The 57,671-nt window shown below is 66.3% G+C and carries 50 protein-coding genes (2 of these 50 cut by a window edge); 17 read left to right on the forward strand and 33 right to left on the reverse strand.

From position 1 onward, the window contains the following. The 9 genes from DSD28_RS05330 to DSD28_RS05370 all read right to left on the reverse strand — a co-directional run. Nucleotides 1–674, reverse strand: partial view of a branched-chain amino acid ABC transporter permease gene (locus tag DSD28_RS05330; RefSeq protein ID WP_119255306.1) — the 5' portion only. Its footprint begins 340 nt before the window's first position; only the first 674 of its 1,014 coding nucleotides appear in the window; its start codon is at nt 672–674; its stop codon lies off the left edge, out of view. A 194-nt stretch (nt 675–868) separates the two neighbouring features. Further along, nucleotides 869–1,723: a helix-turn-helix domain-containing protein gene (locus DSD28_RS05335; RefSeq protein WP_119255307.1), complete on the reverse strand. Its 855-nt coding sequence runs from the start codon at nt 1,721–1,723 to the stop codon at nt 869–871. Between the two features lie 289 nt (nt 1,724–2,012). Next, a complete protein-coding gene (locus tag DSD28_RS05340; RefSeq protein WP_119255308.1) occupies nt 2,013–3,146 on the reverse strand; it encodes an iron-containing alcohol dehydrogenase in 1,134 nt (377 codons plus the stop codon). 73 nt (nt 3,147–3,219) lie between these two features. Beyond that, nucleotides 3,220–4,467 carry an ABC transporter substrate-binding protein gene (locus DSD28_RS05345; RefSeq protein WP_119255309.1) on the reverse strand — a complete coding sequence of 416 codons (1,248 nt, stop codon included), beginning with the start codon at nt 4,465–4,467 and terminating at the stop codon, nt 3,220–3,222. Nucleotides 4,468–4,665: 198 nt separating this feature from the next. Beyond that, nucleotides 4,666–5,604: a sugar ABC transporter substrate-binding protein gene (locus DSD28_RS05350; protein WP_119255474.1), complete on the reverse strand. Its 939-nt coding sequence runs from the start codon at nt 5,602–5,604 to the stop codon at nt 4,666–4,668. A 29-nt stretch (nt 5,605–5,633) separates the two neighbouring features. Next, nucleotides 5,634–6,599, reverse strand: a complete 966-nt coding sequence (locus DSD28_RS05355; protein WP_119255310.1) for an ABC transporter permease — start codon at nt 6,597–6,599, stop codon at nt 5,634–5,636. Then, complete coding sequence (locus tag DSD28_RS05360) at nt 6,599–7,597, reverse strand: ABC transporter permease (RefSeq protein WP_119255311.1); 999 nt, start codon at nt 7,595–7,597, stop codon at nt 6,599–6,601. The genes DSD28_RS05355 and DSD28_RS05360 overlap by 1 nt, the downstream gene beginning before the upstream one ends. Beyond that, nucleotides 7,594–9,111, reverse strand: a complete 1,518-nt coding sequence (locus DSD28_RS05365; protein ID WP_119255312.1) for a sugar ABC transporter ATP-binding protein — start codon at nt 9,109–9,111, stop codon at nt 7,594–7,596. The genes DSD28_RS05360 and DSD28_RS05365 overlap by 4 nt, the downstream gene beginning before the upstream one ends. 154 nt (nt 9,112–9,265) lie before the next feature. Beyond that, nucleotides 9,266–10,096 carry an amidohydrolase family protein gene (locus tag DSD28_RS05370; RefSeq protein ID WP_245424753.1) on the reverse strand — a complete coding sequence of 277 codons (831 nt, stop codon included), beginning with the start codon at nt 10,094–10,096 and terminating at the stop codon, nt 9,266–9,268. Nucleotides 10,097–10,322: 226 nt separating this feature from the next. Between DSD28_RS05370 and DSD28_RS05375 the strand changes: the two genes are divergently transcribed. The 3 genes from DSD28_RS05375 to DSD28_RS05385 all read left to right on the forward strand — a co-directional run bounded on the left by DSD28_RS05375 (nt 10,323) and on the right by DSD28_RS05385 (nt 13,045). After that, complete coding sequence (locus DSD28_RS05375; RefSeq protein WP_119255314.1) at nt 10,323–11,003, forward strand: GntR family transcriptional regulator; 681 nt, start codon at nt 10,323–10,325, stop codon at nt 11,001–11,003. Between the two features lie 29 nt (nt 11,004–11,032). After that, nucleotides 11,033–11,362: an L-rhamnose mutarotase gene (locus DSD28_RS05380; RefSeq protein WP_119255315.1), complete on the forward strand. Its 330-nt coding sequence runs from the start codon at nt 11,033–11,035 to the stop codon at nt 11,360–11,362. A gap of 171 nt (nt 11,363–11,533) precedes the next feature. Further along, nucleotides 11,534–13,045 carry a UxaA family hydrolase gene (locus DSD28_RS05385; RefSeq protein WP_119255316.1) on the forward strand — a complete coding sequence of 504 codons (1,512 nt, stop codon included), beginning with the start codon at nt 11,534–11,536 and terminating at the stop codon, nt 13,043–13,045. Between the two features lie 33 nt (nt 13,046–13,078). On the opposite strand, the gene DSD28_RS05390 is transcribed toward DSD28_RS05385, so the two are convergent. Next, nucleotides 13,079–14,113, reverse strand: a complete 1,035-nt coding sequence (locus DSD28_RS05390) for an aldo/keto reductase (RefSeq protein ID WP_162911271.1) — start codon at nt 14,111–14,113, stop codon at nt 13,079–13,081. 115 nt (nt 14,114–14,228) lie between these two features. On the opposite strand from DSD28_RS05390, the gene DSD28_RS05395 reads away from it, so the two are divergent. From DSD28_RS05395 to DSD28_RS05420, 6 genes are all read left to right on the forward strand, one after another. Further along, a complete protein-coding gene (locus DSD28_RS05395; RefSeq protein ID WP_119255317.1) occupies nt 14,229–14,975 on the forward strand; it encodes an SDR family NAD(P)-dependent oxidoreductase in 747 nt (248 codons plus the stop codon). 156 nt (nt 14,976–15,131) lie between these two features. Next, nucleotides 15,132–17,729 carry a bifunctional lysylphosphatidylglycerol flippase/synthetase MprF gene (mprF, locus tag DSD28_RS05400; protein ID WP_119255318.1) on the forward strand — a complete coding sequence of 866 codons (2,598 nt, stop codon included), beginning with the start codon at nt 15,132–15,134 and terminating at the stop codon, nt 17,727–17,729. Beyond that, nucleotides 17,726–19,093: an AcvB/VirJ family lysyl-phosphatidylglycerol hydrolase gene (locus DSD28_RS05405; RefSeq protein WP_119255319.1), complete on the forward strand. Its 1,368-nt coding sequence runs from the start codon at nt 17,726–17,728 to the stop codon at nt 19,091–19,093. The genes mprF and DSD28_RS05405 overlap by 4 nt, the downstream gene beginning before the upstream one ends. Before the next feature lie 322 nt (nt 19,094–19,415). Beyond that, the gene (locus DSD28_RS25775; protein ID WP_162911258.1) at nt 19,416–19,817 is read left to right on the forward strand and encodes a hypothetical protein; all 402 of its coding nucleotides are present in this window, start codon (nt 19,416–19,418) and stop codon (nt 19,815–19,817) included. A 215-nt stretch (nt 19,818–20,032) separates the two neighbouring features. Beyond that, nucleotides 20,033–21,553: a DegQ family serine endoprotease gene (locus tag DSD28_RS05415; protein ID WP_119255320.1), complete on the forward strand. Its 1,521-nt coding sequence runs from the start codon at nt 20,033–20,035 to the stop codon at nt 21,551–21,553. Nucleotides 21,554–21,773: 220 nt separating this feature from the next. Beyond that, nucleotides 21,774–22,220, forward strand: coding sequence for a VOC family protein (locus DSD28_RS05420; RefSeq protein ID WP_119255476.1), 447 nt, complete (start codon nt 21,774–21,776; stop codon nt 22,218–22,220). A gap of 19 nt (nt 22,221–22,239) precedes the next feature. On the opposite strand, the gene DSD28_RS05425 is transcribed toward DSD28_RS05420, so the two are convergent. After that, the gene (locus tag DSD28_RS05425) at nt 22,240–22,638 is read right to left on the reverse strand and encodes a hypothetical protein (protein ID WP_245424754.1); all 399 of its coding nucleotides are present in this window, start codon (nt 22,636–22,638) and stop codon (nt 22,240–22,242) included. Nucleotides 22,639–23,014: 376 nt separating this feature from the next. Between DSD28_RS05425 and DSD28_RS05430 the strand changes: the two genes are divergently transcribed. The 5 genes from DSD28_RS05430 to nadE are packed head-to-tail and all read left to right on the forward strand — an operon-like array spanning nt 23,015 to nt 28,850. Further along, nucleotides 23,015–24,124 carry a hypothetical protein gene (locus DSD28_RS05430; protein ID WP_119255321.1) on the forward strand — a complete coding sequence of 370 codons (1,110 nt, stop codon included), beginning with the start codon at nt 23,015–23,017 and terminating at the stop codon, nt 24,122–24,124. A gap of 5 nt (nt 24,125–24,129) precedes the next feature. Further along, complete coding sequence (asnB, locus tag DSD28_RS05435) at nt 24,130–26,079, forward strand: asparagine synthase (glutamine-hydrolyzing) (protein WP_119255322.1); 1,950 nt, start codon at nt 24,130–24,132, stop codon at nt 26,077–26,079. A gap of 2 nt (nt 26,080–26,081) precedes the next feature. Beyond that, entirely contained in the window at nt 26,082–26,336 is a 255-nt protein-coding gene (locus DSD28_RS05440; protein WP_119255323.1) for an acyl carrier protein, read from the forward strand. A 16-nt stretch (nt 26,337–26,352) separates the two neighbouring features. Then, entirely contained in the window at nt 26,353–27,873 is a 1,521-nt protein-coding gene (locus tag DSD28_RS05445; RefSeq protein WP_119255324.1) for a class I adenylate-forming enzyme family protein, read from the forward strand. Further along, the gene (gene nadE, locus DSD28_RS05450) at nt 27,870–28,850 is read left to right on the forward strand and encodes an NAD(+) synthase (RefSeq protein WP_119255325.1); all 981 of its coding nucleotides are present in this window, start codon (nt 27,870–27,872) and stop codon (nt 28,848–28,850) included. The genes DSD28_RS05445 and nadE overlap by 4 nt, the downstream gene beginning before the upstream one ends. Nucleotides 28,851–28,909: 59 nt before the next feature. Here nadE and DSD28_RS05455 read toward each other — a convergent pair whose 3' ends face one another. The 7 genes from DSD28_RS05455 to DSD28_RS05485 form a co-directional block, all read right to left on the reverse strand. After that, entirely contained in the window at nt 28,910–29,254 is a 345-nt protein-coding gene (locus DSD28_RS05455) for a RidA family protein (RefSeq protein ID WP_432430842.1), read from the reverse strand. A 127-nt stretch (nt 29,255–29,381) separates the two neighbouring features. Next, nucleotides 29,382–30,674: an alanine racemase gene (locus DSD28_RS05460; RefSeq protein ID WP_119255327.1), complete on the reverse strand. Its 1,293-nt coding sequence runs from the start codon at nt 30,672–30,674 to the stop codon at nt 29,382–29,384. Nucleotides 30,675–30,697: 23 nt separating this feature from the next. Next, nucleotides 30,698–31,162: a RidA family protein gene (locus tag DSD28_RS05465; RefSeq protein ID WP_119255328.1), complete on the reverse strand. Its 465-nt coding sequence runs from the start codon at nt 31,160–31,162 to the stop codon at nt 30,698–30,700. Between the two features lie 14 nt (nt 31,163–31,176). Continuing rightward, the gene (locus DSD28_RS05470; protein ID WP_281048095.1) at nt 31,177–31,941 is read right to left on the reverse strand and encodes an amino acid ABC transporter ATP-binding protein; all 765 of its coding nucleotides are present in this window, start codon (nt 31,939–31,941) and stop codon (nt 31,177–31,179) included. Nucleotides 31,942–31,954: 13 nt separating this feature from the next. Further along, on the reverse strand, nt 31,955–32,608 hold the full coding sequence (locus DSD28_RS05475) for an amino acid ABC transporter permease (RefSeq protein WP_162911259.1): 654 nt from the start codon (nt 32,606–32,608) through the stop codon (nt 31,955–31,957). A gap of 4 nt (nt 32,609–32,612) precedes the next feature. Further along, the gene (locus DSD28_RS05480) at nt 32,613–33,275 is read right to left on the reverse strand and encodes an amino acid ABC transporter permease (protein ID WP_119255331.1); all 663 of its coding nucleotides are present in this window, start codon (nt 33,273–33,275) and stop codon (nt 32,613–32,615) included. Between the two features lie 58 nt (nt 33,276–33,333). Then, nucleotides 33,334–34,155 (reverse strand): transporter substrate-binding domain-containing protein, encoded by an 822-nt coding sequence (locus DSD28_RS05485; RefSeq protein WP_119255332.1) that lies wholly within the window; start codon nt 34,153–34,155, stop codon nt 33,334–33,336. Nucleotides 34,156–34,343: 188 nt separating this feature from the next. On the opposite strand from DSD28_RS05485, the gene DSD28_RS05490 reads away from it, so the two are divergent. Continuing rightward, complete coding sequence (locus DSD28_RS05490; RefSeq protein ID WP_162911260.1) at nt 34,344–35,099, forward strand: IclR family transcriptional regulator; 756 nt, start codon at nt 34,344–34,346, stop codon at nt 35,097–35,099. A 56-nt stretch (nt 35,100–35,155) separates the two neighbouring features. Continuing rightward, a complete protein-coding gene (locus DSD28_RS05495; protein WP_119255334.1) occupies nt 35,156–36,100 on the forward strand; it encodes a threonine ammonia-lyase in 945 nt (314 codons plus the stop codon). A gap of 136 nt (nt 36,101–36,236) precedes the next feature. On the opposite strand, the gene DSD28_RS05500 is transcribed toward DSD28_RS05495, so the two are convergent. Genes DSD28_RS05500 through DSD28_RS05520 form a run of 5 tightly spaced genes read right to left on the reverse strand, consistent with a single transcriptional unit; the run spans nt 36,237 to nt 41,747 of the window. Further along, nucleotides 36,237–37,367 carry a substrate-binding domain-containing protein gene (locus tag DSD28_RS05500; RefSeq protein WP_119255335.1) on the reverse strand — a complete coding sequence of 377 codons (1,131 nt, stop codon included), beginning with the start codon at nt 37,365–37,367 and terminating at the stop codon, nt 36,237–36,239. A 51-nt stretch (nt 37,368–37,418) separates the two neighbouring features. Further along, entirely contained in the window at nt 37,419–38,402 is a 984-nt protein-coding gene (locus DSD28_RS05505; RefSeq protein ID WP_119255336.1) for an ABC transporter permease, read from the reverse strand. Continuing rightward, nucleotides 38,399–39,376, reverse strand: a complete 978-nt coding sequence (locus tag DSD28_RS05510) for an ABC transporter permease (RefSeq protein WP_119255337.1) — start codon at nt 39,374–39,376, stop codon at nt 38,399–38,401. The genes DSD28_RS05505 and DSD28_RS05510 overlap by 4 nt, the downstream gene beginning before the upstream one ends. Next, on the reverse strand, nt 39,373–40,890 hold the full coding sequence (locus tag DSD28_RS05515) for a sugar ABC transporter ATP-binding protein (RefSeq protein WP_119255338.1): 1,518 nt from the start codon (nt 40,888–40,890) through the stop codon (nt 39,373–39,375). Before DSD28_RS05515 ends, DSD28_RS05510 begins: the two co-directional genes overlap by 4 nt. Further along, nucleotides 40,887–41,747, reverse strand: coding sequence for a sugar phosphate isomerase/epimerase family protein (locus DSD28_RS05520; RefSeq protein WP_162911261.1), 861 nt, complete (start codon nt 41,745–41,747; stop codon nt 40,887–40,889). Before DSD28_RS05520 ends, DSD28_RS05515 begins: the two co-directional genes overlap by 4 nt. Nucleotides 41,748–41,886: 139 nt before the next feature. On the opposite strand from DSD28_RS05520, the gene DSD28_RS05525 reads away from it, so the two are divergent. Next, nucleotides 41,887–42,903, forward strand: coding sequence for a helix-turn-helix domain-containing protein (locus tag DSD28_RS05525; protein ID WP_162911262.1), 1,017 nt, complete (start codon nt 41,887–41,889; stop codon nt 42,901–42,903). Nucleotides 42,904–42,912: 9 nt separating this feature from the next. Here DSD28_RS05525 and DSD28_RS05530 read toward each other — a convergent pair whose 3' ends face one another. The 10 genes from DSD28_RS05530 to DSD28_RS05575 all read right to left on the reverse strand — a co-directional run. Beyond that, nucleotides 42,913–44,154: a glycoside hydrolase family 6 protein gene (locus DSD28_RS05530; protein ID WP_119255340.1), complete on the reverse strand. Its 1,242-nt coding sequence runs from the start codon at nt 44,152–44,154 to the stop codon at nt 42,913–42,915. Next, nucleotides 44,151–46,289 (reverse strand): cellulose synthase, encoded by a 2,139-nt coding sequence (locus DSD28_RS05535; protein WP_119255341.1) that lies wholly within the window; start codon nt 46,287–46,289, stop codon nt 44,151–44,153. Before DSD28_RS05535 ends, DSD28_RS05530 begins: the two co-directional genes overlap by 4 nt. 157 nt (nt 46,290–46,446) lie before the next feature. Further along, nucleotides 46,447–48,825, reverse strand: coding sequence for a cellulose biosynthesis cyclic di-GMP-binding regulatory protein BcsB (locus DSD28_RS05540; protein ID WP_119255342.1), 2,379 nt, complete (start codon nt 48,823–48,825; stop codon nt 46,447–46,449). Then, complete coding sequence (bcsA, locus tag DSD28_RS05545; RefSeq protein ID WP_119255343.1) at nt 48,825–50,990, reverse strand: UDP-forming cellulose synthase catalytic subunit; 2,166 nt, start codon at nt 50,988–50,990, stop codon at nt 48,825–48,827. The genes DSD28_RS05540 and bcsA overlap by 1 nt, the downstream gene beginning before the upstream one ends. Nucleotides 50,991–51,074: 84 nt before the next feature. Beyond that, nucleotides 51,075–51,896 (reverse strand): cellulose biosynthesis protein BcsN, encoded by an 822-nt coding sequence (gene bcsN / locus DSD28_RS05550; protein ID WP_162911263.1) that lies wholly within the window; start codon nt 51,894–51,896, stop codon nt 51,075–51,077. A gap of 269 nt (nt 51,897–52,165) precedes the next feature. Then, nucleotides 52,166–53,092, reverse strand: a complete 927-nt coding sequence (locus DSD28_RS05555) for a nucleoside hydrolase (protein ID WP_119255345.1) — start codon at nt 53,090–53,092, stop codon at nt 52,166–52,168. After that, a complete protein-coding gene (locus DSD28_RS05560) occupies nt 53,093–54,067 on the reverse strand; it encodes an ABC transporter permease (protein ID WP_119255346.1) in 975 nt (324 codons plus the stop codon). A 3-nt stretch (nt 54,068–54,070) separates the two neighbouring features. After that, nucleotides 54,071–55,120, reverse strand: coding sequence for an ABC transporter permease (locus DSD28_RS05565; RefSeq protein WP_245424764.1), 1,050 nt, complete (start codon nt 55,118–55,120; stop codon nt 54,071–54,073). A gap of 55 nt (nt 55,121–55,175) precedes the next feature. Continuing rightward, nucleotides 55,176–56,717, reverse strand: coding sequence for an ABC transporter ATP-binding protein (locus DSD28_RS05570; RefSeq protein ID WP_119255348.1), 1,542 nt, complete (start codon nt 56,715–56,717; stop codon nt 55,176–55,178). A gap of 57 nt (nt 56,718–56,774) precedes the next feature. Next, nucleotides 56,775–57,671, reverse strand: the 3' portion of a protein-coding gene (locus DSD28_RS05575) for a BMP family lipoprotein (RefSeq protein ID WP_119255349.1). It continues 93 nt past the right edge of the window; the window shows 897 of its 990 coding nt (coding positions 94–990); the start codon falls outside the window, past its right edge; it ends in the stop codon at nt 56,775–56,777.

Here is a 57,671-nt window from a genome sequence, read left to right on the forward strand (position 1 = left end):
TCGTCGACGCCGGCGCGCACCAGCATGCCGATGCGCGTGCGGTTGAGCGCCAGCCACATCAGCACGCCGATCACCACCGAAGCGAGGAAGATGACGAGGCGCACGATGGGATAGGTCATGTAGACCGGCTCGCCCGAGCTCTTGACGGCGGTGACCAGCGGCAGGCGCACCGGCCCGCCCAGCCATTCCGGCGCTAGGATCTGGAAGGTGTTGCCGCCCATGATCCACAGCATGAGGTCGGCAAGGACGATGGAGATGCCGATCGTCACCAGCGTCTGGCGCAGGTCCTCGCCCTCCATGCGGCGGAAGACGGCGTATTGCAGGACGATGCCGACGAGCGCGACGACGACGAAGGCGACGACGAAGGACAGGAGCCAGAAGCCAGTAGCAAGCGCGACGCCGTAGCCGATATAGCCGCCCAGCATGTAAAGCGAGCCATGGGCGAGATTGACGTTCTTCATCAGCCCGAAGATCAGCGTGAAGCCGCTGGCGACGAGGAAGTAGAGCCCGCCCAGCGTTATGCCGTTGAAGATGGCGTTGAGGAAGACCTTCTTTTTGCCGAGTACAGCCTCCAGCCCCGGCGGCCAGGCGGCGAAGATAGCCCAGACGAAGAAGGCGGCGACGAGGAAGACGACGAGCGACCAGACCGGATGGCGATTGTAATAGGCGATCATCTCCGCCCCCCGGCAGGGGGCGCGGCGAACGGCCATCGCTGAATGCAGCCAAACCGAGCAGTCAAGCGGCATCCTCCCATGCTTCATGACGTCGTTGATGTCACGAGACTAGCCGGAGCGTGCGCGAAACCACGTACCTTTGAGTATGCTCCCATCGCGGATGATCGGCTAAAACGCGCCGCGCCGCGCGATCTTCACTGACCGACGAAGGCGGCGCGCCGGTAGTCCGTCGGAGGGATGCCGACATTGGCGGTGAAGAAGCGGGTGAAACTCGCCTGCGAGGCGAAGCCGAGGTCGAGGCCGATGGTGGTGATCGGCTTCTGGGTGAGTGTCAGGCTGTCGATCGCCGTCTCCATCTTCAGCGTGTTGAGATAGACATTGGGCGTGATGCCGGCATTCTCGCGGAAGAGCTTGTAGAAATGCGGACGGGAAAGCCCGGCATCGCGGGCGATCGTATCGAGCACGACCTCGTCGCTCAGCCGTTCGCTCATCAGCCGCATGGAGTTGCGCACCCGGAAATCGCGGATGCCGGACCATTGCTGCTGGACGGGCACGACGGTCTCGCCTTCCAGCGGCGAGACGTCCGGCGACCATTGCCAGGTCTGGTCGTAGCAAAGGCGCGTCAGCTCATAGAGGTAGCCGTCGAAGAGATCGGAATGGATATCCTCGAGCAGCAGGGCCGAGACCAGCTTCACCAGCCGGTGGATCTGCGGCGTGATGGCGATGCGGTCGCGCCCGAAGCGCAGCGCACCTTGCGCCGTGCGGCCGACCTCGAGAAACCAGAGCGGCTTGATATAGAGCACGAGGAACAGCGTGCCGTGTTCCGGATCGCCCGGATTGAAGCTGTGCGGCTGCCAGGGATTGACCGTTCCGCCGGTGCCCGCATCGATGCGACATTCGAGGCCGGACGCCGTCACGACGGACGGCGTGCCCTGGACATGAAACGTGAGATGGCCTTCCCGATGCGCATGCGTCGCCATGGGGCGATTGATATTATACAGCGCCGCACGGCCGAACGGGCCGTGATAGACGGCTAGAGCAGTACTCATCTCCTCCCCCCGCAGTTGTTTTCTGCGAGAGCCGGGGCTTCCAAGAGCTGTGTGGCCGGCAGTTTTCCGCCTGGCCGAATGCGATGAGCAGACAGTCGGCCATCGCGTCTGCGGCGATGTTCCGGATGAACGCCCGATGCAGTCTCCTCCCGGAACAAGTCGTCGGACGCGACCGGCTCGGAAGCGATTAAACCTGCGAGAATGCCGGTTTTGCAAGCCGCACAAGCCGGAAAATGAGACTAAAAGGTATGGAATCGGGCCTTTCGGCGGCTCTTCGGGACCGGCCGCGCTAGAGAGCGTCCGTCAGCATCGCCAGATAGTCCCGCGAGGTCGCCCGCCGGGGGTTCGTTCCGTTGGTGTGATCCCGCTCCGCAAGCGCTGCGGCAAGCTCCAGAGCGCTGCGGTCGAGGCCCATCTCGCCGAGCCGCGAGGGCAGGCCGAGGCCGACGCTGATCCTTGAAAAGGCCGCCGCGAGATCACGTCCGGCCGGAATGCCGATCGCCTCGCGGAGCGCCGGATAGCGATGCCCGGCCGCCGGCGCATTGAAGGCGAGCACGTGGGGCAGCAGCACGGCGTTGAGCGTGCCGTGGTGCAGGTTCGGCTGTTTCAGCCCGCCGAGGGCATGGCTCATCGCGTGGACGCCGCCGAGCCCCTTCTGGAAGGCGAGCGCGCCGTTGAGCGCCGCGGCCATCATCTCCCTGCGGGAGTCAAGGTCCCGCCCCTCCTCGACTGCCCGCTCGATATTGGCCGCCGCGCGCCGCAGCCCGTCGAGCGCGATGCCGTCGGCCGGCGGATTATAGGCAGTGGCGATATAGGTCTCCACGCAATGGGTGATGGCATCCATGCCCGTCGCCGCCGTCAGGTCCGGCGGAAGCGTCAGCGTCAGCGTTGGATCGCAGATCGCCACCTTCGGGATGAGGTAGGGACTGATGAGGCCGAGCTTTCGGCCGTCGTCGAAGACGATGAGGGCGCCGCGGCCGACTTCCGATCCGGTCCCGGCGGTGGTCGGAATGGCTATGACCGGCGGCAGGATGTTCTGGATGCGCGAGACGCCGCCCTCCACCGCCGCATAGCTGATGAGCGGCCCGTCATGGCTGACGGCCAGGGCAACCGCCTTGGCAAGGTCGATGGAGGAGCCGCCGCCGAAGCCGATCAGGCTGTCGCAATCATGGTTTCGATAGGCCGCGGCCGCAGCCCGGCATGCGGCCTCCGTCGGGTTCGCCGGCGTTTCGGCGAAGATCGCCGGTGCGGTTTCCGTGTCGAAGGCGTCGAGCAGCCGGTCGAGATGGCCGCTGGCGGCAAGGCCGCGATCGGTGACGATCAGGGGGCGGCGGATCGCAAGGGAGCGGGCTTCGACGGCAAGCGCTTCCTCAAGAATGTCGTCGGCGAAATGTACCCGGTTGAGGTAAGTGATCAGCGACAAGCCAGCCTCCCCTTCCGCTTCGAGGCGCCGATTGCGGAAAGGCCGGGCGCGAACCCGGCCTTCCGTAAAGCGATCAGTAGGACGTCTTGCACTCCGGCGCGTCGCGCGAAGGCAGGCCGATCTTCTTGAAGGATTCTTCCGAAAGCCCGAGCGTCTGGTTCACGTCCGGCACGGTCATGACCAGCTTGTTCATCAGGTTGCCGTCCGGCCCTTCCGTGACCTCGCTGATGAAGTTCGTACCGATCGCCTGGCGGTTGGCGTCGAGCTTGAAGTGGCCGTTCGGCGCATCCAGCTCCATCTTGGCGAGCGCATCGCGGAAGGCCGCCTGGTCGCCGGAAATGTCGCCCTTGACCTGATCGAGCGCCTTCAGCGTCGCGATGGTGGAATTGTAGTAGCCCGTCGCGAACAGCGAGGGCGACGGGAAGCGCTTGTCGGCCGGGAAGGCATCCTGATAGGCCTTCACGAACTTCGTCCAGTTCGGATCGGTGGAATCGTCCGCCTGCGGACCGCCGGAAGGCGTACCGATCAGCGCCTTCTTCGCATCGCCCTTGGCATTGAGCACGGTGCCGTCCACCATGATCGTGCCGCCGATGAGGTGGGCGCTGCCGCCGGCCTGCTGGTACTGGTTCAGGAAGTTGACGGCGTCGGCGCCGCCGAGGCCGACATAGATGGCATCGACGTCATCGGGCAGCGCCGCGATGATCGAGGAGAAATCCTTGGTGCCGAGCGGCACCCACTGGCGCTCCGAAATCTGGCCGCCAGCCTGGCAGAAGCCGAGGGCAAAGCCCATGAAGTTGGTGTAGCCGAAGGAATAGTCTTCCGCGACCGAGGCGACATTCTTCCAGCCCTTGGTCTCGAAGACATATTTGCCGAGACCCGCGCCCCACTGGGCGCCGTCCATGTTGAAGCGGTAGAAATTCGCGGCCGGATCGACCATCGTGGCTTCCTGCGCGCCAGAAAGGCCGTTGACGACCGTGACGTTCGGGTTCTGCTTGGCAAAGTCGCGCAGCGCGATGCCTTCGGATCCGGAAAGCGGGCCGACGATGACGGTCACGCCGTCCTGGTCCACCAGCTTGCGGGCCGCGCGCACGGCGCTTTCCGGCGTCGTGTCGGTCGAGGCGACGACGGTCTTCACCGTCTTGCCGCCGACGGTCGGCATTTCCTTGAGCGCCACCTCGACGCCGCGCATGGCATCCTCGCCGAGGACGGTATAGGTTCCTTCCAGAGTCGCGAGAACCCCGATCTTCAAGTCCTCGGCGACGGCCGAGCCTGCAAAGAGCAAGGCGCCGAGCGCCACGCTCGTCAGCAAGTACGTTTTCATTGGCCACTCCTCCCTGTCCCGTCCTCCTCGACGGGGTTGATAGCCCTGGCAGACTAGGGGAGACGGCGGAAAGCCTGATTTCCTTGAGTGCGTCCGTATATCTTTCAGTCTGATATTCGGCCCGCGGCCCGGCTTGCGGACATGGAAAAGCCGCAAGGCGCGCGCGGCGCCCTGCGGCTCGTGAAAGCTCTTCAGCCGTCAGAAGGCCGGCTGGACGGTCTCGACATTGGCCTTGGTGACGACCGTCAGCGGGATCGGCAGGCGGGCCTTGACCTCCTTGCCGTCGAGGATCTCCGCCATGGTCTCGATGGCGAGCTTGCCGTCTTCGACCGGCGACTGGACGATGGTCGAGTACATCTCGCCCGAGCGGATGGAATCGAAGGCGTCGCGCTGGCCGTTGATGCCGACGATCGGCGGCGTCGGCTTGCCGGAATTGGCTTCCTTCCAGGCGTCGATGAAGCCGCGCGCCATGGTGTCGTCGTTTGCGTAGACGCCGGTGATCTTGTCGCCGAAGCGGGTGATCAGGTCGCGGCTGGCGACGAGCGCCTTCTGCTGGTCGAAGTCGGCATTGACGGTCTCCAGCACCTCGATCTTGCTGCCGATCTCCTTGAGGCGGTCGACGAAGCCGCCGACGCGGCCGATGGTCGTGCCGTTGCCGGCCTGGCCGGCGATGACGACGACGGCGCCCTCGCCCTTCATCGCCTCGCTCAGCGAATCGGCGGCAAGCTTGCCCTCCTCGTAGACGTCCGGGCCGGTGAAGGACTTGATGAAGTCGTTCGCCTGCTCGGCCATCGGCGAGTTGATGAGGATCGCCGGGATGTTCGCCTGCTTGGCGCGGGCGAGCGCGGGGATATAGGCCTGCGGATCGAGCGGCCAGAGGATGATGCCGTCGGCCTTGCGGGCGATGCAGGTGCTGACCTGCTCCGTGCCGGTCTGCACGTCGAAGTTCTGGCTGAGGCTCAGGATCTCGATACCGAGCTCCTTGGCGCGGTCGTTGAGCGCGACATTGGCCGGCGTCGCATAGGCGTGGGAATCGGCGGCCGTGACGTAACAGACCGTCTTGGCGCTGGCGAAGGCCGTCGAGGCGAGCAGTATGGCCGCCACGGCGGCGGGCAAGCGTGCAGTCTTACCAATCATGTTTTCCTCCTTCATCGATTGGAAAATTCTCAGGCATGGGCGGGGGCCGCGGCAGGCTTGCGCCGGCCGGTGCGAACGGTTCGGTCGAGGACGACGAGCAGGATGAGGATCAGCCCGGAGGCGACCTGCTGCATGTAGGCGGGGACCGACTGGAACTCCATCGCCGTCGTCAGCGCGGCGATGGTGAGGACGCCGCCGAGCGTGCCGAGCGCCGAGCCGCGCCCGCCCTCCAGCCGCGTTCCGCCGACGACGACGGCGGCGATGACCGCGACGGTGAGCTCGGAGCCGTAGACCGGCGAGCCCGTATTGGTGGCAAGGCTCTGCAGGACGCCCGCGACGCCGGCAAGCGTGCTCGCGAAGACGAAGGACAGGAACATGATGCGCCCCGCCGAGATGCCGCTCGCTTCCGCCGAAAGCGCGTTGGAGCCGACGGCGAAGAGGTTGCGGCCGGCGACGGTGCGCGTCAGCCAGACATGGAGGGCAAGGATCGAGACCAGGAACAGGCCGCTGCGGACGGTGAAGACTTCAAGGTAGATCTCGCTGAGCGTGATCGAGAACATGATGTCGTTGCCGGGGATCGGCTGGCTCGCCGTCATCCAGTGCGCGACCGAGCGGAAGACCAGCATGGTGGCGAGCGTCGCCACCAGCGAATTGATGCGCAGCGCCACGACGAGGAAGCCGTTGACCACGCCGGCGGCGGTGCCCGCCAGAACGCCGGCGAGCGCCGCCCATCCCATGCCGAGCGCCGGCTGGAGCATGATCCCGACGATGCCGGAAACGGCGAAGACCGAGCCGACGGAAAGGTCGATCTGGCCGGCGATGAGGAGCACCGTCAGGCCGATGGCGATGAGGCCGATGGTCGAGCCGCGGTCGAGGCCGAGGCTGAGCGTGGTAAGGCTGGCAAAGCCCGGAACGATGAGTGTGGCGGCGGCGAGCGTCAGACAGAGGATGACGGCGACGCGGTAACGCAGGAGCGTGGAAACGAAGGCGGGCATCAGGCGACACCCCGCTTGCGCAGCGCGATGTCGAGCGCGACGGCACCGGCGATCAGGAGGCCGAGGACGAAGCCCTGGATCGGCGTGCGCACGCCCTGAAGCACCATGACATTGGTCAGAAGCTGCACGAAGACGAGGCCCGCCATGGCGCGCGGGATGGAACCGAAGCCGCCCATGATCGACACCCCGCCGACGACGACCGCCGTGATGGCGCTGAACTCGTAGCCCTGGCCGACGAGCGGGCGGGCGCTCTGCAGCGTCAGGCCGAGCAGGCCGCCGCTGAAGCCCGCGGCAAAGGCGGTGATGACGAAGGCGCCGGCCCTGACGGCCCGCACCGGCACGGCGCTCGCTTGCGCGGCGCTGTAATTGCCGCCCGTCGCGATAGTCCAGCGGCCCCAGAAGGTGCGCGACAGCACGAAATTGCCGAGGATTGCGATGGCGATGAAGATAACGGCGATCATCGGCACGCCGAGAATGCGGCTCTTGACGAAATCCGCCGAGCTCGGATCCGTCCCGTAGACGATGACGCCGCCGACGGCGGCCTGCACGATGCCGAGCACGATGGTGCCCATGCCGAGCGTGGCGATGATGGGATTGATGCCGACATAGCCGACGAGCACGCCGTTGACGAGGCCGGTGAGCCCCGCCAGCAGCACCGCGACGGCAAAGGCCGGAACCGGGCCGATATAGGGTTGGAGCGCGAGCGACAGGATCGCGCCGCAGGCGATGGTCGCCGGCACCGAAAGGTCCGCCATACCGCCGACGACCAGCACGAAGGTCATGCCGACGACGACGATACCGACGATGGACATGGACATCAGCACGTTCACGAAATTGCCGGCCGTGAAGAAGACCGGATTGGCGAGCGAGCCGTAGAGGATGACGGCGAGGATGGCGAGCGTGAGGCCCGCGCGCGAAAGCATGCCGACCATGCGGCTGCCCTGGCTGAAGCGTGCGGCGTCCTTCGTTGTCTGTCCCATGGCGGCAATGTCCGTCATGCGGCCTCCCCTTCTGCACTTTCCTCGCCCGTGGCGAGCGCCATGATGCGCTCCTCCGTCAGGCCCTCGCGGGCAAGCGGCACCGAGGCGCGCCCGTCGCGCATGACGACCACGCGGTCGCAAACGCCCATGATTTCCGGCAGCTCGGAGGAGATCATCACCACGGCCATGCCGTTGGCGACGAGCTGGCCGATGATGCCGTGGATTTCCGCCTTGGCGCCGACATCGACGCCGCGCGTCGGCTCGTCGAGGATCAGCACCTTCGGGTCGGTGGCGAGCCAGCGGCTGATCACCGCCTTCTGCTGGTTGCCGCCGGAGAGCAGGCCGATGCGCCGCTCGCCATCCGGCGGCACGATGGAGAACTTGCGCACATAGGTGCCGGCAAGCTCGCGCTCGGCACCGCGCCGCACGCGGCCGAAACGGTTGGCAAGCCGGCGCAGCACCGGCAGGCTGATATTCTCGCGCACCGTCATAGCGGGCATGATGCCGTCGCCCTTGCGGTCCTCGGGCACATAGGCGATGCCGGCGCGGGCGGCCGCCGCAGGCGAGCCGATCGTCACCGGCGCGCCGTCGATCTCGACCGTGCCAGATGTCAGCGGCGCAAGGCCGAAGATGGCGCGGGCGACCTCCGTACGGCCGGCGCCGACGAGGCCGGTGAGGCCGAGAATCTCGCCGGCGCGCACGTCGAAGCTGATGGCGTGGAAGCGCTCGCCGTCCCCGATGCCGCGCACCCGGAGCACTTCCCTGCCGATGGTGGACGGGGTCTTCGGGAAGACGTTGCTCACCTCGCGGCCGACCATGAGGCGGATCATCTCGGCGGCGGTGATGCCGCTGGCGGCCCGGGTCTCGATCATCGCGCCGTCGCGCAGCACCGTCACCTCGTCGGCAATGTCCAGCACTTCCTTGAGGCGATGGCTGATATAGATGATGGCGATGCCGGCATCGCGCATCTTGCGCAGGATGCGGAAGAGCGCCGCCGTCTCGTGCTCGCTAAGGCTGGAGGTCGGCTCGTCGAGCACGATGATGCGCGGTTCGGCGGCATAGGCTTTCGCGATCTCCACGAGCTGCTGCTGGCTGATCGACAGGTCGCCAAGGCGCTGCTGCGGATCGATGGCGGCGCCGAGCTCCGCGAGGATGGCGGCGGCGCGGCGCACCATGCCGCCGCGGTCGAAGAAGCCGAGCCGCTTCGGCATGCGGCCGAGGAAGATGTTCTCGGCGACCGTGAGGTCGGGAACGAGGTTCAGTTCCTGGTGCACCATGCGGATGCCGAGCTTCTGGGCGTCGGCCGGGCGCTTCATGCGCACCTCCGTGCCGGCGACCTCGATGGTGCCGGTGGTCGGGGCGTAGGCGCCGCTGAGAATCTTCATCAGGGTCGACTTGCCGGCGCCGTTCTCGCCGACGATGGCATGCACCGTGCCGAAGCGGACGGCGAGGTCCACGCCGGACAGGGCCTTCACACCGGGAAAGACCTTGCCGATCCCCCTCATGTGCAGTGCGCTCGCGGCCGAAGACATTCCTCTCTCCCCTTGCCGGCGCGCATCGCTGTCGATGTCTCTCCTCTTACCGGCGTTGTCCTATTACACTAATATAACAGGCCTCGCAAGCGTCGTTCCGCATATCCATGGAGCCATGGTTCGGGTCGAGCGCGGCGGCAACCGCCAGGGCGGCTCAGAGGCGGTAGAAGCTCACGGCATTGCCGCCGAACACTTGGGCCATGCCATCCGCGTCGAGCAGGGGATCGAGAATGCCGCGGGCGGCGTTCAGGACTTCCGCATAGGAGGCGGCGAGCAGACAGACCGGCCAGTCGCTGCCGAACATCAGCCTGTCGGCGCCGAAGACATCGAAGACATGCCGGACATAGAGCGTCAGATCGCCCGGCGCCCAGCCTTCATGATCGGCCTCGGTAACGAGCCCGGAAACCTTGCAATGAAGGCCCGGATGGGCGGCGATCCGGGCCATGTCCTCCGCCCAACCCTCCAGCCTGCCGCTCGCCACCGGCGGCTTCGACAGATGGTCGACGACTGCCCGCACGTCCGGCACGGCATCGAGCATGCGCAGGATGATGGGCAGATGGCGCGGAAAGGTGAGGATGTCGAAGGCGGCGCCCGCCGCGGCGAGATGGCGGATATTGTCGAGCACGGCCGGGCGCAGGACGTAGCTGTCGTCCGCATGGTCTTGCAGCATCGGTCGCAGCCCGACGAATTTCGGCCGGCGCATCAGCGCTTCGAGCTTGGCGGGAAAGGCGGCATCCTCGAAATCCAGCCAGCCGACGACACCGGCGATGAAATCCGTTTCCGCCGCGAGCGAAAGCAGGAAATCGGTCTCCGCCTCCGTCTGCGCCGCCTGGACGACGACGGTACGGTCGACGCCGGCCCTCCGGAGAACGGGACGCAGGTCATCGGCAAGATAGTCGCGCGCCAGCACCGGCATGTCCGGCGACATCCAGTGATAATCCCCGCGGCCGACCCGCCACAGGTGGTGATGCGCATCGACGATCATCCGGCTTCCTCTCATACCCGGTTGCTTCGGGTATCAATATTGGCTTTTATGCGTAACACTAGTATTATACGGTCGGCATCCGCAATGCGGATTCTCGCGCAGGCACGACCGGGACAGGAATAAATCAGACCGCAGGGTACGTCCACCGGACGCTGACACCCCTTCATTGACATCCTGTTATTCCAGGTGCTTTGGTTCAACAGGCTTTTATAAATTAACGGCGGCCATGGACATCGACGCATCCAACCTCAACCGATCCCTTCCGTTGCGCGACCAGATCTATCACAAGGTTCGCAGCCTGATCGTCAGCGGCCAGATGAAGCCGGGCGAGGCGATCAACGAGATGGCCATCGCCCAGACACTCGGCGTTTCCCGCACGCCGGTGCGCGAGGCCGTCAAACGCATCAGCGACGAGGGCCTCGTCAACGTCTTCGCCCAGACGGGCACCTTCGTCGCGCGCATCAGCATCCGCGACATCGAGGAAGCCTATGTCATCCGCAACGCGCTGGAAATGGAAAGCGCGCGGCGGGCCGCCGAAAAGCTGACGCAGGCGCAGGCCGAGACGCTGGAAGACAATATCGCGGCGCATCGCACGGCGATCGCCCGCGGCCGCTACAGCGACGCCATCCAGCTCGATGACGCCTTCCACCGCACCATCGCCGAGGTGAACGGCTTCCACATGCTCTGGCGGGCGGTCGACATATCCAAGGCGCAGATGGACCGCGGCCGCTATCTCGCCATTCCCAAGCCGGGCTATGGCGAGCAGACGATCCAGCAGCACCAGGCGATCCTCAAGGCGCTGCAGCGCCACGACAGCGAGGCGGCGGCCAATGCCATGCGCGAGCACCTCAACACCTCGCTCCGCAACACGCTGGAAGTCGCCGTCGCCAACAATGCCTTCGGCTGAGCGACCACCCCCATCCCACGGAGACTGACATGCAGCGAATGGGCCTTTGCATCGGGCTGAAACCCGAGGTGATCGACGAATACAAGGCGCTGCACGCGGCCGTCTGGCCGGATGTACTCGCGGTCATCAGCGCGGCCAATATCCGCAATTATTCGATCTTCCTGCGCGAGCCGGAAAACCTGCTCTTCGCCTATTGGGAATATCACGGCAGCGATTTTACGGCCGACGCCGCCGAAATGGCCCGCTCGCCCGCCATGCAGAAATGGTGGGAGATCTGCGATCCGCTGCAGCAGCCGCTCGCCACCCGCAAGGACGGCGAATGGTGGGCGCAGATGGTGGAAGTCTTCCATCACGATTGACCGGTACGCCTGACCAGCGGCCACGCCGGCAGCCCTTCCGAAACGCATGGCAATCCATGCCCGCACCATGACGGGCGCGGGCGCGCTTGACCGCGCACCTACTGTTATATTAGTATTCAAATATCACAACCTTCCGCGGAACGCCCCAGCGCGAACCCGCCCGAGCATGCCATGGCCCGTTTCATCCAGCTTTCCGCCGCCGACAACATCGTCCTCGTGACCGATCCCTTCAATCCGGGCGACCTTGCGGGCGCGATCGCCGCGACCGCGCGCATCCCGCGCGGTCACAAGATGGCGATGACGGCGATCGGCAAGGACCAGCCGATCGTCAAGTACGGCCAGGTCATCGGCTTTGCCCGCGAGCCCATCGCGCCAGGCGACTGGGTGCACGAGCACAATGTCTACATCCACACCTTCGAGCGGAACTACATGTTCGGCGAGGGACTGAAGGAGACCAACGTGTTGCCGGCGGCGGAGCGCGCGACGTTCCTCGGCTATCGCCGCGCCGATGGAAAGGTCGGCACGCGCAATTACGTCGCCGTGTTGACATCGGTAAACTGTTCGGCGAGCGCCGCCCGCTTCATCGCGGAGGAGATCAACAAGTCCGGCATCCTCAAGGACTATCCGAATGTCGACGGGGTCATCTCGCTGGTGCACGGCACGGGATGCGGCCTCGACGTCAACGGCGAGGCGCATGACCTGCTCAAGAAGACGCAATGGGGCTTTGCCACCAATCCCAATGTCGGCGGCGTGCTGATGGTCGGCCTCGGCTGCGAGGTCTTCCAGATTCCCCGCTGGATGAAGACCTATGGCGTCGAGGAGAATATCACCTTCCGCACCCTGACCATCCAGGAGACGGGCGGCACGCGCAAGACGGTGGAAGCCGGCGTCCGGGCGATCCAGGAGATGCTGCCGGTGGTGAATGCCCACAAACGCACGCCGGCGCCTGCCTCCGAGCTGATGCTCGCCCTCCAGTGTGGCGGTTCCGACGGCTATTCGGGCATCACCGCCAATCCGGCGCTCGGCGCGGCCGTCGACCTTCTCGTCGAGCAGGGCGGCACGGCCATCCTGTCGGAGACGCCGGAAATCTACGGCGCCGAGCATCTCCTCACCCGCCGCGCCGAAAGTCGCGCCGTCGGCGAGAAGCTCGTCGAGCGGATCCGCTGGTGGGAGGACTACACCGCCCGCCACAACATGGAGATGAACAACAACCCCTCCCCCGGCAACAAGCTCGGCGGCCTCACGACGATCCTGGAAAAATCGCTCGGCGCAGCCGCGAAGGGCGGCTCGACGAACCTGCGCGCCGTCTTCGAATATGCCGACACGGTCGACGCGAAGGGCCTCGTCTTCATGGATACGCCCGGCTACGATCCGGTGTCGGCGACCGGGCAGGTCGCGGGCGGCGCCAATATCCTCTGTTTCACCACCGGCCGGGGCTCCGCCTTCGGCTGCAAGCCGACGCCCTCCATCAAGCTCGCCTCCAATTCCTACATCTACGAGCAGATGCGGGAAGACATGGACATCGACTGCGGCGACGTCCTGAACGGCGTTTCGCTGGAGGAAAAGGGACGGCAGATCTTCGACCTCATCCTCCGGACCGCCTCCGGCGAACGCACGCGATCCGAGGAACTCGGCTATGGCGACCTCGAATTCGTGCCATGGAACATCGGCGCGACGATGTAGGATCGGCGCGGCCCCGCGACGGGGCCGCGGCCTTCAGGCGACAAGCCCTTCCCGCTCCAGCGTCTGCCAGAGCTCCGGCGGCACATCCTGCTCGAACCATTCAACATTCTGCCGGACCTGCCCGGCATCGCGCGGGCCGATCAGCACCGCGGTCACGGCGGGATGGCGCAGCGGATACTGGATGGCAGCGGCCGAAAGCGGCACGCCGAAGCGCGCGCAGGCCGCCGTCAGCGCGTCCACCCGCCGTGCGACCGCCTCGGGCACGTCCTGATAATTGAACCTGCGGTGGCCACCGGGGCCGGCGGCGAGGATGCCGGAATTGAACACGCCGCCGATCATGATGCCCATGCCCGCCTGCCGGGCCTTCTCCAGAAGGTCGAGCGCATTCTGCTCCAGAAGCGTATGGCGGCCGGCGAGCAGCGTGCAGTCGAGGGCGGTTTCGTTCATCGCATCGAGCACGATGGCCGCCTCGTTCACCCCGAGGCCGAAGCCGCCGATAAGTCCCGCCGCCTTCAACTCCTCCAGCGCGCGGAAACCACCGCCCGTCGTCAGCGCCGCCCAGTGGCCCGCCTGCGCATCCCCATGGGTGACGCTGCCGATGTCGTGCACGAAAAGAAGGTCGAGCCGTTCGAGGCCGGTGCGCTGGCCGCTGTCGTCGAAGCTGCGCATGATGGCATCATAGGAATAGTCGAAGACCTCGTGGAACGGCAGGCCGTTGTGCCAGCCAGAATCGAGCGCGTTCTTCGGCGGTGCCGGCGGCAGGTCGCGTCCCGGCCGCTCGCGCGCCATCAGCCGGCCGACCTTCGTGCTGACCGTGAAGGAAACATCAGGACCCGCCTTCTCGCGCAGGAAATGGCCGAGCAGATGCTCCGACCGGCCGAGGCCATACATCGGGGCGCTGTCGAAATAGCGGATGCCCGCCTGCCAGGCCGCTTCGAGAGCCTCCAGCGACGCCTCCGCAGAAACCGGCGCGTAAAGCCCGCCCATCGCCGCCGTGCCCATGCCGAGGGCCGTCACCCTCAGTTCCGTGCGCCCGACCGTCCTCGTCTCGCTTGCCCGCATGCAAATCTCCTCCTGCGGCGGCGCGAAAATCGCCGCCACCCTTGTTGCGATTGTTACACTAATATAATAGATCAGATCAAGCGGCGCACCGCGCCGGAGGAGAACGCAACCGGAGGAAGCCATGAACCAGATCGATCTTTCAGGCCAGCACGCAGTGGTGACGGGCGGGGCGCAGGGGCTCGGCTTCGCCATGGCCAAGCGCATCGTCGCCTCCGGCGCCACCGTCACGCTCTGGGATATCGACGAAAGCCTGCTGGCCTCGGCGCGCGAGACGCTCGGCGGCGCGGCAACGACCACCGTCGTCGACATTTCCGATTGGGAACAGGTCGACGCGGCCCGGCGGCGGACCGAAGAGATTGCCGCTCCCGCCTCGCTGCTCGTCAATTCGGCGGGGATCGCCGGCGCTGCCGCGCCGCTCGACACCTACGACATCGCCATGTGGAAGAAGATCATCGACATCAACGTCAACGGCACCTTCTACGTCAACCGTGCCCTCGTGCCCGGCATGAAGGAGCGCAACTACGGCCGCATCGTCAACATCGCCTCCGTCGCCGGCAAGGAGGGCAATCCGAACGCGGCCGCCTATTCGGCGTCCAAGGCCGCGGTCATGGGGCTCACCAAGTCGCTCGGCAAGGAACTTGCCGGCTACGACATCGCCGTCAACTGCATCACCCCGGCGACCGCGCAGACGCGCATCCTCGAGCAGCTCACCCCGGAATTCATCGAATATATGCGCTCGCGCATCCCGCGCGGCCGCTTCCTCGAGGTCGACGAGGCTGCCTCCATGGTCGCCTGGCTGCTTTCCAAGGAAAACAGCTTCACCACCGCTGCGACCTTCGACCTTTCCGGCGGGCGAACCACCTACTGACCGCCCGCTCCGGGCATGAAATCGCAGGCTCCGGCGACGCACGCTCGCGTCGCCGGAAGGCGGTACACACTCTTCTTTTGCGTTCCGCAAAATATGTCCGATATTTGCCACATCTGCGGATAACATGCGCCCGTTGCTGCAGCGCGGGTCGCATTCATGTCAGACGAAAATAGCGTGATCACCGAGGATCGGGCATCCTGGCTCGTCCGGTCGTTTCTGACATACAGGCTCTACATTCTCGGCCTGGCGAGCCTTCTGGTCTTCGTGCTGGTGGCGGTCGGGGTCTACCGGCTGACGGCCGAGGTGCGTTACGATGAGGTTCTGGCGGCGCTTTCCGCGACGTCGTGGAGCGCCATCGCGCTTGCGGCGCTCTTCACCGGGCTCAGCTTCCTCGCGCTGATCTTCTACGATTCCAACGCGCTGGACTATATCGGCCGCAGGAAGCCGTTTCCGGCCATCGCCGTAACGGCCTTCATGGCCTATGCCGTCGGCAACACGGTGGGCTTCGGGCCGCTCAGCGGCGGCGCGATCCGCTTCCGCGCCTATTCCCGCCTCGGCCTCCTGCCGGGCGACATCGCACGCATCATCGCCTTCGTCACGCTGTCCTTCGGCCTCGGCCTTCTTTCAGTCAGCGCGCTTGCGACCCTTGCCGTCGCCCCGCGCGTCGCCGGTATCCTCGGCATCGACGCACTCTGGCTGCGCGCCATTTCCGTCGTCATCCTCGTTGCGCTCGTCACGGTGTTCTATATCGGCCGCAACGGCCACGTCCTTTCCTTCAAGGGCCTGACCCTGCGCCTGCCGGACAGCCGCACGACGTCGCGGCAGTTCCTCGTTTCGGCGCTCGACATCGCCGCCGCCGCATCCGTCCTTTATGTCCTCCTGCCGGATACCCATGTCGGCTGGCCGACCTTCCTTGCGGTCTATGCGGTGGCCATCGGCTTCGGCGTGCTCAGCCATGTCCCGGCCGGCCTCGGCGTTTTCGAGGCCGTCATCATGGCAGGCCTTTCCAACGCGATCGGCATCGACCAGCTCCTCGGCAGCCTCGTGCTCTACCGGCTGATCTACTATATCCTGCCGCTGCTGCTCGCCACCGTCCTGCTGCTGGTCACCGAGACGCGGCATTTCGTGCTGAGGCCGGGCGTCGCGGAAGCGGCACAGCTCGCAGGCAAGCTCGCCCCCACGCTGATCGCCACCCTGTCGCTGGTGCTCGGCACCATGCTGATCTTCTCGAGCGTCGTTCCGACGCCCGATTCCAACCTCGATTTCCTCTCCAACTACCTGCCGCTTCCGATCGTCGAAGGGGCGCATTTCCTGTCGAGCCTGCTCGGCCTGCTGCTGATCGTCGCCGCCCGCGGCCTCGGCCAGCGGCTGGACGGGGCGTGGCTGGTGGCGCTCGGCGGCGCATGCGTCGCCTTCGCCTTCGCCTTCCTCAAGGGCATCGCCGTCGTAGAGGCGGGGCTGCTTGCGCTTTTCATCGTCGCGCTCATCGCCAATGCCCGCGCCTTCGACCGGCACAGCTCGCTGCTGCGCCAGGCCCTCGGCCCGTCCTGGCTGGCCGCGATCGGCGTCATCCTCGCCACCGCCTTCGTCATCCTGCTCTTCGTCTACCGCGATACGGAATATGCGCACGAGCTCTGGTGGCAGTTCGAATTTTCGGAAGAAGCGCCGCGCGGCCTGCGCGCCCTCCTCGCCCTTGCCATCGCCGCCTCGGCGCTGGCCCTGTTCAGCCTGCTGCGGCCGGCGCATTTCCGCACGGAAGGTGCCACCGCCGCCGAGCTGGAACAGGCGGTCGCGATCACGATGGCGCAGGACATGGCCGACGCCAACCTCGTGCGCACCGGCGACAAGCGGCTGCTGTTTTCCGCGTCCGGCCGGTCCTTCATCATGTACGGCATCCATGGCCGCTCGTGGATCGCGTTCGCGGACCCCGTCGGGGTCGAGGACGAATTCGCCGAACTGGTCTGGCAGTTCGTCGGCGCGGCGCGGGCCGGCGGCGGGCGGGCGGCCTTCTACCAGATCTCCCCGGCGCTGCTTGCGGCCTGCGCCGATGTGGGGCTCAGGGCCTTCAAGCTCGGCGAGCTTGCGATCATCGATCTTGCCAGTTTCGAGATGAAGGGAAGCCGTTTCGCCAACCTGCGACAGTCCTACAGCCGCGGCGCGCGCGACGGGCTCGCCTTCTCCGTCGCCCGGCCCGACGAGGTCGCCGCCATCCTGCCGGAGCTGCGGGCGGTCTCCGACAGCTGGCTCGCCCACCACAATGCCAAGGAGAAAACCTTCTCCCTCGGCGCCTTCGAGGAAGGCTACGTGCTTTCCCAGCCGGTCGCCGTCGTGCGGATCGAGGATCGCATCGTCGCCTTCGCCACGCTGATGGTGACGGACACCAGGGCGGAAGCGACCGTCGACCTCATGCGCTTTGCGCCCGACGCGCCCAAGGGCACGATGGATTTCCTTTTCGCCAGCATCCTCGACTATCTGCGCGGCGAAGGCTACCGGCAATTCAACCTCGGCATGGCGCCGCTTTCCGGCATGGCGCGGCGCGAGGCCGCTCCCGTCTGGGACCGGGTCGGCGGCACGCTCTTCGAACACGGCGAGCGGTTCTACAATTTCAAGGGCCTGCGCGCCTTCAAATCCAAGTTCCATCCCCGCTGGGAACCGCGCTATCTTGCGGTGACGAACGGCACGGGGGCGGCCTTGGCGCTGATGGACGTGACCTTCCTCATCGGCGGCGGCGTCAAAGGAGTGATTGCCAAATGAGCCTACTTCATTCTCTTGCAGCGGCCGGCCTCATCGCCGGCCTCCTGCCGCTGGCTGCTGCGGTGCAGGATGCACCCCGCACGTTCACGACCGGCATGATCCCGCCCGGCCACATCATCATGCCGGATGGCGCACCGGACGCGAGCGTCTTCCTGATTTCCGGCGCCGCTGGGTGGGGCGACGACGAAGAGAAGCAGGCGGCCGCCCTCGTGGAGAAGGGCGCGGCCGTCGTCGGCATCGATTTCCCCGCCTATATGAAGACCCTCGCGGCCGACGATGGTGACTGTGTCTACATGATCTCCGACGTCGAATCGCTCGCCCACCAGGTGCAGCGCGCCGGTGGGGCCACGAGTTACAACCCGCCTGTTCTTGCGGGCATCGGCGAGGGCGGCGCGCTGGCGCTCGCCATGATCGCGCAGAGCCCCGCGGCCACCATCGACGAGGCCGTGGTGGTCGATCCCGTAGCCGGCATCCCGCTCGACAAGGTTCTCTGCACGCCCGCCTCCAAGACCAAGGCGAACGGCCGCACGATCTACGGCCTGACCGACGGGCCGCTTCCCGCCGCCGTCACCGTGCTTCTCACCGACAAGGCGCCGAAGGACGGCCGCGACCATGTCGCGGCGCTCAAGGCCGCCCATGACGATATCGACATACGCGATGCGGACGGCGCGCCGGCGGATGCGCTGGCGCAGGCGCTCGCCGACCGGATGGATGCGGCCGGCGACACGGATTCCCCGCTCGGCCTGCCGCTCGATATCCTCAAGGCCAAGCCCGCCTATGACACGATGGCCGTGGTCTATTCCGGCGACGGCGGCTGGCGCGATATCGACAAGCAGGTGGCGGGCGCGCTGCAGCAGCGCGGTATTCCGGTCGTCGGGGTGGATTCGCTGCGCTACTTCTGGTCCGAGCGCAAGCCGCAGGAAACGGCGGACGACCTGGCGCGCATCATCGAGGCCTTCCGCAACGAATGGAACGTGGAGCATGTCGTGCTCATCGGCTATTCCTTCGGCGCCGACATCCTGCCCGCCACCTACAACCTGCTTTCGCCGGAAGACAAGGCGCGCGTGCCGCAGCTCACGCTCATGGCGCTGTCGCATCAGGTGGATTACGAGATTTCCGTGTCCGGCTGGCTCGGCGTTGCGGGCGAAGGAGCGGGCGGGGATCCGGTCAAGGACATCGCAAAGATCGATCCCAATCGCGTACAGTGCATCTACGGCGCGGACGAGGACGACGATCCCTGCCCGACGCTGAAGGCCTCCGGCGTGGAATCGATCAGCATCGACGGCGGCCACCATTTCGACGGAGACTATGACGCGCTGGCCGAACGCATCATCGCCGGCCTCAAGCAGCGTCTCGCGAAATAGGTGGCGTTGCCGCGAAAATTACAGCCCTGTCATGTTCGGCGGGATCGCGCGGCGCTGCGCGATCCCGCCGATTTCTTTCAAGCTACTGATTTATTAAAATAAAAATCACCTGACACTCAAGGCGATCTCGCCGATCCGGGCAATAATTTGGCAAATCGGCCCATCGGAACTTTATTTAATTGTAACATGACCCTGGCGGTCCGGCGGGCCTATAGATGATGTCAGGCTGGATGCCGCCGGTGGGAGATGGAACCCACGACGCGACGACATCGGACAGCCGGCGGGAAGGACATGTCTTTCCCCACCATTCAGGAGACGCATCATGCGCTCGACACTCAAAACCATCACAGTCGCAACCTTCGTTCTTTCGCTCGCCGCCGGCGGCGCCCTTGCCGCAAACCCTTCGCCCCACCAAGAGGGTCATCATCCCGGAACGCCGAGCATGAACGACACCCGGCCCGGCATGCCCCTCATGGTTCGCCATGTCCGCCTCGACCGGGTGCTGGGCGAACTCGGCTCCGCGCAGCAGTCCATCCGCCAGGATGAAGCCATGCACAGGCTTTCGGCCAGCGCCTATCGCCGGCTGGAAGGCGAGGTCGGTGCCATTCGCAGCCGCGCGATGACGGTTGCCGACATGCACGGCGGCGGCCTCCCGCGGGCGAGCTACCAGCACCTGCAGCAGGATATCCACAAACTCGATCGCGATATCGTCCGGATGAGCTGACCCTTCTGCCGGCGGGCGACATTCGGCCCGCCGGATAGCCGGCCGCCGCCCCTCTCGGCCGCGGCCAAGGAGCGGGCCGGGCGTCACGCTGGCGCTCCGCCCCTCTGAAAATCCCGAACCCATGAACACGCAACCGGCCGCCCTCGCTGCCGTCGGTTTCGCGCGCCAGATGCCGGCACCACGGGCATTGCGGCGCTGACAAAAGGAAGACGACCATGACCAGGATTCTTGAAAAGCATCGTGTCGCAGCGCTTCTCGGCGTTGCCCTGCTGGTGGTGCCGGTGGCGGCCTCCAGCCTTGCTGGCGCCAGGCCCGCCCATGCAGCAGCGCCGCCGGAAACTTTCAATGCCACCCTCACCCAAGGCTCCTTCGCGCCGATCGTGGCGGCCGACAAGCCGGCCGTCGTCACCATCATGACGACGCTGAAGGTGGAGAACACGTCCTCGCAGGACGGCGCCTCGCCGTTCGGCGGCGATTCACCCTTCGACCAGCAGTTCCGCGACTTCTTCGGCGAACGCCAGATCCCCTTGCCGCAGCAGCGCCCGGCCGAACGGGCCGCAGCGCTCGGCTCCGGCTTCGTGCTGACCAGCGACGGCTATATCGTCACCAACAACCACGTCATCGACAAGGCGACCACGATCAAGGTGACGCTCGACGACGGCACGGAGCTGCCGGCCAAGCTCGTCGGCACGGATTCGAAGTCCGACCTTGCTGTAATCAAGATCGACAGCGGCAAGCCGCTCGCCACCATCGGCTGGGGCGATTCCGACAAGCTGCGGGCGGGCGACCCGATCCTCGCCATCGGCAACCCCTTCGGCATCGGTACGACGGTGACGGCCGGCATCGTCTCGGCCCGCGGTCGCGACCTGCACAGCGGGCCCTATGACGACTTCATCCAGATCGACGCGCCGATCAATCACGGCAATTCCGGCGGCCCGCTCGTCGGCCTCGACGGCAAGGTGGTCGGCATCAACACCGCGATCTATTCGCCGAACGGCGGCAGCGTCGGCGTCGGCTTCGCCATTCCTTCCGACCAGGCTCAGGGCATCGTGGCCAAGCTGATGAAGGACGGCTCCATCGCGCATGGCTTCATCGGCGTGCAGATTCAGCCCGTGACCTCCGACATCGCCGATGCCATCGGTCTTGCCAAGCCGGTCGGCGCCCTTGTGGCCCGGGTCGATGACGGCACCCCCGCCGCCAAGGCCGGCATAAAGTCGGGCGACGTCATTACGGCGCTGGCCGGCAAGGCGGTGAACTCGCCGCACGAACTGTCGCGCATGGTGGCCGATCTTTCGCCCGGCGCGAAGGAAAGCCTGACGGTCTGGCGCGACGGCGGCAACAAGGACCTGTCGATCACGGTCGGCAATAATGACGATACGGACAAGCAGGCAAGCGCCGATACCGGCAGCCAGCCCGGCCTTCCCGACGCCCAGGGCGTGCCGACCCTCGGCGTCCAGCTCGGCGACCTGACGCCGGACGTGCGCGATTCGCTCGGCCTGCCGGAAAGCGAAACGGGCGCGATCGTCGAAGGCGTCAACCCGGACAAGCCGGCCGCCGATGCCGGCCTCCAGCCGGGCGACGTCATTCTCTCGGTCAACCAGAAGTCCGTCCATTCCGCCCGGGAAGCGAAGGCCGCCGTCGCGCAGGCCGGCAAGGCCGGCCGCAAGGCCGTGCTGCTGCTCGTCCAGCGCCAGGATGCACAGACCTTCGTCACCGTGCCCTTCGCCGCCGGCTGACGGACGCTTCTCTCCACATACGGTGCCGCCCGGTGATCATCGGGCGGCATCGGCGTTTTGGCGGAGGCCGTATCCGCCCGTCGCATCACCGGCGTTGCCGCAAATGAGAGACAGGCCGGCCGCGGGTTGACTTGCCGGACTATTTACGTTGATATCAATTCATTGGCGAACCCGCCCCATGCAGCAGCATGCGGGCAACGAGGAGAAGGAGGAGCCGACCATGAAGATCGTGACCAGCCTGAGTTTTCAGGGACAGTGCCGGGAGGCATTCGAGTTCTATGCCAAGGTCCTCGGCGGCAGGATCACCGCCGCCTTTCCCTATGGCGAGGGACCGCCCGGCATGCCGATCAGCGATCCGAAATACAAGGACTGGCTGATGCATTGTTGGCTGGAAGTCGGCGATCAGGCGCTGATGGGCGCGGACATGGATGCCGCCTGGGCGCCGAATATCGAAAAGCCCAAGAACGGCTTCGACGTCACGCTGCACACCACAGACAAGACGGAGGCGAAGCGCTGGTACGATCAGCTCTGCGAGGGCGGCCGGCCCGCCATGCCCTTCGGCGAGACATTCTGGTCACCCGGCTTCGGTTCGCTGGTCGACCGGTTCGGCGTGCCCTGGATGATCAACACCATCCCCTCCGCCGACTGGCGGCCGCCGCAAGGCTGAGGGAAACCGGGAGCGCCGGTCAGGAGACGGAGCGGCGCTCCTCTGCAGGAGCCATCGGCTTTTTGCTTGCACCGGAAAACAATTGCGCCATGCCGGAATGCAGCAGGCTGCCCGCGAACAATCCGCCGATGCCGCCCGCGGCCTTCACCGCCGCGTCGGCAAGGTGCGGGTGCCGTGTCGGTGAGACGAACTGGAACAGCTCCGCCCCGACCGCCACCAGCACCACCAGCGCGGCGACTGCAAGGCGGTGGCGCGGATAGGCGAAGACGAACAGTCCCGACAGGACCGCATAGGCGGCCGCCCGGTCGAAATCGGTGGAAACCACGTCATGCGGCCGATAGCCGATCGGCGAGACCGTCACGAAGAGGATGGCGGCAAGGCCAAGCCAGGCGCCGATACGAATAAGGCGGGTCAACATCGCTCGTGTTCTAAAGCATTCGGGTGAGAGTAACAGCCTTTTGTGCGGGGAATCGCGCCAAAACAAGGCGCAAGCGGCGGCATGCCGCATGGTTCCCCGTTTCCCGGACGGCAATCGGATATGAAGAAAGCCGTTGCCCCAATTCAAGGGAGGAACGGCAGCGTCGAACTCCATATGCGATAGCCCTGCGGCTCCCCGGACATTAGAACAGTCTTTACGATAAACAGCTTTCGAGCGCCCGCAACGCCTCGGAACCCGCCCTTGCCGGGCCGGCACCGTCGTTCCTTGACCTTTTCTTCATCCGTCTCCCGTAAGCAGGCTCGTGGCGTCTGCCGTCTGCGGGGAACCGGACGGGACGACCTCCGGGTGGATTGCAATGTCGAGCGTACGATCATTTGAGGCGGGGGACATCGGGACGGTCGCGGACCTTTTCCAGCGCCTGCTGCGCAAGACCGACGCCCCGGCAAGCGCCGACCTGAAATCCTATCTCGGCACGCTTTTCCTCAATGACGAAAGCCTCCGCACCGGCCTGACCTCACGCGTGCATGTCCGCGACGATGGCACGGTCGCGGCTTTCCTCGGCGTCCTGCCGGTGGAAATGGAATTCGAAGGGCGCCGCCTGCTGGCGGCCAATTGCGGCTCCTTCGTCAGCGACGACAGGGACCCCGATCCCTTTGCCGGCGCACGCCTGCTGCGCGAGGTTCTCTCCGGACCGCAGGACCTTTCCTTCAGCGAAACCGCGAACGAGATATCGACGGAGATGTGGCGCGGCGCGCGGGCGAGCGTTCTCGGTCCCTACAGCCTGGAATGGCTGCGGATCCTGAAACCCTCCGCATTCGCGCTGGAGGCGGTGGCGGGACGTCTGCCCTTCGCGCGGGCGGCAAGGCCGCTTGCCCGGCTTGCCGATGCCGTCCTCTGCCGACGCCGCGAGAAGCCTGTCTGGTTTCACTACAGACCGCTTCCCGGCAAGGCGGACAGCTTCGTCGCTGTCCCGGCGAGCGACGACGCGTTCATCGCGGCCTTCCTGAAATTCGCCCAGGCCTTCGCCCTGCGCCCGCGCTGGGAGCCGCCGGTGCTGGAAGCCATGCTGCGCCATGCCAAGCGCAAGGCGTTCCATGGCGAACGCGTCCAGCACCTGGTCAAGGCCCGCTCGGGAGCCGTGGTCGGCGCCTATCTCTATTACGGCAATGCCGGCGGCGTCGGCCGCACGGTGCAGCTTCTCGCGGCGCCCGGGCAGGAATCCGTGGTGATCGACTGCCTCATCCGCAACGCCTATGAGCGGGGCCTCGTTGCCATCCGCGGCCGCACCCTGCCGCCCCTTCTGCCGGCGATGGTCGGCAAGAAATGCGCCTTCGTCCATGGCGCCGCAACGATCGTCCACACCCGCGACCCCGCGCTCCTCGAAGCCATGACGGCCGGAAAGGCCTTCATCAACGGCCTTGTCGGAGAAGGCTGGACGCGCCTCATCGGCGACCGTTTCGAGTAGCGGCGATGTGTGGGATAGCGGGATATCACGGCAATGCCATCGCCCCGGACCGGGCGGCAGAATGCCTCGGCCGCATGGTGACGGCGCTCAGGCACCGCGGGCCGGACGCCGAGGGAACGCTCCTGCGCGGCGAGACGGGCCTTGCCCATACCCGCCTTTCCATCGTCGGCCTTCAGGACGGCGCACAGCCGATGACCAGCGAGGACGGCAGGCTCGCCGTCTCCTTCAACGGCGAGATCTTCAACTATGTGGAGCTGCGCGAGGACCTGAAGGCGCACAGCCATCGTTTCCGTACTGCCTCGGATACGGAGGTGCTGCTCGCCGCCTATGCGCAGAAGGGCCTCGAATGCCTTGCGGATTTCAACGGCGACTTCGCCTTCGCGCTGCACGATGCCGCGACCCGCACGCTGGTTCTCGCCCGCGACCGCATGGGCGTGCGGCCGCTGTTCCATACCGAACATGAGGGCACGCTCTTCTTCGCCTCCGAGCCGGGCGCGCTCCTCGCCCTGCCGGGTATGACGGCCGAGATCGACCCGGTAGCGCTCGACCAGATCTTCACGCTCTGGTGCCCCATTCCGCCGCGCACGGCCTATCGCGGCATATCGGAACTCCCGCCCGGCCACATGATGATCGTGAAGGACGGCGAGCGCACGATCCGGCCCTGGTGGCAGCTTTCCTATCCCGACCGAAACGACACGCCCCCGCCGCGCCGGATGGAGGAGCAGGCGGAGGAGCTGCGCGCGCTGCTGGAGGATGCCACGCGCATCCGCCTGCGCGCCGACGTGCCCGTGGGCGCCTATCTCTCCGGCGGCCTCGACTCATCCCTCGTTGCCGCGCTCGCGGCGCGGACGGTGACGCACGGCCTCAGGACCTTCTCGCTGACCTTCCGCAGCGCCGAACATGACGAGCGCGACTGGCAGCGGGAGATGGCCGCGACGCTGGATGCGGAGGCGGACAGCGTCGAATGCTCTTCCGCCGAGATCGCCGCGCGCATGCCCGATGCCATGCGGCATATCGGCTGCCCCATCCTGCGCACGGCGCCCGTCCCGCTCCACCTGCTCTCGGCGCGGGTGCGCGAGCGTGGCATGAAGGTCGTGCTGACCGGCGAAGGCGCGGACGAGATCTTCGCCGGATACGACATTTTCCGGGAAGCCCGCGTCCGGCGCTTTTGCGGCCGCATGCCGCAATCCGCCCGGCGCGCGCGCCTCTTCCAGCGGCTCTATCCCTACCTGCCGGGCCTGAAGCAGCAGACGCCGGACTATCTCGCACGCTTCTTCGCCTTCGGCTCCGAGGCGCTCGACGATCCGCTTTATTCCCACCGGCCGCGCTTCCGCTCCACCGCCGCGGCGAAGCTGTTCTTTTCCGCCGCCCTCAAGGAGGCCATCGGCGACTACGATGCGGCGGCGGACCTTGCCGCGCAGCTGCCGCCCGACTTTTCCCGCTGGCATGTGCTGCATCAGGCGCAATATCTGGAAACCGCCTTCTTCCTTCCCGGCTATCTTCTCTCCAGCCAGGGCGACCGCGTGATGATGGCGAATGCCGTCGAAGGGCGCTTCCCGTTCCTCGATCCGCGGGTCGTGTCCTTCGCCGCCAGTCTCGCACCCGACGCGAAGCTGCGCGGGCTTCGCGAAAAGCACATCCTCAAGGAGGCCGCCCGCGGCCTCGTGCCGGCCCGGATCATCGACCGCGCCAAGCAGCCCTACCGCGCACCCGATGCAGAAGCCTTTGCCGGCGCGGCGAAGGCCCTCGACACCGTGCTCGCGCCGGAACGGCTCACTGAAGCCGGGCTGTTCAATGGGCAGGCGGTCGGCAAGCTGAAGGAAAAGGTCCTCAAGGGCGAGGCCACGGGCTTTCGCGACAACGCCGCCTTCATCGGCGTCCTGTCGACCCAACTCCTGCGCGATGGCACGGCCGCGCAATCGTCACAACCCCTATCGAGCATCGGAAGAAGCTGAGAATGACCGCAGAAACCCAAGCCACGATCCGCGCCTTCATCGTCGAGAACTTCCTGTTCGGCGACGAGAGCCACCCGCTGCCGGCCGATCTGTCGCTGATCGACAACGACCTGATCGATTCCACCGGCATCCTCGAACTGGTCGGCTTCCTTGAGGAGCGCTTCGCCATCAAGGTCGCAGACGCGGACATCGTGCCGGCCAATCTCGACACGATCGGGCGGATCGCCGGCTTCATCGCGCGCAAGCAGACGGCCTGACGGACGGAAACCGGCCATGCGGATCGAGCAATATCTCCGGCAGAGCGCAGCACGGGACGGGGCGAAGACCGCCATCGTCGCGGGCGACCTGCGGCTGAGCTACGACCGCTTCCTCGACCTCTCCGCCCGCATGGCAACGACACTCCGGGCCGGCGGTGTCGCTCGCGGCGATCGTGTCCTCATCCTGCTCGACAATGGCTGGCAGGCCGCCGTCGCCGTCCTCGCCACCTGGCTGGCAGGCGCCGTCATCTGCCCGGTCAATCCGTCGACGAAGGCCCCCCGCCTTTCGCAGATCGCCGCCGACTGCACGCCCGCCCTCGTGATAACCGAGGCGCGGCTCGAACGGCTCGTCGCGGGCGTCGCGGAGCTTGCCGATACGCCGCGCCTCGCGACGGGAGAGGCGGGCAGCTTCGAGGCCGGCCTGAACGCCGCGCCATTGCCCGCGGAAGACCTACCGGACAGCGACCTTGCCACATTGATCTATACGTCGGGCTCGACCGGCGTGCCGAAGGGCGTGATGCTCGCCCATGACAACATGGATGCCGCGGCCCGCTCCATCGCCTTCTATCTCGAAAACACCGCCGCCGACACGCTCCTCGTCGTCCTGCCGATGTCCTTCGGCTACGGGCTCAACCAGCTCGTGACCGCGATGCTGACGGGCGCGACGCTGGTGATCGAGAAATCCTTCGCCTTTCCGCAGGCGGTCTTCGAGAGGATCCGCGACGAGCGCGTCACCGGGTTCGCCCTGGTGCCGGCCATGGCCGCGATGATGATGCAGGCGCGGGACCTCGATCCCGCGCTCTTTACGAGCCTTCGCTACATCACCAGCGCCGCCGCGCCGCTGCCGCCGGCCCATCTCGACTGGCTGCGCGCCTTCCTGCCGCATGTCCGCGTCTTCTGCATGTACGGCCAGACCGAGTGCACCCGCATCGCCTATCTGCCGCCCGGGGAGATCGACGCCCGTCGGAGCTCGGTCGGCATCGCCATTCCCGGCGTGCGGACCGAGGTCGTGGACGAGGCAGGCGTTGCCGTTCCCCCCGGCACCGTCGGCGAGCTGGTCGTCACCGGCGCGAACGTGATGCGCGGCTACTGGCGAAACGAGGCGGCGACCCGCAAGACGCTGCGGCCGGATCCACGGACCGGCGCGATGCGCCTCCATACCGGCGACCTCTTCACCGCGGATGCGGACGGCTACCTCACCTTCGTCTCGCGCACGGACGACATCATCAAGTCCCGCGGCGAGAAGGTTGCGCCCAAGGCGGTGGAAGACGTGCTGCACCGCATGCCCGGCATTGCCGAAGCCCTCGTCGTCGGCGTTCCCCACGACGTTCTCGGGCAGGCCGTCAAGGCGCTCGTCGTCGCCTCGGATACGGCCCTCACCGAACGGGACGTCATGCGCTTCTGCGCGCAGAACCTCGAGGACCACATGGTCCCGAAGATCATCGAATTCCGGCAGTCCCTGCCAAGAACCGATTCCGGCAAGGCAAGCCGCAGGCTTGCCGCCGAACCCGCCCCCGTCACAGGATCGAACGCATGACCGCACAGACATCCCACAGGCCCGCCTTCGCCCCGCTGGTGCTCGACCCCGAAGCGGAGGTGGAGCGCATTACGGGATGGATGCGCGAACGGCTGCGCCTCGACCTGCGCAAGCGCGGCCTCGTGCTCGGCCTTTCGGGCGGCATCGATTCCTCTGTCTCGGCGGCGCTTGCCGTGCGGGCGCTCGGCGCGAAGAACGTCTTCGCGCTCTTCATGCCGGAAAACGATTCCGATCCGGAGAGCCTGCGGCTCGGGCGGAGCGTGGCGGAAACCTTCGGCATCGACAGCGTCGTTGAGGATATCGGGCCGGCGCTCGCGGCGATGGGGTGCTACGAGCGGCGCGATGCCTTCATTCGCGAGGCGGTGCCGGAATATGGAACCGGCTGGGCCTCCAAGATCGTCTTCGACAATCCGATGACGACGGGCGGCTACAACATCTCCTCGCTGGTCGTCCGCTCGCCGCAGGGCGAGACCCGCAAGGTGCGCCTCGGCGCCGGCGCGTATCTCGGCATCGTCGCAGCGACGAACATGAAGCAGCGCACCCGCAAGCAGCTTGAATACTACCATGCCGACCGGCTGAACTTCGCTGTGCTCGGCACGCCGAACCGGCTGGAATACGACCAAGGCTTCTTCGTCAAGAACGGCGACGGAGCGGCCGACATCAAGCCGATCGCCCATCTCTACAAGTCGCAGGTCTACCAGCTCGCCGCCCATCTCGGCGTGCCGGCCGAAATCCTCTCCCGTCCACCGACCACCGATACCTATTCGCTGCCGCAGACGCAGGAGGAATTCTACTTCGCCCTGCCCTACGACAAGATGGACATTTGCCTCTACGGCCTCGAAAATGCCGTGCCCGCCGATGCGGTCGCAGAGGCGACGGGGCTCAAGGCGAGCGACGTCGAACTGGTCTGGGCCGACATCGCGGCCAAGCGCAAGGTCGCGCGCTACCTGCACAGCCAGCCATTGACCATTTCCTGACGAAAAAGGCCGGGACCGCCTCACGCGTCCCGGCCTTCTTGCATCAGTCGTGAACCGGCTCAGACGAGCGCGGTCACCTGGATCTCGACCAGCAGTTCCGGCGCGGCGAGGCGGGCTTCCACCGTGGCGCGGACCGGCAGGTTGTCCTTGTCGACCCATTCGTCCCAGACCGTGTTCATCTGGCCGAAATGGGCGATGTCACGGAGCCAGATGCTGGCGCTGATCAGCTTGGCCTTGGAGGTGCCGGCCTCGGCGAGCAGGGCATCGATCTGGGCCAGGATATCGCGGGTCTGCGCGACGGTGTCGGCGCCCGCGCCGGTCACGCCGGCCGTGGTGACGACGCCGTTGACGACGACGGCGCCGCAGAAGCGCTGGCCGGGCTTGATACGCTTGATCATGGAAATTCTCCCTGTTGGTCAAAGAACGGTTTTGCCGAGGACCGGCGGATGAAACGATGCGTTCTCGTCCGCCATCCGGGGCAGCGCGGCATCAATGCCCGAAACCCCGGCGGAGCGCAACGTGCCGCGCCGGTCAGAAATAGGTCTTGTAGGCCGTCCTCACATCGTGGTTCCCGTCGACACCGTAGAGCACGTCCCATTTGTCGAAGGTCGTGCAGGGATGGGAAATGTCGAGGAACACCATGTCGCCCACCCGCAGCGGAGTGTCGTCCGGCACCCGCATGAAGGCATGCTGGTCCGCCAGGGTGAAAATCTCGTGCCCCGCGCCGAGCCCGACCGGCACCTGATGCTCGCCGGGCCGGAACCAAAGGCTGGGCGCCGGCAGGTGCACGTCGAAGGACAGATCGCGCTTGCCGCCCGTCAGGAACGCCAGCCCCTTTTCCGGCATGGACTGTACCCGGGTGACGACCTGGAGCGAGGGGCGCAGCTCGCCGGGGACGGCGCGCACGCGCTCCGAGCGCGCCTGCAGCGAAGCGAAATGCTCGCGGTACATCAGAGCGTCGTGCGTGATATAGCATCCGGAACGGGTCACGACCCGGGTCGGCCGTGAAAGCTTCAGCGCGCCAAGGTGCTCCACCACGATGTCATAATAGGCCGATCCACCGGCCGACAGGACGATTTCTTCTCCTGTGAATGCGCCGCGGGCATCGAGGTCGCGCGCGGCGGCCGTGGTCAATTCCATCAGGGCGCGGACCTTTCCGAGATTATCGTCCGGCCGCCCGCCGAAGATTCCTTCGAAGGATTCGATGCCGCGCAGTTCCAGCTCCCTGTCGTAGCTTCCGATGACGTCCGCTATGGCGCGTATGCGCGCCGGATCGCGCGCGCCCGTGCGGCCGCCCATCGCGCCGATCTCGATCAGGACGCCCAGCCGGCGCCGGGACCCGAGGGTCCGGATGTGACGGCCGGCGAAATGGGCGCCCTCCTCGGAATCGATCAGGCAGAGAAAATCGAAGCCCGGATCGCCATCCAGCTCCCGCATGACGAAATCGAGGAAGCGGGGATCGACGATCTGGTTGGCGACGAGGATGCGATTGACGCCGAAATCGCGGGCAACCTGCGCCTGGTGGGCGGTCGAAAGGGTTATCGCCCATGCGCCGCCGTCGAGCTGGCGGCGGAAAAGCTGCGGGCACATCGTCGTCTTGCCGTGCGGCGCGAGCGAGACATTCGCCTTCTCGCAGAATTCGCGCATCCATCGCTCGTTGTTGGCGATGGCCGGCTCATGCAGGATGGCGAGCGGCAAGGGCAGGTCGCCGCGCAGGACGTTCCAGTTCTTATCCGCGATGGATTCCAGCGGAAAGGGCTCGGTCCCTCCCGGAATGCCCTTCGTGCGATGATCGAGAAGGGGATGGGCGTGATTGCGGTTCATGGCGAGACCTCCAATGCGTGCATTCAATCGAGAAGGCGGAAGATCGCCTCGATCTCGACCGTCATGTTGTGCGGCAGCGAGCCCATACCGACGGCCGAGCGGGCATGTTCGCCGCGCTCGCCCAGCCGTTCGACGAGATAGTCGGAGCAGCCGTTGATGACCGCCGGGTGCTCCTCGAAACGGGGGGCGGCATTCACCATGCCGAAAACCTTGACGACCTCGATACGCTCGAGATCGAAGCCGGCATCCTCCATCGTCGCGAGCATCTGGCGGGCCACCAGCCGCGCGTGCTGGTAGGCTTCCGGGATATCGATATCGGTTCCGACCTTGCCGGCGTGGAACGTTCCGTCGCTCTTCATGGGCCCCTGCCCCGAGAGATAGACCGTCCCGCCCGCGCGGCGGACGGTCCTGTATGTGCCGCCCGGGCTGACGGGAACCAGGGCCGCCTCGTCCGCCCCGGAAGACTGGTGTGCATTTTTCAAAGACATCGTCCTGCTTTCATTCAGACCGGCTGCGCCGCGTGATCCGGCCGTTCGTGATTTCCGATACGGCGAAGGAACTGGATCAGCCGCTCGTCTTTTGGTTTGTCGAGAATAAGGGCGGGCGGCCCGTCGGCGGCGATCCGGCCGGCATCCATGAAGAGGACGCGGTCGGCCACGTTGCGCGCGAAACCCATCTCGTGGGTGACGACGAGCATGGTCATGCCGTCGGCCGCCAGCGAACGCATGACGTCCAGCACCTCGCCGACAAGTTCCGGATCGAGCGCGGAGGTCGCCTCGTCGAAGAGCATGACCTTCGGCTCCATCGCCAGCGCCCGCGCGATCGCCACCCGCTGCTGCTGTCCACCGGAAAGCTGGCTCGGATAGGAGGCCCATTTTTCCTGGAGGCCGACGCGTGCGAGAAGGCGGCGTGCCCGCTCCTCGGCGGCGGCCTTGCTCTCCTTCAGGACCAGCCGCTGCGCGATGGTCACGTTGCGGCCCACCGTCAGATGCGGGAAGAGGTTGAACTGCTGGAACACCATGCCGACCTCCTTGCGCACCTGATGCAGCTCGCGCGGCAGGGAAAGGTCGTGCCCGTCGATCTTGATCGAGCCTCCGCTGAAGCTCTCGAGGCCATTGAGCATGCGCAGAAACGTGCTCTTGCCCGAGCCGCTGGGGCCGACGATCGCCACGACCTGCCCCGCCTCGACCTGCAACGAGATGTCCTTCAGGACCTCGAGCCTGCCGTAGGACTTGGATACACCATTCACTTCGATCATCGGACAGATCCTTTCCTGCGGCTCACCGGGCGCTCGGCGTCAGCTTGCGTTCGAGCCGCTCGCTGAGCTTCGAGATCGGGTAGCAGATCGCGAAATAGAGCAGGGCCACGGTAATGAAGAATTCGAGGGGATGGCCGAAGCGCAGCATCAGCTCCATCGCCCGGCGCGTCAGTTCGTTGTAGCCCACCACCGTCGCAAGCGAGGTGTCCTTGATCACCGAGACATAGACCCCGATCAGCGGCGGCAGCGATACCCGCAAGGCCTGAGGCGCGATGATCCAGAAGAACCGGTGGAAGAAGCCCATGCCGAGCGCCGTCGCCGCTTCCGACTGTCCGCGCGGGATGGCCTCGATGCCGGAGCGGAACACCTCGGCGACATAGGCGCTGGTAAAGCACGTCAAGGCGATGAAGGCCGCCCAGAAGCGGTCGACCGAGACGTTGACCAGCGGCAGGCCGAAATAGATGAAGAAGAGCTGCATCAGCAGCGGCGTTCCGCGGAACAGCTCGACATAGGCGCGCAGCAGAAGGTTCAGCGGGCGCAGACCGAATTGCCGCAGCAGCGCGACGATCATCCCGACAACCGTCCCCCCGACCACCGCGGAGGCGGACAGGTAGAGCGTGACGAGGAAACTGTCGAGGATGAGCCAGCGTGCTTCCCAGACCAGAGAGAAATTCATCGCATCACCTCGATTGCGGCGGGAACAGCAGCCTGCCGGCAAGGGCGAGCAGCAGCGACACGCCGACATTGAGCGCGACATAGAAGAGGGCAGCCACGCTGTAGACCTCGAATGTCAGGAACGTCTTGGTGCTGATGTCGTTCGTAATGCCGGTCAGCTCATAGACCGAGATGGCCGACAGAAGCGACGATGCGAGCAGGATGGAAATGAAGAGATTGCAGAAGGCCGGCCAGGCCGCGCGCATGGCCAGCGGTGCGGTGATGTAGACGAGGGTCTGCAGCCTGTTGAAGGCGAGCGCCACGGCCGCCTCGCGGCTTCCCGGCGGCACGCCGGCAAGGCCCGCGCGGAAGATCTCGGCAAGATAGGCGCCGGCATTGAGGCCGAGCGCTATGCTGCCGGCGGTGGTGGCGGACATGCGCAGGCCGAGGCTCGGCATGCCGAAGAACAGGATGAATATCTGCAGGAGCGCCGGCGTATTGCGGACGAATTCCACATAGAGCCCGGCCAGCATCCGCAGAAGCCGGAACCGGCTGACGCGGCCGGCCGCCATAGCCACGCCGATCACGATGCCGATGAGCATGGCGACCAGGGTAATGAGCAAGGTGAGCTGAGCACCCGCCAGCAATTGGGGAATGAAGCGGGGGATGGCCGCCCAATGGAACGCCATGGCAATCCTCTCGATCGATCGCCGCTGCCCGCGATATGGCGGGCAGCGGCCTCAAATGTCAGTAGCGGGGATTGAGCGGCGCCGGCATGTCGGCGTTGAACCACTTCCTGTAGAGCTCGTAGCTCTTGCCGGTCGCATTGAGATCGAAGACGAACATGTTGACCCAGTTCAGCCATTCCTGGTCGCCGCGCGGCACGCCGAGGCGCTGGTATTCGACCAGCTTGCTGAACTTGTCGTCGACGATGACCTTCATGCTCTTGTCGATGGTCGCCTGGTAGTTCAGCACGTTGCCGTCGCAGATGAACGCATCGACCTGGCCCTGCGCCAGCGCGAAGAGGGCGGCGGCCTCGGTATCGAACCGCATGATTTCGGCATCGGGGAATTCCGGCGCGACCATCAGGTCCTGCGTGGTGCCCTTGGTCACGGCGATGCGCTTGGAGCCGAGATCGGCGGCCGATTCGATCCCGCTGTCAGCCTTCACGGCAAAGGCGGCCAGCAAGGCGGTGACGTAGGGATCGCTGAAGGAGACCACCTTGGCCCGCTCGGGCGTGCCGGTGAACGTTCCGACGATGAGATCCACCTTGCCCGAACGAAGGTTCGGGATGCGGTCCACCGACGTCGTGTCGACGATCTCGAGCTCGACGCCCAGCTTCTCGGCGACGAGCTTTGCGACATCGACGTCGAAACCTTCAGGCTCGCCGCTGATCGACTTCATGCCGAAAGGCGGGACGTTCAGCATGACGCCGACCTTGATCTTGTTGTCGGCCACCACGCGGTCGAGGATCGACTCCGCGCTCGCCGGCGCGGCAAGCCCTGCCACCACTCCCAATGAAAGAACTGCGCAGCCAGCCAAGCGGCGAAGCTGAGAGAAAATGCCCATCACGACCTCCCTTGTGATAGAGTGTCCGATATTTCAGACACATGTTGCGTATACCGTTATCGTTATTGCAATTGCAGACAACTGACAAGCCCTTTACGCTCCCGCCGAACCATGTTTAAAGAAACCCAAATCGGCCAGTAGAAGAGGAAGACGACTTGGCAAAGGCCGCGCAAAGCTCCGGTTCGCGGATGCGTGGAATCGACCGTGTGGTCGAGATTCTGGAAGTCCTGCGGGAAATCGGCGTGCCGACGCAGGTCGGCCAGATCGCCGCGCGGCTCAACGCGCCGCGCTCGTCGATCTATGAGGTGATCGGGTCCCTCGCCGGCGCCGGGATACTCGAAGTCAACCCCGGCACCGGCGAGGTCTTCTTCGGGTTGGCCTCCTATTTCTACGGCGCCGCCTATGCCCGGCAGAATCCGATCATCGGCCTCGGTGCGGAAGAGGTGAACCGGCTCGGCCGCGCCACGGGCGAGACGGCCGAACTCTGCACGCTCATCAAGAACCGCTATGCCATCGTCCATTCCATGCCGGGCAACAGCCTGCTGCGCATGGAGACGAAGCCCGGCTTCACCCTGCCCGTGCCGTGGACGGCATCCGGCAGGCTGCTTGTCGCGCATATGTCGCGCGAGGAAGTCGGCGCGCTGGTTCCGCCCGAGGACTTCGATCTGCCGAACGGCGTCAAGCTTTCGCTCGACGTGTTCTATGACGAGGTGCGCTCGGCCGACGCGCAGGGCCTCTGCGTGACGTCGGGCATCCTCGATACGTTCACGAAATGCATCGCCGTGCCGATCCGCTCGACCTTCGGGCAGAATATCGCGACCCTCTGCTTCGTCGTGCCGGTCGCCATCGACGCGGCGCGTGAGGAGACACTGGTCGCGGCGCTCCGCGAAAGTCAGCGCCGCCTCAGCCAGTATCCCGCTTCCATTCTCGCAACGAGCGCGTGAGGCGTGCGGCCGGTTCCGGCCGCCCGTCCCCGCTCCCATGATTTCCGGAGACAGCCATGATCGGACTAGACGATATCTACGCCGCCAGGGACCGTATCGCGGACGGTATTCGCCGGACGCCCGTCATCCGCGCGGACCAGTTGAAGACCGCGCTTCCCGGCGGTGTCGAACCCGTGCTCAAGCTGGAACTTCTCCAGGTGACGGGTTCGTTCAAGGCGCGCGGGGCGACCAACCGGCTGCGGACCACGCCGCGCGAGCAGCTGGCGGGCGGCATCGTGGCCGCGTCCGGGGGCAACCACGGCCTTGCTACCGCGCGTGCCGGCCATCTGGCCGGCGTCAAGACCACGATCTTCCTGCCGGAAAACGCAACGCCCGCCAAGATCGCCAAGCTGCGCGAATGGGGCGCGGACACCGTGATCGTCGGCACCGCATGGCAGGAAGCCAACGAGGCGGCGCTCGCCTTCTGCGAGCGGACCGGCGCGGCCTATTTCCACCCCTTCGCCGATCCCCTCGTCGTCGCCGGACAGGGCACCGTGGGGCTGGAAATCCTGGAGCAGATCGCCGATGTCGACACCGTTCTCGTCGCGATCGGCGGCGGCGGACTGATCAGCGGCGTGTCGACCGCCATCAAGAGCATCGCCCCGCATGTCCGCGTCATCGGCATCGCCGCCGCCGGCTCGCCGACCCTGCTGCGCTCGCTGGAGGCCGGACGCAACATCGATATCGGCCGCGCGACCACCTCGGTCGCGACCATGTCGTGCTCGCATACGGATCCCCGCATCTTCGACATCGTCCGCAAGAATGTCGACGGGATCGTGCTCGTGGAGGACGCGGAGATGGCCGCCGCCGCGAAATGGCTCTGGTTCGAAATGGGCCTTGCCGCCGACCTCAGCGGTGCCGCCGCCATCGCGGCCCTGCAGCAGGGGCGTGTCGCCGTGAAGCCCGGCGAGAAGATTTGCGCGATCGTCTGCGGCGCCGGCCCGGACGCGCTGACATCCTGACATCCGCGCAACGCAGGAATGGAAACACGGGCACCACCCCCGCTTGCGGGGCTGGTGCATCGCGAGGCGGTATCAGAACGCGCCTCGGGTCAGGTCCGACGAGAGGGCGAGGTTCGCCCTCTCGTCCATGCCTTGACTACTTCTTGCCGCCCCAGCGTTCCGGGTAGCCCGGCAGTTCCTGGCAGCCGCAGAGGCTGTAGTGCAGCGGCGGCATGCGCTCGTCGACATAGTTCGCCAGAACGTCCTCGGTGATCGCCGGCTGCGGCAGCACCCATTCGGGGCCGGGAACCTGCTTGCCGTCCAGCACGTCGAGGGCCGCGATGACGGCCGTGCGCCACTGGTAGGTCGGATAGGAAGGACCGATCGCCGTCAGCTTCTCTGACTGCCACTTGCGCAGGAAGTCCTGCTGGTCCTCGCCGCTGATGACCGGATAGGGAAGGCCCGCATCCTCGAAAGCTTCGAGCGCCGCCGTCGCCGTGTCGCCGGCATCCATCCAGACCGCGTCGATCTTCTCGCCGCGGTTGATGTAGTCCTCGACGACGGACTTGGTCTTGGCGCGGTCGCTGCCGGTGAATTCCGAGCCGATCACGTTGATGCCGGCCTCGTCGAAGATGTTCTTGGCGGCCGAATAGCGGGTTTCCAGCACGTCGACGCCCGGCATGATGCGCAGCGCCAGCACGTTGTCGCCCTTCTTCAGCTTGCTGGCGATGAACTCGCCCGAGGTGATGCCGAAGCCGTAGCCGCCGACCGGATGGATATAGGTCACTGGGCAGCTCGTATTGACGCCGCGGTCGAAGACGACGACCGGGAGCTTGCCGCAGGCCGCTTCCACCGCCGGGGTGAGCGCCGCCGTCGTGTTCGGCGAGACGATCAGCGCATCGCACTTGCCGCCGCTGACAAGGGCCTCGATATCGGATATCTGCTTGTCGTCCTTGCCCTCGGCATCGACGACGATCAGTTCCTTGAGGCGGTCCTTGTGCAGTTCGGCCTCGGCATCGAGGTTGTTGAGGCCGACGACGCGCCAGGGGTTGAAGACACCGGCATTGGAGAAGCACAGCGTGACCTGGCCGTCCTTCTTGTATTTCGCCGTGTCGACCATGCCGTCGCCGAGATGCTGCGCCCAGGGCTGGCCTTCCGGGCCCTGCGGCGTCATCGAAAGCTGCTCGCGCTGCTTCTTAAACTCGGCCGGGTCGTTGAAGTCCTGCGCCAGCGCCTGCCCGGCGAATGTGAGCGCGACGGTCGTCGCCAGAAGTGTCCTCAGTGTCATGTCTTCCTCCTCCAGAATGCCGGCCGTGCCGGCGGTTGATGCTATTTCGGGTCAGATCCGCCGCCGGCCACGCCACACGCTGGCGCCCACCGCGGCGATCAGGATCAGGCCCTGGATGCTGTCACGCAGCGCCTGCGGCAGGCCGATGAGATTGAGCAGGGTGAAGAGCGCGAAGAGGCTGAGCGCCCCGAACACCGCACTCCAGATGGAGCCGCGCCCACCGAGAAGCTGCGCGCCGCCGATGACGCAGGCGGCGATCGCCTGCAGTTCCAGCCCCTCGCCGGCATTGACGGAGACGCCGGAAAAACCGCCGATCAGGATGCCGGCCGTCACCGCCGAGACCGCGGAAACCACGAAGGCGAGGATGCGCGTTGCGGCGACCGGCGTTCCGGCCAGCTCCGCCGCCCGCGGATTGTCACCGACGGCGAGCGCCCGCTTGCCGTAGACGGTACCATTGAGACCCCACCAGGCGAGCGCCACGAAACCGGCAAGGACGATGGCCGCGAGCGGCAACGAGCCTACGAGGGGAACGTCGCGCCAGACCAGACGGCCGAGATTGCGGAAATTGGCCGGCAGGTCGCCGCGCGCCGCCCCGCCTGACCAGGCGAGCGCCAGTCCGTTGACGGAGAGCATCGCGCCGAGCGTCGCGATGATCGAGGGCACCTTGAGGAAGGCGACGACGAGGCCGTTCACGAGGCCGACGGCGATGCCCATGACATAGAGCGCGCCGATGACCGCCCAGGTCGTCTCCGGATCGCCGTTGATCAGGATCGAGGCGGCGAGCACGACCAGCGTCGCGACCGCTCCCATGGAGAGATCGAAGCCGCCCGTCAGGATGACGTAGAGCTGGCCGCAGGCGAGGATGACGAGCGGCGCGGCGCGCCGCAGGAAATTCATGAAGAGGCCAGGCTCCAGATAGTTCGGCTGGAGGAAGGCGATGCCCGCATAGAGCGCGAGGAAGATCACGAGGCCGGCATTGACCGCGATGCGTGCCGGGCGGCGAAGGGAGGAAGGGGTCTGCGGGACGGGGCTCATGCGACGTGCCCCTTCGAGCGGACGGCGTGGATGGCGACGGCGGCAACGACGATGGCCCCGCGCAGCACCTGCTTGAGGAAGGCGTCGATGCCGAGCATGTTGAAGCCCGCATCGAGGCTGGCGAAGAGCAGGACGCCCGCCAGCGTGCCGGCGACGCCGCCCTTGCCGCCGGCAAGGATCGTGCCGCCGATGACCGTCACGGCGATGGATTCGAGATCGTAGATGCCGTCGCGGCCGATCCAGGGCGTGCCGGATTGCAGCCGGGCGGCAAGGTAGAGCCCCGATGCACCAGCAAAGAGGCTGGCGACCACATGGGCGGACAGCGTGACGCGCTCCGTGCGGATGCCGGCGAGCCGCGCCCCGTCCGGATTGCCGCCGACGGCATAGATGCGCGCGCCGAACAGCGTGCGGTCGAGCACGAAGGCGGCGGCGAGCGAAAGGGCGGCGAGCAGCAGGATGGAGTAGGGCACGCCCAGCACGCCGCCATAGGCGACGACCTGGAATTCCCGCGCCACCGCGCCCTGCAGCATGCCGAACGAGGCGGCGAGCACGCCCTGGATGACGAGCCCCGTGCCGAGCGTCGCGATCAGCGGATTGATGCCGCCATAGGCGACGAGCGCTCCGTTGACGAGGCCGACCGCAAGGCAGAGCCCGAGGCAGATCACGATGGCCGGCAGGATCATCGCCGGATCGCCCTGCATGATATGCGAAGCGAGGACGGCGACGGCGCTGATGAGCGCGGCGACCGAAAGATCGATCGACCCGACGAGGATCACGAAGGTCTGGCCGACCGCGACCAGCCCGAGGGCCACCATGCGCTGGAGGAGGCCGACGATGCCCTGCCCGCCGAGTTGCGCGATCTCGCCGGTCGCAAGCGCGACCACCACGAAGAAGCCGATGGAGAGCCCGGCCAGCAATAACGCGATGGAAAGGCCCGCGGCGGCCGGCTTCGGTTTCACGATATCCCTCGTCATGCGCGTGCCTCCGCTTTCGGCGCATCCGCAAGGCCGAGGGCGAGATGCATGACGTCCTCTTCGCTCGCGCCCCTCGGCAGTTCGCCGGACAAGCGGCCCTGGTGCATGACGAGGATGCGGTCGGCGATGCCGATCAGCTCGGGCATGTCGGAGGAGACCACGACGATGCCGCGGCCGGAATCGGCGAAGCCGCGCATCGTCTCGTAGATCGCCGCCTTGGCCGCGATGTCGATACCGCGGGTCGGCTCGACGAAGACGAGGATATCGGATGCCTGCGCCAGCCAGCGCACGATGATCGCCTTCTGCTGGTTGCCGCCGGAGAGCGTGCCGACCTCCTGGCCGAAATCCCCGGCCCGCACGTCCATGCCGCGCAACCGTTCGTCGATGGCGGAAGGCGCGAAGGCGCCGCGCTCGGGCCGCGTGAAGAGGCCGGCCATGGAGCGCAGGGTCAGGAGCGCATTGTCGCGCACGGACTGGCGCAGCGCGAGCCCCTCGCGCTTGCGGTCGCCCGGCAGGTAGCCGATGCCGGCGGCCGTCGCCTGCCGGGGCGTGCGAAGGGCGACCGGCCTGCCGCGCAGCGCGACCGCGCCGCCGGAGAACGGCGCGTCGCCGACCAGCGCCTGCGCCAGCGCGCCCTTGCCGGAATCTTCGAGGCCCGCGACGCCGACGATCTCGCCGGCCCGCACGCTGAGGGCGATGTCGCGCAGCGCCGCATTCGCCCCGCCCTCGACGGCAAGGAGGACGGCGCCCGGCGCGGAGACCGGCGGCGCGGGATAGAAATCCTTGAGGTCGCGGCCGACCATCGCCCGCACGATCTCGCCGATCGGGGCGGCCTCGCGCGGCCGCGTCCAGACCTTCCTGCCGTCCTTGAGGACGGTGATGCGGTCGGCGATCGCCGTGACCTCCGGCATGCGGTGGGAGATATAGACGATCGAGACGCCCTCGCCCTTGAGGGTTTGCACCAGCGCGAGCAGCGTGCGGCTGTCGCGCTCGTCCAGCGCCGCCGTCGGCTCGTCCATGACGAGGATGCGCGCATCGAGGAGAAGCGCCTTGGCGATTTCCACGAGCTGCTGCGTGGCGATGGAGAGCGAGGAAACAGGCACCTGCGGATCGACCTTCGCGCCGATGCGGCGAAGGAGTGCCGCGGCCTTATCCCGCATCGCCGCCTTGTCGAGGATGCCGCGCCGGGCAATCTCGCGGCCCATGAAGATGTTTTCCGCCACCGTGCGGTGCGGCAGCAGACTGAGCTCCTGATGGATGATCGAGATGCCCGCTTCCGCCGCCTGCCGGGGATGGGTGAACTGCACGGCCCTGCCGTCGAGGCGGATCTCGCCGGCATCCGGCCGGTAGCTGCCGCCGAGGATCTTCATCAGCGTCGACTTGCCGGCGCCATTCTCGCCGCAGATCGCATGGACCTCGCCGGGCAGGCAGTCGAAATCGACGCCGTCGAGCGCGCGCACGCCCGGAAAGACCTTGCCGATGCCGGACATGCCGAGGGCGGGGACAGCCGTCATGCCAGTCGCTCTCCGGCCGCCGCCCATTCGCGGCGGATGAAGGCGACGCTCTCGGCGAAAAGGCCGTCGAGATCGTCGAAGAGATCGCGCCAGACGCGCGTCGCGCCGGCAAGCTCCGGCAGGGCGCGGCCGAAGGATTCGACGGTCAGCCAGCCGTCGTAGTTGCAGCGGCGCAGCGCGTCGAAATGCGCGGCGAAGGGCACATGGCCGGAGCCGGGAACGCCGCGGTCGTTTTCCGAGACATGGAAATGGTTGATCTCGCCGTGATAGCGCTCAAAGGTCGCCGGCGGGTCCTTTTCCTCGATATTGGCGTGGAACGTGTCGAACATGTAGCCGTAATTGGGATGGTTGACGGCGCGGTAGATGGCCGATGCCTGAGCGATGGTCGACATCATGTAGCATTCGAAACGGTTGACCGCTTCCGCCGAAATGCGCACGCCCGCTGGCGCTGCATATTCCGCCATCGCGCGCATTGCCTCCACGCAGCGGCCCGTTTCCTCCGGCGTCGGCCCGAAGCCGGTGAAGACGCCGACGGGCGAATGAAGGGGCCCCGCGACGATCTCGCCGCCCATCGCCGCCGTACAATCGACGATCCAGCGATGGTGGTCGCACGCTTTCGCGCGCACCGCCGGATCGGGGCTGACGGGATTGGCCTCGGGCGTCGCGACGGCGGCCGCGCCCGCCGTCAGGCCGATATCGGCAAGCAGCCGGCCGAGCGCCGCATAGTGCTCGACCTTGCCGGAGAAGACAGGAACCTCCACCGCGTCGTAGCCGAGCGCCTTCAGCCGTTCGAGCTGGCGCGCATGCTGCATGCCGATATCCGCGCCGATGACGAGCAGGTTGAATGCGACCTTCACTGATGTCCTCCCCTTCGCCGCGCCGGCCTCTCCCATCGGCCTGCGCGACACGGGCCACAATGGCAGGCTTGACTCGGCAATTCTTGCGGACGACAACAGTGGTAAATTTCTTAAGTCATTTTGTGTTGGGAGGCGCAACGTGAACAGACATGCAGTGATTTCGCCGGCCGATTGCCGGCCCTCGATCTTCCGCCAGCCGGACTCCGTCATGTATGCAGACAACTGCAAGGAATTGCAGGCCGCCGCCCGGCGCGGCGAGGTCGAGCTTCATGCCTGGACGCGCGGCAGCTATCCCGGCACCTCGCTCGGCGAGCGCCTGCCGGGCATCCGCACCGTCGGCTTCTGGGATGCGCGCCACGGCCAGTCCTGGGGGCTCGGCCGGCATTGCAACGAAGGCTTCAAGATCGCCTATCTCGCCCGCGGCAGCCTCGACCTCGTCGTGGACGAGCGGACCTATGCGCTCAAGCAGGGCCAGTTCATCGTCATCCGCCCCTGGCAGCTCCACTCCATCGGCAATCCGAATGTCGGGCCGAGCCGGCTCTTGTGGATCATCCTCGATGCGGGCCTGCGCCGGCCGAGCGAAACGCCCGACTGGCCGGACTGGCTCGTCTTCTCCAGGGACGAGGCGGCTCGGCTCGGCGATATCCTGACGCAGAACAACCAGCCGGTCTGGGACGGCGGCGCCGAGCTCTGCCGCGCCTTCGAGGCCATTCCCTCCATCCTGCTCGACCGCAGCCCGGAGGATGGCGAGACGCGCCTGAAGGTGGCGATCAACGCCATGATGCTGAGCCTGATCGACCGGATGGGCGAGCAGGCGCCGACGCTCGATCCCGATCTTTCCACATCGCAGCACACCGTCGCGATCTTTCTGCGGCGGCTCGCCCATGCGTTGGAGGAGGATTGGTCGCTGGAAGGCATGGCCGAGGAATGCGGGCTCTCGCGCACCCGCTTTTCCGACTATTGCAAGAAGCTCACCAACATGGCGCCGCGCCAGTATCTCCAGCACCTGCGGCTGGAGCACGCCTCGCGCCTGCTGCAGGAGCCGCACAACACCAGCGTCACCGAGATCGCGCTGAGCTGCGGCTTCAATTCGAGCCAGTATTTCTCGAATGCCTTCAAGAAGCGCTACGGCCACTCCCCAAGCAGCTACAGATAGGAAAGCCGCTCACTTGCCCGTGTCGAAAGGCGGATTGGCGAAGCGGATGAGCTCGCGCGCCTGCTCGGGAAACCAGCCGCCGGCCGCCGGCGCCACGATCCCGCGGGCGGGATCGGCCGGTCCGGATGTGCCGCGATGGCAGGGGCCGTCCGATTCGCCGGGAACTTTTATCCAGAGGAAGCCGTCGATATAGGGATTGCCCGCCTTAAGCGTCGGACGCCGGCCGAGGCCCCGTTCCGGCGGGTTGCACCACGCTTCGGCATCCTCGTACTTGCCGTCGGGCGCTTTCCATGAACCCGCGCCGTTGCGGCTGGTGTCGATGATCGCATGTTTCTGCCCGGCCAGATCGCGCGTCAGCCCGGCTTCCGCGAAGGCGCGGTCATAGGCCGCGTCCGTTTCCGCCCAGGTCGTCACGTCGCCGAAGGTCGCGGGGTGGAACTGGCTGGGACAGTTTTTTGCTTCCAAGCTACCTGCCATGACAAGGGCGAGGCAGTCGCTCAGCCATGCCGCGAACCTCGTGACCCGCTCGTCGCTCTCGAAATTCGAGACGTTGAGGAAGAACCCGTCCGCCCTGCCGATATCCGCCCTGATCAGGCGGTCGGCGGCGTCGCCCGGCGAAAGCCAGTTGCTGCCGGTGCCGTCGAGATAAACGCGGGTACCCGGCAAGGCCTTGAGAATTTCCACCGCGCGGCTCAACTGCGCGAAGCGCTCCGCCGCCGCATGGGCGGGATCGGCCTTTTCCGGCTGGCAGGGCTCCAGGTCACCGGCGACGTTCCTGTTGAACGGGATGACGCCAAGGCCGTCCGGCTCAAGGATCACGATCGCCTTGCGGCTGCCGATCCCCGCGGCGAAAGCCTTGATCCATTGGATATAGTCGGCCGTGTTCTTCGCGCCGCCCGCGGAATAGAGCGCGCAGTCCCGGTGAGGAATGTTGTAGGCGACGAGAACCGGGATCGCCTGTTCGGCGGAAGCCCGCTTCACGATATCGGCGACAGCTGCCTTCGTTTCCTTTGCGGAGTCCTCCATGAACCACGTTGCGGAGGGGATACGCGACAGGGCGAGAGCATCCGCCTTCGCCTGCCCTTCCAGCGTCCCGGCCGCGAGACGCGCGCCGCTCCTGTCGTCGACAAAGAGTTTTTCCGCGTCCTGCGAAAAGGCGGCGGAAATTCCCGCCGTGGCAACGCAAGCCGCCGCAAGCACCGCCGCGACAATCCCTCTCCATCGCGAACTGGCGCTGCCAACCGGGCTCATGGGCGCCGGTCTCGCTCGTCGCGCATTTCGGCCAGCGCGCGGATGGCATCCTGCCGGCCGGTCTCGCCGAGGGCCTCGAAGAGGCGGAGGGCATCGGCGCGCAGGCCGAGATTCTTGTAGGCGTAGGCGCGCAGCACCATCAGGTCCGCCGGCTCGGCCACGACCTGCTTGCGCTGGTCGAGGAATACGATGGTTTCGCGATAGCGCGCCGCGCGGAAGCTGCTGACGGCCCGGTCGGAGAGGATCGCGGCCTGCAGCTCGGCGCCGCGGCGGCCATCGAGCTTCGCCCTGGTGGCGGCGACTGCGGCATCGCTCGTCAGGCCCGCGCGAAGATAGGCAAGGCTCTGGCCATAGGCCGCGTCGCCGCGCACCTGCCCGCCGCCCGCCAGCGCGGCCTCGAAGGCCTGCGCCGCCTCCAGCGGCCGGTTGATCTCCATCAGGCACCAGCCGAGCGAGAGCGCGCCGGCCGGAGGCAGGCTGGCCGGATCGCCCGCAGTGCGGCAATTGGCGACGCCCGCCACGCGGCGCGCGGTGCGCTTTACGCGTTGCGGCCGCAGGGCGACTTCCTCCACCGGCTGCGTGCGTTCCTCGGCGACGCGGTCCGAAACCACCTTACGCTCGACCGGCACGGCCTTCCGCCCGCCCCTGCGGGCCACCTCGTCATCGGCATTCCGTTCGCCAAGCCGCGCGATGCGTTCGGACCGGGCGCCCCAGGCCTGCCTGACGGCTTCGAGGCCCGTGCGATCCTCAAGCCGCAAACGGGCGACGCCGAGACCATAGGCGGCGGGCTCGTAATCCGCCTTCCATTGCAGCACCTGCGCGAACCATTCCTCCGCCGTTTTCGGCTGGTTCATGGCAAGCGCATACCAGCCGAACTGCTCGCCCGTCTCGGGGTGCTTTTGCTCGATGGCGACGGCCGCGATGCGGCCAAGGACCTTGCCGTCGAGCTTCGGCGGCGGATCGAGCGCCAGGAGATTGGCGGTGGCGGCGAGATAGGTCTCCATCGCCTGATCGGAGGTCGTCCGCCAGGGATACATCGCCTCCTCCGCCTCCGCCGGCATCTTGCGGGCGAGGAGGATGAGGGCGAGCCCCTGCGAGGCGGAGGCGGAATCCTCGATGGCGCGCGCCTTGCGGAAGAAGGGCTCCGCCACAGCATTCTCGTCGCGGCGCAGGTGATACCAGCCGAGCAGCAGGGCGTCCGAGGCAAGCCCCTGATCCGTCGAGAGCTTCTCGACGATCTTCAGATAGGCCGGTGCCACGGCGATCTTCGGGTCTTCGGCACCCTCGCCCACGAAGCGGCGGGCGAGATCCGGCCGCAGCGTATCGAATTCCATGGTTCCGTCGGCGCCCTTGCGCTCGCGGGCAAGCAGGTCCTGCATGTCGCTGTAGCCGAGCACGGTGGAGGCCTTCTGCACCGTGGCAAGCCGGACGGCCGCGTCCGCGCAATTGTCGAGCATATAGCCATAGGCATCCCGCGCCCGCTGCGGCCGGTCGGTCCTGGCGAAGGCATCCGCGACGCGCCAGAGCACGTCGGCATCGCTGCAGGTGAGAAGGCTCGGGGTCTCCGCGCCGAGGCGCACCACCTCCTCGCTGTTGCCGGCATTCGAGGCGGCGACGAGCGCGGCACGCTTCTCCGCGACGTCCAGCCGGTCGACGAGATCGGCCGGCGGAACCCATTGCGGGTCTTCCTTCTGCCGCCTGGCGATGGCGGCCCGGACGTCGGCATAGCGGGAGCGGCTGTAGAGCGCCCACATCTCCTCGAGCTGCCTGTCCTCGTTCACCGGCACGGCAAGCGGGTTTTCCGGCGGGATCCAGGTGGGATAGAGGGTGCGAAGGCGCGCGATCTCGGCATTGAGGCGGGCGGTATCGCCCCGCGCGGCAAAATAGCGAAGCGCGCTTTCGTCGACGGCAGGCTTGTCTGCCGCAACGTCCGAGGTGCCGGCCGGCTGCGGGGTCTGGCCGTCCTGCCCGGCCTGCGCGACTTCCACGCGGGACTGCTTGCCGGGCTGGAGCATTCCCGTGCCGCCGGCACTGGGCAAACCCTTGGCCGCATCGTCCGACACGCCGAAGGAGAGGCCGGCGACGCTGGCAGCCCCGGCAGAGACGAGGACGAGCGCCATAAGGATCGACTTCATCCCGATTTTCCTTCGGTACGCGTTCGACATCAGGCTCCGGCTTGGACCGCGACGACACCATGCGCCTTGAACGCAGGAATACGGACCCGTATCCCCCAAGATGAGCCAACCACCTGCGATAAAACCGCGATATGGTTAACCATGGGTAAACAGACGGTCACGAGCCGCGCCCGAAGCGGTTGAGCAGTGCCGATGTGGCAATACCGAGCAGGATCGACAGACCGCAGAACGCTACCGCATAGGCAAGGATGTTTGAGGAAAGCCAGTTTGCCGCCACCAGACGCATGTTGGAAAATGTCCAGGGTTGCGTGGTGACGAAACGGGCGCGATTGACCGGACGAACGTCGAGCAGCTCCTTCCCGTCTTTGCTTTCCAGACTCGCATAGCCACCGAGCTGCTGCCAGCGCGTGTCCTGTGCGAGAGCATCCATTCCGGTCCGCAGGGCGTCTCCCGTCGGTGCCGCGAGCACCGTCCATGCGCCGGTCTGTTCCGGGCTGTCGCCCTGCGCGACAAGGAAGCCTGCGCTGGCATCGGGAAGAATCTCCTGTTCGGGACCCGGCAGGAGGCGCAGGGAGGAGAAGGATATGTCGAAGGTGCTGTGCAGCCATTCCTCGAAGGCGGTGATCTGCCCGCGCCAGGAGCCGGTTCGCACGCGCGACTGCCATTCGTTGAATGCATCCTGTGTCGCACGCTGCTGTCCACCGCCGGCCGCCGCGCCCCAGGACGATGCGCTCTCGCCAGCAATGTGCGTCTGGGCGAGCACGAGCGGGGGGAGCTGCGAAATCGTGCCGACGAGGATCGCGTTGCGCTCCCCGATGGCGAGCGCCGAGGCTTCCGGCCGAATCTGCAGCACCCGGCCGCTCGCGACCGCCACCTTGCCGAGGAAGGTCGCGCCCGCCGAAAGCGTATCGCCATCCAGCCGGTCGAGATAGAGCGCAACCGGATCGGTCAAACCGTTATAGGGAAAGCCGGTGCCGGAAAGCGCATCGAGATTCGGAAGCTGCGCCATGCGGGCAAAGCGCGGCATGCGCAGCTCGGACGTATCGAACAGTGCGAAGCGGGGCTCCGGCAGGGCGCTGGCCCCCGGCGCGCAGACCGCATCCGCCTGCGTCCGCAGGATCGTCTCGACGTCGATGCGGTTGGGGCCGGGGCGGAAGTGGCGCATGGTCACGCGGATCGGCAGATGTCGGAAAATCCCGCCGCCGCTGTTGGTGATCGGCACGGTGGAGGCGATATTGCCGTTGACATAGATGTCGATATGGCTGCCCGGCAGCACCTCGGAGGAATAGGCGGCATCGAGCATCAGGGTCGCCTCGCCATAGGCATCGGCATAGAAGTCCGACGGTATGCCGATATCGAAACCGGTGCGGAAACGCCGGCCGCTGAACTCGCTGGTGGGAACGCCGAGCGAGGAGAAGGTCAGCGCCGCCTCGCCCGTGACGAGCGGCATTTCCGCGGCATTGCGCTGGCGCACGCTGAGCGCCTCGCGCGTGACGCCGAGCGGACGGTCGACGGGCGAGACGACGCCCTCCACCGCCCCCTCGATCGAAGGCCAGCTCGGCCCGCTCAGCACGAAGACCTTCCGCCCGCCGGGCGCATCGACGAAGGTCGCGAGCGCCGCCGTCTGCGCCGAGGCCGGCAGGGCGGGCAGCAGCGGCGAGAGGTCTCCGGCGGTGCCGACGAGCACGGTCAGTTCGCCCGCCTCGGCCTTTTCGGGCAGGGCGTTGACAACCTCGAAGGTCTGGTTCGGCATCTTCGCCATCAGCGCCAGCCCCTGGCTGAGACGCATCAGGGCGTTCGTGGCGGCGGGCTGGCCCATCTCCGGCACGACCATGCGGAACTTCGTCCGGCCCGTCGGTCCGAGGCCCACGGCGGCGATGTCGTCGGTCGTCAGCAGGGCGCCGCCTTTCTCCGCCGGCAGGGACAGGAACGTGCGCGCGGGATCGACGGCCGTCCACAGGTCATAGGTCGACTGGATCGTGCAGTCGGTGCGGTGACGCTGCGCGACGCTGAAGGTCACGCGGTTGACGCCCGGCCGCAGCAAGCCGGGCGGCAGCGCCAGACGCATGTCCGTCGTGCCCTCGGGCGACTGGACCGGCATTTCTTTCACCGGCACGTCGTTGATGACGACCGTGAATTTCGAGGCTTCCGGCGCGACCACCACCGCGTTGGAATATCCGATGCTGATGGCATCCGCGCCAGCGGCCTGCTCCTTGGTCAGGAAGACCGGAAAGGAGCGGCTTGCCATCTCCCCTTCCAGAAGCAGGGTCTCCGCCGGAATGATGTAGCGCCGCGCGGCGGGATCGGCCGTCGCTGCCTTCTTTTCCGGTTCGCCGGTCTGCGTCACCGGCGTCTCGGCAAGAGGCGTCTCTGTAGCAGGCGCAGGCTTTTCCTCCTCTATCGCCGTGGGCTTTTCGACAGCGGGGCCGCGCTCGCCGGACATGTCGAAGGGGGTCGCCTGCTCCTGCGCGAAGGCCGCGGAAGCCGAAAGGACGAGGGCAAGACCGAAGGAAGCGGCGGTTTTGCGATAAGCCATCACGACGCCTCCTTCCTGCCGCCCGTGAAGTTGCGCATGAGATAGATCAGGCCGCGGCTGGTCTGGTAGAGCGCGATGCCGAGGAACCAGAGCGATCCGCGCACGAGGCCGGGATTGTAGCGGCGCGAGACCTGGAAATCGCTCCACTGGTTCGAGTTGGCGAAGATCAGGTCGGCGACGAGGGAATGGTGCCTTGCCTCCTCCGGCATGAAGCGGCAGCCGACGGCGACGACGCTGCCGAGGTTCTCCGTGTTGCGGATGTCGATGGGGAGCGTTTCCTGATGCTCGCTCCCATAGGGCGTGAAGCGGAGCGCCGCGTGGGCGCCGGGGGCCAGCTCCCCCTCCAGTCCGAAGACCTGCATGCGCGCGCCGTTGGCCGAGACGTTCTCCAGCGTCCCCGGATATTCCCGTCCGTCATAGGAGAAGACGCAGCGGCGGTTGATGGTCACGCGGCGGCTCGCCGCCCGTTCGCTCCGCTCGGAGACGACGCCGAGCGCACACCCGGCGATGACGAGGTTGAGCAGGTTCCAGCCGCCGACGACGAAGGTGACATCCGCCTTGTAGGGTTCCGAATAGAAACGGTAGACGCTCATCAGGAAGGCGATGAACAGCACGGCGAAGATCACGAAGAACGGCCGGCTGATCTCCGACAGCCGCGCCACCTTGATCGATTCGTCCTTCGCCGTGACCTTGAATGTCGGCCTGGTCGGGTTGAGCATCACGGAGACGACGGCCGGCAGCAGATGCACGCTCTGCACATATTCGTAGAGCTCGGATATCCACGGCCAGCGGAACGAGCCGTAGAGATAGTTCTGCATCATCAGGTTCACGAGCATGTAGGCCAGCGTATAGCCGAGGAACTCGCCGCCGGAGGCGGTGAATATCTCCAGGTCGAAGAAGAGATAGAAGAGCGGCGCGAAGAGGAAGATCGTGCGCGGGAACGGGAACAGCCAGAACAGCGTCGAGGACATGTAGCAGAGGCGCTGCGGCACCGAGAGCCCGCTCTTGAAGAGCGGGAAGCGGAAGCGCAGGATCTGCATCATGCCCTGCGCCCAGCGGCTGCGCTGGCCGATGAAGCTGGCGAAGGTGGCGGGCTGCAGGCCGGCGATCAGCGGCTTGTCGACATAGACGCTGTTCCAGCCCCGCGAATGGAGCGCCAGCGCCGTCTCGCAGTCCTCGGTGATCGACAGGCCGCTGAAACCGCCCGCCTCGTTGAGCGCCGTGCGGCGCAGCACGGCGGCCGAGCCGCAGAAGAAGGCGGCATTCCACTTGTCGAGGCCGCGCTGGATGATGCCGTAGAACATCTCGTTCTCGCTCGGCATCGTCTCGAAGGTGCGCAGGTTCCGCTCCAGCGGATCGGGATTCAGGAAGAAGTGCGGGGTCTGGACGAGGAAGAGCTTGGGATCGTCGCCGAAATAGCCGACCGTTTCGCGCAGGAAATCGCGCGCCGGGGCGTGGTCCGCGTCGAAGACGGCGATGAGCTCGCCGGTCGAATGCTGCATGCCGTTGTTGAGGTTGCCGGCCTTTGCATGCTCGTTGCGGGCGCGGGTGAGATAGTTGACGCCGAGATCCTGGCAGAGCGCCTGCAACTCGCGATGCCGGGCCTGCGCACCCTGGCCCTCGACGACCGCCGTAGCATTGCGCTTCTGCTCCGTGCCGCCGTCGTCGAGCAGCCATACCGTGAAGCGGTCCGCGGGATAATCCATCGCCTTGGCGGCGGCGAGCGTGTTGGCGAGGAGCGCGGCATCCTCGTTGTAGCTGGGCACGAAGACGTCGACGGAGGGGAGCCGGCCCTCATCGGCCATGCGGCTCTTGCGCGGCGGCAGCGGCATCGCGACGACGAAGAGGCTGAGCGCCAGCATCAGCACGCTGTACATTTCCGCAAGGTAGAGCAGGAAGCCGGGAATAAAGTTCTCGAGCTGGTTCAGCGGCGGCAGGGTGCTCGTCGTGCGCCAGTAGACATAGCGCAGCACCACGGCGGTGCCGAAGGCGAGCGCGATGAGCCGCCAGATGCCCTCGGCGCGCAGCACCTTGATCACCGCCATGAACGTGACCACGGCAATGCTGGCGATAAGCTGCGTCTGCAGATTGATGGGTAGTGTGATTACGAGGATCACGAGCGCGGACACGAGTGCCCACAGCATGATCGTACCGGTATATCTCATGCACCGTCCTTCGCCGTCATAGCGCGTACGGGAAGACCTTATCCGCCATATCCTTAAGGAAAAATTAGGCGCAAATGCCTTGCGTCACTTGCATGTCGCCGAACCCGCAGCGCCGGTCACGCAGACGGGCGACGGCACCACGACGGCCTCGCCTTCCGATGCCGCCGTCCCACCCGTCGGAGAAGGAACGATCACGCCATTACTGGTATCGGTCGCCTCAACCTTGCGAACGGGCGCGCGCTCCTCGGCCCGATGGGTCGCCGGCACGCGCTGCTGCGTGCGGGCCGCGACCGGCACCTTGCGCTCCTCGAAGGGAACACGCAGCGGCTCCCCGCCGCCGACCTGACTATCGACGGAAGCGGGCGTGCCGTAGGGATTCCATGTCGCGCCGGAAAAGCCGCCGACGATGGTGTAGCCATACATCATCTCGACCAGATCCTTTTCCGAAGCCCCCGCCTGGCAGACGCGCAGGCGAATCTGGATCATGCCGAGGTCGCGCATCCTGTCGCGGTCGGCAACGTCCGACCGGATCTGCTGCCAGCCGTAGAGGCACCCATCGTCGCCCGCGCCGCGGCCATAGGCATAGCCGAACGGCCCGTAGCCGTTGCGCACGAAGTTGCTGGAGATCGGCAGGCTGCGGCCGGGAAAATAGGTGCGGATCTCCGCCCGGATCGCCGAATGCCGAACGGGCTTGAAGGCGAGCGTGCCAGCGGGCATCGCGACCGTCTGAGCCGGGCCGAAGGCCTGGATGCTCAGGAAATTCTGTCCGGAGGTCGCCGCGGATGTCGACAGGGCGACCTGCTGTTCGACGGCATTGGTATATTGCCGCTGGACGACGCTGACGATGGAATATGTGCCCGGTGCAGGCAGGACCAGTGCGCTCGAAGCCGGAACGATTGCCGACATCGTGGCAACACCCACGCCGGGGCGCGTCGTACATCCCGCCGCCGCCATCGCCGTGACCGCCGCCAACACGGCGGCTTTGCCAAGGAGCGGTCCGCCGCGACGTGAAAAACGAATCTTCGCCGAATCTTCCATGGCAAAGTCATAGTTCGCCTGCCGGCAAATAGGAATCCCCCGATATGCGCGCCGATTGATCAACCCGGCCGGCGAATTGCAGGCAAGACGGAACAGACCGGCCGCTTCGGGAGGGCGGCTCGGCCTCGAACCGCAGCCTATGCGGCTTCCAGCTCCACGCGAGCGTAGCGCTCTTCGAGAAGGGCGAACAGCCGGTCGTGATCGACATCGGTCATGACCAGGCAGTTCGGCGCGCGGCCGGCCAGCTCCCGCTTGGTGACGCTGACGACGCTCTGGCCTATGGCGAGGGGCGAAACGCAATCGACCTCGACGAAGCCTTCGACGCCGGAGAAGATTTCCGGCTCGATCAGATAGGCGATGACGCAGGGATCGTGCAGGCAGGGATCGCCCGCGCCATAGGCGTTCAGCATGTCGGCGATGATGCCGCCCACCCTGCCGAGGCGCTTCAGCCGCGCCGTCCGCTCCTGCGTGATGATCGCCTTGTGAGTGACGTCGAGGCCGAACATCACCATGGGAACGCCGGAGGCCACGACCGCCTGGGCAGCATGGGGATCGAAGTAGAAGTTGAACTCCGCCCGTTCCTTGATGTTGCCCGGGCAGAAGGCGGCGCCGCCCATGAAGACGATGCGCCTGATCAGCGGCGCAATGCCGGGATCGATCGAGAGGGCGACCGCGATATTGGTCATGGGGCCGAGCACCGCAAGGGTCACCTCGCCCGGCGCGGCACGCACCTGGTCGATGATGAACTGGACGGCAGAGCGTTCGGCCGGCGCGGAGGCCGGCTTCGGCAGGCCGATATCGCCGAGCCCGTCTTCACCGTGCACGGTGACGCCGGCGCGTTCGGGATAGAGTAGTGGACGGCCGCAGCCCTGGAAAACGGGAATATCCGTCCGGTTGGCGAGCTCGCAGATCAGCCGTGCATTCGCCTCCGTCTTTTCGAGCGGGATATTGCCGGCGACAGCGGTGATGCCGAGGATCTCGACCTCGCTCGACCCGAAGGCAAGCAGGATGGCGGCGGCGTCGTCGACGCCGGGATCACAATCGATGATAATACGTTCGGTCATTCAACGCTCTTTCGTATAGGGTATGCCGCCGGCCTTCGGGGGAATGGCGCGGCCCATGAAGCCGGCCAGCAGAACCACCGTGAGGACATAGGGGAGAGACTGGACGATCTGGGTGGAAAGCGCCGGCCCCAGCCCGAAATCGAAGGCCTGGAAGCGGATCGACAGGGCTTCGAGGAAGCCGAAGAGAAGGCAGGCGAAGAGGACGGGAACCGGCCGCCACTTGGCGAAGATCAGCGCCGCCAGCGCCATGTAGCCCTTGCCGGCGGACATTTCCCGCACGAAGCCCGCCGACTGGGCGATAGAGAGATAGGCCCCGGCGATGCCGCAGAGGATCGCCCCGCAGAGCAGCGCGCGGTAGCGCAGCCAGTCCACGGAGATGCCGGCCGTATCGACCGCGGCGGGGTTTTCGCCGACGGCGCGGAGCCGCAGGCCGAACCGCGTATGGTGGAAGACCCACCACGTTACCGGCACGGCGGCGAAGGCGACGTAGACGAGGATGTTGTAACCGGAAATGAGGTCGGCATAGATCGCCCCGAGGACCGGAACCGAACGCATCTCCTCGGCGAAGGGCAAAATCACCGTGGGAAAGCGCGCCTCCGGCTGGAGCTGCGGCGTCCTGCCGCCGAGCGCAAACCAGCCCACCGCGAGGAGTACCGTCAGGCCCGACGAGATGAAGTTGATCGCCACGCCGGAGATGATCTGGTTGCCCTGATGCGTCACCGAGGCAAAGCCGTGGATGAGGCTGAGAAGGACGGCGACGAGGATCGCGAAGACGAGGCCGACCCAGGCGGAATCGAACTGGTAGGCCGCCGCCGCCGCGGCGAAGGCCGCAAACAGCATCTTGCCTTCGAGGCCGATATCCCAGACGCCGGAGCGTTCGGAGAAGAGACCGGCGAGCCCGCACAGGACGAGCGGCACCGACAGGCGGAGCGTCGAGCTCAGCAGGAGGATGACCGTGGTGAGAAATTCCTGCATCGCTCAGGCCTCCCGTTTCGAGAAGCGGAAGAAATCGACCAGCGAATAGACCGAGCTTCGGAACATCAGGCTGAGCGCTCCGGCAAAGAGGATGACCAGCCCCTGGATGAGCATGATCAGCTCCCGCGTGATGTTCGGCATCCAGAAGGAGATTTCCGCGCCGCCCTGGTAGAGGACGCCGAAGAGGACCGAGGCGACCGCGATGCCGACCGGATGGCCGCGCCCCATGAGGGCGACCGCCACCCCGACCAGGCCGATGCCGGCCGGGAAATCGAGCTGCAGCTTGCCGAGGTCCCCCATCAGGATGTTGACGCCGGCAAGGCCCGCCAGCGCGCCCGAGATCAGCATGCAGACGATGGTGATCTTGACATAGCCGATGCCGGCATTGCGCGCCGCCGCGGGATTGGCGCCCGTCGCGCGGATCTCGAAGCCGAGCTTGGTCTTCCAGATGAGGACCCAGACGAAGACGGCGGCCGCGATGGCGATGAACAGGCTGATATTGAGCGGGGCCGTACCGATATCGACGGGCAGGATCTCGCCGAGCTTCGGCACGAGGCCGCCGGCATCGAAGAGGCGCGTCTGCGGCGCCATGCTGCCCGGCTCCTTGATCAGGTTGACGAGCACGTAGATCATGACCGACGAGGCGATGAAGTTGAACATGATCGTCGTGATGACGAGATGGCTGCCGCGCCTTGCCTGCAGATAGGCCGGAATGAAGGCCCAGGCCGCGCCGAACAGCATGCCGGCCATCGCCGCGGGCACGAGCGTCACGTACCAGGGAACGACCTTGTCGAGCGCCAGGCAAACGAGTGCGATGCCGAGGCCGCCGAGATAGGCCTGCCCTTCCGCGCCGATCGTGAAGAGGCCGGCATGCGACGCCACCGCGACCGCCAGCCCCGTGAACATGAAACTGGTGGCAAAGTAGAGCGTGAAGCCGATCCCCTCGCCCGAGCCCAGCGCGCCGCTGACGAGATAGCCCACCGCCTCCAGCGGGTTCTGGCCGACGAAGAGCACCACCAGCCCCGAGATCAGGAGCGCGACGGCGACATTCATGAGCGGCAGGATCGCGAAATCGACGATCTGCCTTATGTTGAGAAAGCTGGCCACCTTAGCCTCTCCCCTGATCTTCTTGCGTGACGCCGGCCATGAGCAGGCCCAGTTCCCGCTCCGAGGCATCCGGGCTCGCCTCCCCGACGATCGCGCCGTCGAACATGACGAGGATGCGGTCGGAGAGCGCCCTGATCTCGTCGAGCTCCACCGAAACGAGGAGGATCGCCTTGTTCTGGTCGCGCAGCTCGATCAGCCGTCGATGGATGAATTCGATGGCGCCGATATCGACGCCGCGCGTCGGCTGGCCGACCAGCAGCATTTCGGGATCGTGCTCGATCTCGCGCGCCAGCACGATCTTCTGCTGGTTGCCGCCGGAAAAGAGCGAGGTGCGCAGATCGGGATTGGGCGGGCGGATGTCGTAGTCGGAAATGTAATCCTGCGCATAGTGCTGGAGCTGGGAGCGCTTCAGCATCGGGCTCGTGCCGAATTCCGGCCGGCGGTGATAGCCGAGGCTGGCATTTTCCCGCAGCGGGAAGGACAGGATGAGACCGATGGCGTGCCGGTCCTCCGGCACATGGGCGACCCCTGCCGCGCGGCGCCTGAACGGGTCGGCGGCGATCTCCTCGCCGTTGAGGCGGACCGTGCCGGAGTCCGGCACGCGGTTTCCCGCCAGCGCCTCGAGAAGCTCGGTCTGGCCGTTGCCGGCGACCCCGGCGATGCCGACGATCTCGCCGGCGCGAACGCAAAGCGAGACGTCCTTGACCATGCGCACGCCGCGCTGGTCGCGCACGTTGAGACCCTTCACGTCGAAGACGACCTCGCCCGGCTGCGAGGGCGACTTGTCGACGCGCAACAGCACACGCCGGCCGACCATGAGCTCGGCAAGGCTTTCCTTCGTCATCGACGCCGTCGGGGCGGTGGCGATCAGCTCACCGCGCCGCATGACCGACACCGTGTCCGTCGCGTCCATGATCTCGCGCAGCTTGTGCGTGATGAGGATGACGCTCTTGCCCTCGTCGCGCAGGCGCCGGAGGATGCGGAACAGGTGATCGGCCTCGCTTGGCGTCAGCACGCCCGTCGGCTCGTCGAGGATGAGGATGCGCGCCTGGCGATAGAGCGCCTTGAGGATTTCCACGCGCTGCTGGACGCCGACTGGCAGGTCTTCCGTGACCGCCTCCAGATCGACCTGCAACTCGTATTCCTTCGCAAGGCGCTGAAGCTCGAGACGGGCCTTGCGCCGGCTGGAGGAGAGGAACGCCCCCTCTTCCGCGCCGAGGATGATGTTTTCCAGAACGGTGAAGTTCTCGACCAGCTTGAAGTGCTGGTGGACCATGCCGATGCCATGGGCGATCGCCGCGCGGCTGTCGGGAATCCCGACCTCCCTCCCATCGATGCGGATCGTGCCGGAATCGGCCTGGTAGAAGCCATAGAGAATGGACATCAGGGTCGATTTGCCAGCGCCGTTCTCGCCGACGATGCCGTGGATGCTGCCGGCCTTGACCGAGAGGTTCACGTCCTTGTTGGCGACGACGGGGCCGAAGCTCTTGTTGATGCCGGAAAGCTCCAGCACATGCCGCGCGGAGCCGATTTCTGCTGCCATGGCCTCCTCCAGACTATGCTTGGAAGGGCAGGCGCCTTAACGCCTGCCCACCGTTCCTCAGAGGGGGCACTTGTCGTCCGACATGTAGTCATGGACATCGAGCGTGCCGGCGGCGATCTCGTCCTTCGCCTTCCTGGCGGCCGCCTCGACCTCGGGAGTGATCAGGCTGCGGTTATGCTCGTCCAGCGCCCAGTCGACGCCGTTCTCCGCAAGGCCGAGCGACTGCACGCCGCCGGTGAAGTGGCCTTCCTTGGCATCCTTCAGCGCATTGTAGACCGCGACGTCGACGCGCTTGACCATGGAGGTCAGCATGACGCCCGGATGCATGTAGTTCTGGTTGGAATCGACGCCGATGGCGAACTTGCCGGCATCCGCGACCTTCTGGAGGACGCCGATGCCCGTGCCGCCGGCCGCGGCGAAGATGACGTCCGCGCCCTGGCCCATCTGGGAGGCTGCGATCTCGCCGCCCTTGACCGGGTCGTTGAAGGCGGCGTTCGTCGTGCCCGTCATGTTGCGGATGATGTTGGTCGCGCCGCCGGCCGCCGCGCCCTGTGCAAAGCCACAGCCGAACTTGCGGATGATCGGGATATCCATGCCGCCGATGAAGCCGACGGCCTTGCTCTTGGAGGAGAGCGCCGCGATCAGGCCGACCACGTAGGAGCCCTGCTCTTCCTTGAAGGTGACGGAGCGGACATTGGGAAGGTCGACCACGTCATCGAGCATCACGAAATCGATGTCGGGGAATTCCTTGGCGACCTTGGCGAGTTGGTCCTTGTAGCCGAAATTCGTGACGATGACCGGGCTGAAGCCGCGGCTGGCGAAGTTGCGGATGCCCTGCTCCGCCTGGGAATCGGCCTGCGCCTCGAAATCGCGGTAGCTGGAGCCGGTGTCCGCCTTGAACTTCTCCGCGCCCGTATAGGCCATCTCGTTGAACGACTTGTCGAACTTGCCGCT

The sequence above is a fragment of the Shinella zoogloeoides genome, from assembly GCF_003574625.1.
GTDB lineage: Bacteria > Pseudomonadota > Alphaproteobacteria > Rhizobiales > Rhizobiaceae > Shinella > Shinella zoogloeoides_A.

Coding starts and splice junctions, on each gene's coding strand:
- DSD28_RS05370 (WP_245424753.1), bottom strand. CDS start 10,096: ATGATCGTCGATGCGCATCACCACCTGTGGCGGGTCGGCCGCGGGGAT.
- DSD28_RS25775 (WP_162911258.1), top strand. CDS start 19,416: ATGCGCTCGACACTCAAAACCATCACAGTCGCAACCTTCGTTCTTTCG.
- nadE (WP_119255325.1), top strand. CDS start 27,870: ATGACCGCACAGACATCCCACAGGCCCGCCTTCGCCCCGCTGGTGCTC.
- DSD28_RS05365 (WP_119255312.1), bottom strand. CDS start 9,111: ATGTCTTCGGCCGCGAGCGCACTGCACATGAGGGGGATCGGCAAGGTC.
- DSD28_RS05360 (WP_119255311.1), bottom strand. CDS start 7,597: ATGACGGACATTGCCGCCATGGGACAGACAACGAAGGACGCCGCACGC.
- DSD28_RS05485 (WP_119255332.1), bottom strand. CDS start 34,155: ATGGGCATTTTCTCTCAGCTTCGCCGCTTGGCTGGCTGCGCAGTTCTT.
- bcsA (WP_119255343.1), bottom strand. CDS start 50,990: ATGAGATATACCGGTACGATCATGCTGTGGGCACTCGTGTCCGCGCTC.
- DSD28_RS05505 (WP_119255336.1), bottom strand. CDS start 38,402: ATGAGCCCCGTCCCGCAGACCCCTTCCTCCCTTCGCCGCCCGGCACGC.
- DSD28_RS05515 (WP_119255338.1), bottom strand. CDS start 40,890: ATGACGGCTGTCCCCGCCCTCGGCATGTCCGGCATCGGCAAGGTCTTT.
- DSD28_RS05510 (WP_119255337.1), bottom strand. CDS start 39,376: ATGACGAGGGATATCGTGAAACCGAAGCCGGCCGCCGCGGGCCTTTCC.
- DSD28_RS05350 (WP_119255474.1), bottom strand. CDS start 5,604: ATGATTGGTAAGACTGCACGCTTGCCCGCCGCCGTGGCGGCCATACTG.
- DSD28_RS05500 (WP_119255335.1), bottom strand. CDS start 37,367: ATGACACTGAGGACACTTCTGGCGACGACCGTCGCGCTCACATTCGCC.
- DSD28_RS05530 (WP_119255340.1), bottom strand. CDS start 44,154: ATGAGCCCGGTTGGCAGCGCCAGTTCGCGATGGAGAGGGATTGTCGCG.
- DSD28_RS05465 (WP_119255328.1), bottom strand. CDS start 31,162: ATGTCTTTGAAAAATGCACACCAGTCTTCCGGGGCGGACGAGGCGGCC.
- DSD28_RS05445 (WP_119255324.1), top strand. CDS start 26,353: ATGCGGATCGAGCAATATCTCCGGCAGAGCGCAGCACGGGACGGGGCG.
- DSD28_RS05460 (WP_119255327.1), bottom strand. CDS start 30,674: ATGAACCGCAATCACGCCCATCCCCTTCTCGATCATCGCACGAAGGGC.
- DSD28_RS05490 (WP_162911260.1), top strand. CDS start 34,344: ATGCGTGGAATCGACCGTGTGGTCGAGATTCTGGAAGTCCTGCGGGAA.
- DSD28_RS05480 (WP_119255331.1), bottom strand. CDS start 33,275: ATGGCGTTCCATTGGGCGGCCATCCCCCGCTTCATTCCCCAATTGCTG.
- DSD28_RS05540 (WP_119255342.1), bottom strand. CDS start 48,825: ATGGCTTATCGCAAAACCGCCGCTTCCTTCGGTCTTGCCCTCGTCCTT.
- DSD28_RS05395 (WP_119255317.1), top strand. CDS start 14,229: ATGAACCAGATCGATCTTTCAGGCCAGCACGCAGTGGTGACGGGCGGG.
- DSD28_RS05380 (WP_119255315.1), top strand. CDS start 11,033: ATGCAGCGAATGGGCCTTTGCATCGGGCTGAAACCCGAGGTGATCGAC.
- DSD28_RS05335 (WP_119255307.1), bottom strand. CDS start 1,723: ATGAGTACTGCTCTAGCCGTCTATCACGGCCCGTTCGGCCGTGCGGCG.
- DSD28_RS05415 (WP_119255320.1), top strand. CDS start 20,033: ATGACCAGGATTCTTGAAAAGCATCGTGTCGCAGCGCTTCTCGGCGTT.
- DSD28_RS05495 (WP_119255334.1), top strand. CDS start 35,156: ATGATCGGACTAGACGATATCTACGCCGCCAGGGACCGTATCGCGGAC.
- asnB (WP_119255322.1), top strand. CDS start 24,130: ATGTGTGGGATAGCGGGATATCACGGCAATGCCATCGCCCCGGACCGG.
- DSD28_RS05430 (WP_119255321.1), top strand. CDS start 23,015: ATGTCGAGCGTACGATCATTTGAGGCGGGGGACATCGGGACGGTCGCG.
- DSD28_RS05555 (WP_119255345.1), bottom strand. CDS start 53,092: ATGACCGAACGTATTATCATCGATTGTGATCCCGGCGTCGACGACGCC.
- DSD28_RS05355 (WP_119255310.1), bottom strand. CDS start 6,599: ATGCCCGCCTTCGTTTCCACGCTCCTGCGTTACCGCGTCGCCGTCATC.
- DSD28_RS05425 (WP_245424754.1), bottom strand. CDS start 22,638: ATGTTGACCCGCCTTATTCGTATCGGCGCCTGGCTTGGCCTTGCCGCC.
- DSD28_RS05535 (WP_119255341.1), bottom strand. CDS start 46,289: ATGAAGTCGATCCTTATGGCGCTCGTCCTCGTCTCTGCCGGGGCTGCC.
- DSD28_RS05565 (WP_245424764.1), bottom strand. CDS start 55,120: ATGAATGTCGCCGTCGCGCTCCTGATCTCGGGGCTGGTGGTGCTCTTC.
- DSD28_RS05440 (WP_119255323.1), top strand. CDS start 26,082: ATGACCGCAGAAACCCAAGCCACGATCCGCGCCTTCATCGTCGAGAAC.
- DSD28_RS05475 (WP_162911259.1), bottom strand. CDS start 32,608: ATGAATTTCTCTCTGGTCTGGGAAGCACGCTGGCTCATCCTCGACAGT.
- DSD28_RS05385 (WP_119255316.1), top strand. CDS start 11,534: ATGGCCCGTTTCATCCAGCTTTCCGCCGCCGACAACATCGTCCTCGTG.
- DSD28_RS05405 (WP_119255319.1), top strand. CDS start 17,726: ATGAGCCTACTTCATTCTCTTGCAGCGGCCGGCCTCATCGCCGGCCTC.
- DSD28_RS05570 (WP_119255348.1), bottom strand. CDS start 56,717: ATGGCAGCAGAAATCGGCTCCGCGCGGCATGTGCTGGAGCTTTCCGGC.
- DSD28_RS05420 (WP_119255476.1), top strand. CDS start 21,774: ATGAAGATCGTGACCAGCCTGAGTTTTCAGGGACAGTGCCGGGAGGCA.
- mprF (WP_119255318.1), top strand. CDS start 15,132: ATGTCAGACGAAAATAGCGTGATCACCGAGGATCGGGCATCCTGGCTC.
- DSD28_RS05560 (WP_119255346.1), bottom strand. CDS start 54,067: ATGCAGGAATTTCTCACCACGGTCATCCTCCTGCTGAGCTCGACGCTC.
- DSD28_RS05375 (WP_119255314.1), top strand. CDS start 10,323: ATGGACATCGACGCATCCAACCTCAACCGATCCCTTCCGTTGCGCGAC.
- DSD28_RS05345 (WP_119255309.1), bottom strand. CDS start 4,467: ATGAAAACGTACTTGCTGACGAGCGTGGCGCTCGGCGCCTTGCTCTTT.
- bcsN (WP_162911263.1), bottom strand. CDS start 51,896: ATGTCGGCAATCGTTCCGGCTTCGAGCGCACTGGTCCTGCCTGCACCG.